This window comes from Mammaliicoccus sp. P-M59 (genome assembly GCF_022386135.1).
Lineage (GTDB): Bacteria > Bacillota > Bacilli > Staphylococcales > Staphylococcaceae > Mammaliicoccus > Mammaliicoccus sciuri_A.
In genome coordinates, this window is sequence record NZ_JAJNJJ010000002.1 from 173,015 (window position 1) to 230,685 (window position 57,671).

At 31.3% G+C, this 57,671-nt stretch carries 55 protein-coding genes (2 of these 55 running past the window's edge); 22 read left to right on the forward strand and 33 right to left on the reverse strand.

Going from position 1 to position 57,671, the window contains the following annotated elements; translation table 11 throughout:
- The 12 genes from LQ617_RS05855 to LQ617_RS05910 form a co-directional block, all read right to left on the reverse strand.
- On the reverse strand, positions 1-5,548 hold the 5' portion of the coding sequence (locus tag LQ617_RS05855) for a non-ribosomal peptide synthetase (protein ID WP_239739911.1). 1,958 nt of this gene lie to the left of the window's left edge; the window shows 5,548 of its 7,506 coding nt (coding positions 1-5,548); its start codon is at positions 5,546-5,548; the stop codon falls past the left edge of the window.
- Positions 5,549-5,550: 2 nt separating this feature from the next.
- Positions 5,551-7,158: an AMP-binding protein gene (locus LQ617_RS05860; protein WP_239739912.1), complete on the reverse strand. Its 1,608-nt coding sequence runs from the start codon at positions 7,156-7,158 to the stop codon at positions 5,551-5,553.
- Positions 7,159-7,188: 30 nt separating this feature from the next.
- Positions 7,189-7,791 (reverse strand): VOC family protein, encoded by a 603-nt coding sequence (locus LQ617_RS05865; RefSeq protein ID WP_239739913.1) that lies wholly within the window; start codon positions 7,789-7,791, stop codon positions 7,189-7,191.
- On the reverse strand, positions 7,791-12,020 hold the full coding sequence (locus tag LQ617_RS05870) for a condensation domain-containing protein (protein ID WP_239739914.1): 4,230 nt from the start codon (positions 12,018-12,020) through the stop codon (positions 7,791-7,793). Before LQ617_RS05870 ends, LQ617_RS05865 begins: the two co-directional genes overlap by 1 nt.
- A 1-nt stretch (position 12,021) precedes the next feature.
- Positions 12,022-13,095, reverse strand: coding sequence for a Gfo/Idh/MocA family oxidoreductase (locus tag LQ617_RS05875; RefSeq protein ID WP_239739915.1), 1,074 nt, complete (start codon positions 13,093-13,095; stop codon positions 12,022-12,024).
- The gene (locus LQ617_RS05880; protein ID WP_239739917.1) at positions 13,092-14,150 is read right to left on the reverse strand and encodes a hypothetical protein; all 1,059 of its coding nucleotides are present in this window, start codon (positions 14,148-14,150) and stop codon (positions 13,092-13,094) included. The genes LQ617_RS05875 and LQ617_RS05880 overlap by 4 nt, the downstream gene beginning before the upstream one ends.
- 24 nt (positions 14,151-14,174) lie before the next feature.
- Positions 14,175-15,917 carry an ABC transporter ATP-binding protein gene (locus tag LQ617_RS05885; RefSeq protein ID WP_239739919.1) on the reverse strand — a complete coding sequence of 581 codons (1,743 nt, stop codon included), beginning with the start codon at positions 15,915-15,917 and terminating at the stop codon, positions 14,175-14,177.
- On the reverse strand, positions 15,914-17,695 hold the full coding sequence (locus LQ617_RS05890; protein ID WP_239739921.1) for an ABC transporter ATP-binding protein: 1,782 nt from the start codon (positions 17,693-17,695) through the stop codon (positions 15,914-15,916). The genes LQ617_RS05885 and LQ617_RS05890 overlap by 4 nt, the downstream gene beginning before the upstream one ends.
- A 28-nt stretch (positions 17,696-17,723) precedes the next feature.
- Positions 17,724-18,413 carry a 4'-phosphopantetheinyl transferase family protein gene (locus tag LQ617_RS05895; protein ID WP_239739923.1) on the reverse strand — a complete coding sequence of 230 codons (690 nt, stop codon included), beginning with the start codon at positions 18,411-18,413 and terminating at the stop codon, positions 17,724-17,726.
- A 930-nt stretch (positions 18,414-19,343) separates the two neighbouring features.
- On the reverse strand, positions 19,344-20,102 hold the full coding sequence (locus tag LQ617_RS05900; RefSeq protein ID WP_126477139.1) for an SDR family NAD(P)-dependent oxidoreductase: 759 nt from the start codon (positions 20,100-20,102) through the stop codon (positions 19,344-19,346).
- A gap of 165 nt (positions 20,103-20,267) precedes the next feature.
- Complete coding sequence (locus LQ617_RS05905) at positions 20,268-21,275, reverse strand: YheC/YheD family protein (protein ID WP_239739925.1); 1,008 nt, start codon at positions 21,273-21,275, stop codon at positions 20,268-20,270.
- Between the two features lie 15 nt (positions 21,276-21,290).
- Complete coding sequence (locus LQ617_RS05910) at positions 21,291-23,066, reverse strand: CapA family protein (RefSeq protein ID WP_239739927.1); 1,776 nt, start codon at positions 23,064-23,066, stop codon at positions 21,291-21,293.
- Positions 23,067-23,524: 458 nt separating this feature from the next.
- On the opposite strand from LQ617_RS05910, the gene LQ617_RS05915 reads away from it, so the two are divergent.
- The 8 genes from LQ617_RS05915 (at position 23,525) to LQ617_RS05950 (ending at position 29,163) form a co-directional block, all read left to right on the forward strand.
- Positions 23,525-24,394 (forward strand): hypothetical protein, encoded by an 870-nt coding sequence (locus LQ617_RS05915; RefSeq protein WP_196307731.1) that lies wholly within the window; start codon positions 23,525-23,527, stop codon positions 24,392-24,394.
- 3 nt (positions 24,395-24,397) lie between these two features.
- A complete protein-coding gene (locus LQ617_RS05920; RefSeq protein ID WP_126477135.1) occupies positions 24,398-24,739 on the forward strand; it encodes a hypothetical protein in 342 nt (113 codons plus the stop codon).
- A 15-nt stretch (positions 24,740-24,754) separates the two neighbouring features.
- Positions 24,755-25,297 (forward strand): hypothetical protein, encoded by a 543-nt coding sequence (locus LQ617_RS05925; RefSeq protein WP_224658848.1) that lies wholly within the window; start codon positions 24,755-24,757, stop codon positions 25,295-25,297.
- A 2-nt stretch (positions 25,298-25,299) separates the two neighbouring features.
- Positions 25,300-25,695: a hypothetical protein gene (locus tag LQ617_RS05930; protein WP_196307729.1), complete on the forward strand. Its 396-nt coding sequence runs from the start codon at positions 25,300-25,302 to the stop codon at positions 25,693-25,695.
- A 40-nt stretch (positions 25,696-25,735) separates the two neighbouring features.
- Positions 25,736-26,407: a hypothetical protein gene (locus LQ617_RS05935; protein ID WP_239739929.1), complete on the forward strand. Its 672-nt coding sequence runs from the start codon at positions 25,736-25,738 to the stop codon at positions 26,405-26,407.
- 238 nt (positions 26,408-26,645) lie between these two features.
- The gene (locus tag LQ617_RS05940) at positions 26,646-27,614 is read left to right on the forward strand and encodes a hypothetical protein (RefSeq protein WP_239739931.1); all 969 of its coding nucleotides are present in this window, start codon (positions 26,646-26,648) and stop codon (positions 27,612-27,614) included.
- Between the two features lie 88 nt (positions 27,615-27,702).
- Positions 27,703-28,587 carry a GNAT family N-acetyltransferase gene (locus LQ617_RS16080; protein WP_239739933.1) on the forward strand — a complete coding sequence of 295 codons (885 nt, stop codon included), beginning with the start codon at positions 27,703-27,705 and terminating at the stop codon, positions 28,585-28,587.
- Between the two features lie 384 nt (positions 28,588-28,971).
- Positions 28,972-29,163 carry a hypothetical protein gene (locus LQ617_RS05950; protein ID WP_196307744.1) on the forward strand — a complete coding sequence of 64 codons (192 nt, stop codon included), beginning with the start codon at positions 28,972-28,974 and terminating at the stop codon, positions 29,161-29,163.
- Positions 29,164-29,501: 338 nt separating this feature from the next.
- Here the strand turns inward: LQ617_RS05950 and LQ617_RS05955 are convergent, their stop codons facing one another.
- A complete protein-coding gene (locus LQ617_RS05955; RefSeq protein WP_204253146.1) occupies positions 29,502-29,831 on the reverse strand; it encodes a hypothetical protein in 330 nt (109 codons plus the stop codon).
- Positions 29,832-30,053: 222 nt separating this feature from the next.
- Positions 30,054-30,884 (reverse strand): CPBP family intramembrane glutamic endopeptidase, encoded by an 831-nt coding sequence (locus LQ617_RS05960; protein ID WP_239739935.1) that lies wholly within the window; start codon positions 30,882-30,884, stop codon positions 30,054-30,056.
- 361 nt (positions 30,885-31,245) lie between these two features.
- Here LQ617_RS05960 and LQ617_RS05965 point away from each other — a divergent pair, with 361 nt between their 5' ends.
- The 9 genes from LQ617_RS05965 to LQ617_RS06005 all read left to right on the forward strand — a co-directional run bounded on the left by LQ617_RS05965 (position 31,246) and on the right by LQ617_RS06005 (position 37,033).
- Positions 31,246-31,536: an LptF/LptG permease family protein gene (locus tag LQ617_RS05965; protein WP_204188515.1), complete on the forward strand. Its 291-nt coding sequence runs from the start codon at positions 31,246-31,248 to the stop codon at positions 31,534-31,536.
- A gap of 154 nt (positions 31,537-31,690) precedes the next feature.
- Positions 31,691-32,140 carry a hypothetical protein gene (locus LQ617_RS05970; RefSeq protein ID WP_239739936.1) on the forward strand — a complete coding sequence of 150 codons (450 nt, stop codon included), beginning with the start codon at positions 31,691-31,693 and terminating at the stop codon, positions 32,138-32,140.
- Between the two features lie 16 nt (positions 32,141-32,156).
- A complete protein-coding gene (locus LQ617_RS05975) occupies positions 32,157-33,047 on the forward strand; it encodes a hypothetical protein (RefSeq protein ID WP_239739937.1) in 891 nt (296 codons plus the stop codon).
- Positions 33,048-33,224: 177 nt separating this feature from the next.
- Positions 33,225-33,407, forward strand: coding sequence for a hypothetical protein (locus LQ617_RS05980; RefSeq protein WP_037589639.1), 183 nt, complete (start codon positions 33,225-33,227; stop codon positions 33,405-33,407).
- Between the two features lie 49 nt (positions 33,408-33,456).
- Positions 33,457-33,816: a hypothetical protein gene (locus LQ617_RS05985; RefSeq protein ID WP_239739938.1), complete on the forward strand. Its 360-nt coding sequence runs from the start codon at positions 33,457-33,459 to the stop codon at positions 33,814-33,816.
- A 324-nt stretch (positions 33,817-34,140) separates the two neighbouring features.
- Complete coding sequence (locus LQ617_RS05990) at positions 34,141-34,500, forward strand: hypothetical protein (RefSeq protein ID WP_239739939.1); 360 nt, start codon at positions 34,141-34,143, stop codon at positions 34,498-34,500.
- Positions 34,501-34,649: 149 nt separating this feature from the next.
- Entirely contained in the window at positions 34,650-35,123 is a 474-nt protein-coding gene (locus LQ617_RS05995) for a GNAT family N-acetyltransferase (RefSeq protein ID WP_232180937.1), read from the forward strand.
- Between the two features lie 168 nt (positions 35,124-35,291).
- Positions 35,292-36,146: an ABC transporter permease subunit gene (locus LQ617_RS06000; RefSeq protein ID WP_239739940.1), complete on the forward strand. Its 855-nt coding sequence runs from the start codon at positions 35,292-35,294 to the stop codon at positions 36,144-36,146.
- Positions 36,143-37,033: an ABC transporter permease subunit gene (locus tag LQ617_RS06005; RefSeq protein ID WP_239739941.1), complete on the forward strand. Its 891-nt coding sequence runs from the start codon at positions 36,143-36,145 to the stop codon at positions 37,031-37,033. Before LQ617_RS06000 ends, LQ617_RS06005 begins: the two co-directional genes overlap by 4 nt.
- Positions 37,034-37,065: 32 nt before the next feature.
- Here the strand turns inward: LQ617_RS06005 and LQ617_RS06010 are convergent, their stop codons facing one another.
- From LQ617_RS06010 to LQ617_RS06030, 5 genes are all read right to left on the reverse strand, one after another.
- Positions 37,066-37,404, reverse strand: coding sequence for a hypothetical protein (locus LQ617_RS06010; protein WP_204253141.1), 339 nt, complete (start codon positions 37,402-37,404; stop codon positions 37,066-37,068).
- Positions 37,405-37,673: 269 nt separating this feature from the next.
- Complete coding sequence (gene relB / locus LQ617_RS06015; RefSeq protein ID WP_239705684.1) at positions 37,674-37,904, reverse strand: type II toxin-antitoxin system RelB family antitoxin; 231 nt, start codon at positions 37,902-37,904, stop codon at positions 37,674-37,676.
- A gap of 90 nt (positions 37,905-37,994) precedes the next feature.
- Positions 37,995-38,261 carry a Txe/YoeB family addiction module toxin gene (locus LQ617_RS06020; protein WP_239739942.1) on the reverse strand — a complete coding sequence of 89 codons (267 nt, stop codon included), beginning with the start codon at positions 38,259-38,261 and terminating at the stop codon, positions 37,995-37,997.
- On the reverse strand, positions 38,254-38,508 hold the full coding sequence (locus LQ617_RS06025; protein ID WP_204253138.1) for a type II toxin-antitoxin system Phd/YefM family antitoxin: 255 nt from the start codon (positions 38,506-38,508) through the stop codon (positions 38,254-38,256). Before LQ617_RS06025 ends, LQ617_RS06020 begins: the two co-directional genes overlap by 8 nt.
- 158 nt (positions 38,509-38,666) lie before the next feature.
- Positions 38,667-40,298: a ribulokinase gene (locus LQ617_RS06030; protein ID WP_204253137.1), complete on the reverse strand. Its 1,632-nt coding sequence runs from the start codon at positions 40,296-40,298 to the stop codon at positions 38,667-38,669.
- Between the two features lie 161 nt (positions 40,299-40,459).
- Between LQ617_RS06030 and LQ617_RS06035 the strand changes: the two genes are divergently transcribed.
- From LQ617_RS06035 to LQ617_RS06045, 3 genes are all read left to right on the forward strand, one after another.
- Positions 40,460-41,530 carry an alcohol dehydrogenase catalytic domain-containing protein gene (locus tag LQ617_RS06035; protein WP_239739943.1) on the forward strand — a complete coding sequence of 357 codons (1,071 nt, stop codon included), beginning with the start codon at positions 40,460-40,462 and terminating at the stop codon, positions 41,528-41,530.
- A 26-nt stretch (positions 41,531-41,556) separates the two neighbouring features.
- Complete coding sequence (locus tag LQ617_RS06040) at positions 41,557-42,792, forward strand: MFS transporter (RefSeq protein WP_481816973.1); 1,236 nt, start codon at positions 41,557-41,559, stop codon at positions 42,790-42,792.
- A 64-nt stretch (positions 42,793-42,856) separates the two neighbouring features.
- Positions 42,857-43,618 (forward strand): DeoR/GlpR family DNA-binding transcription regulator, encoded by a 762-nt coding sequence (locus tag LQ617_RS06045; RefSeq protein WP_204253134.1) that lies wholly within the window; start codon positions 42,857-42,859, stop codon positions 43,616-43,618.
- A 327-nt stretch (positions 43,619-43,945) separates the two neighbouring features.
- On the opposite strand, the gene LQ617_RS06050 is transcribed toward LQ617_RS06045, so the two are convergent.
- The 7 genes from LQ617_RS06050 to LQ617_RS06080 form a co-directional block, all read right to left on the reverse strand.
- Positions 43,946-44,575: an ABC transporter ATP-binding protein gene (locus LQ617_RS06050; protein WP_239739945.1), complete on the reverse strand. Its 630-nt coding sequence runs from the start codon at positions 44,573-44,575 to the stop codon at positions 43,946-43,948.
- Entirely contained in the window at positions 44,568-45,335 is a 768-nt protein-coding gene (locus LQ617_RS06055; RefSeq protein ID WP_239739986.1) for an ATP-binding cassette domain-containing protein, read from the reverse strand. The genes LQ617_RS06050 and LQ617_RS06055 overlap by 8 nt, the downstream gene beginning before the upstream one ends.
- Positions 45,302-46,069, reverse strand: a complete 768-nt coding sequence (locus LQ617_RS06060) for an ABC transporter permease (protein WP_481816970.1) — start codon at positions 46,067-46,069, stop codon at positions 45,302-45,304. Before LQ617_RS06060 ends, LQ617_RS06055 begins: the two co-directional genes overlap by 34 nt.
- The gene (locus LQ617_RS06065; protein ID WP_239739988.1) at positions 46,066-47,016 is read right to left on the reverse strand and encodes an ABC transporter permease; all 951 of its coding nucleotides are present in this window, start codon (positions 47,014-47,016) and stop codon (positions 46,066-46,068) included. The genes LQ617_RS06060 and LQ617_RS06065 overlap by 4 nt, the downstream gene beginning before the upstream one ends.
- Positions 47,016-48,572 (reverse strand): ABC transporter substrate-binding protein, encoded by a 1,557-nt coding sequence (locus tag LQ617_RS06070; protein WP_239739946.1) that lies wholly within the window; start codon positions 48,570-48,572, stop codon positions 47,016-47,018. Before LQ617_RS06070 ends, LQ617_RS06065 begins: the two co-directional genes overlap by 1 nt.
- Positions 48,572-49,261 (reverse strand): class I SAM-dependent methyltransferase, encoded by a 690-nt coding sequence (locus tag LQ617_RS06075; protein WP_239739947.1) that lies wholly within the window; start codon positions 49,259-49,261, stop codon positions 48,572-48,574. Before LQ617_RS06075 ends, LQ617_RS06070 begins: the two co-directional genes overlap by 1 nt.
- Positions 49,262-49,840: 579 nt before the next feature.
- On the reverse strand, positions 49,841-50,194 hold the full coding sequence (locus LQ617_RS06080; RefSeq protein WP_239739948.1) for a winged helix-turn-helix transcriptional regulator: 354 nt from the start codon (positions 50,192-50,194) through the stop codon (positions 49,841-49,843).
- A gap of 49 nt (positions 50,195-50,243) precedes the next feature.
- Between LQ617_RS06080 and LQ617_RS06085 the strand changes: the two genes are divergently transcribed.
- Positions 50,244-51,209, forward strand: a complete 966-nt coding sequence (locus LQ617_RS06085) for an alcohol dehydrogenase catalytic domain-containing protein (RefSeq protein ID WP_239739949.1) — start codon at positions 50,244-50,246, stop codon at positions 51,207-51,209.
- Positions 51,210-51,326: 117 nt separating this feature from the next.
- On the opposite strand, the gene LQ617_RS06090 is transcribed toward LQ617_RS06085, so the two are convergent.
- The 6 genes from LQ617_RS06090 to LQ617_RS06115 all read right to left on the reverse strand — a co-directional run bounded on the left by LQ617_RS06090 (position 51,327) and on the right by LQ617_RS06115 (position 55,378).
- Entirely contained in the window at positions 51,327-51,668 is a 342-nt protein-coding gene (locus LQ617_RS06090) for a DoxX family protein (RefSeq protein WP_239739950.1), read from the reverse strand.
- A gap of 45 nt (positions 51,669-51,713) precedes the next feature.
- Positions 51,714-52,460 (reverse strand): SDR family NAD(P)-dependent oxidoreductase, encoded by a 747-nt coding sequence (locus LQ617_RS06095; RefSeq protein ID WP_239739951.1) that lies wholly within the window; start codon positions 52,458-52,460, stop codon positions 51,714-51,716.
- A 90-nt stretch (positions 52,461-52,550) separates the two neighbouring features.
- Positions 52,551-52,970 carry a MarR family winged helix-turn-helix transcriptional regulator gene (locus LQ617_RS06100; RefSeq protein ID WP_239739952.1) on the reverse strand — a complete coding sequence of 140 codons (420 nt, stop codon included), beginning with the start codon at positions 52,968-52,970 and terminating at the stop codon, positions 52,551-52,553.
- A 391-nt stretch (positions 52,971-53,361) separates the two neighbouring features.
- Positions 53,362-54,057: a type 1 glutamine amidotransferase domain-containing protein gene (locus tag LQ617_RS06105; protein WP_239739954.1), complete on the reverse strand. Its 696-nt coding sequence runs from the start codon at positions 54,055-54,057 to the stop codon at positions 53,362-53,364.
- A gap of 1 nt (position 54,058) precedes the next feature.
- Positions 54,059-54,982 carry an NAD-dependent epimerase/dehydratase family protein gene (locus LQ617_RS06110; RefSeq protein ID WP_239739956.1) on the reverse strand — a complete coding sequence of 308 codons (924 nt, stop codon included), beginning with the start codon at positions 54,980-54,982 and terminating at the stop codon, positions 54,059-54,061.
- Positions 54,983-55,060: 78 nt separating this feature from the next.
- Positions 55,061-55,378, reverse strand: coding sequence for an ArsR/SmtB family transcription factor (locus LQ617_RS06115; RefSeq protein ID WP_037589651.1), 318 nt, complete (start codon positions 55,376-55,378; stop codon positions 55,061-55,063).
- A gap of 137 nt (positions 55,379-55,515) precedes the next feature.
- Here LQ617_RS06115 and bla point away from each other — a divergent pair, with 137 nt between their 5' ends.
- Entirely contained in the window at positions 55,516-56,370 is an 855-nt protein-coding gene (gene bla / locus LQ617_RS06120; protein WP_239739958.1) for a BlaZ-like penicillin-hydrolyzing class A beta-lactamase, read from the forward strand.
- Between the two features lie 114 nt (positions 56,371-56,484).
- Here the strand turns inward: bla and LQ617_RS06125 are convergent, their stop codons facing one another.
- Positions 56,485-57,671, reverse strand: the 3' portion of a protein-coding gene (locus tag LQ617_RS06125) for an Eco57I restriction-modification methylase domain-containing protein (protein WP_239739960.1). 3,094 nt of this gene lie beyond the right edge of the window; 1,187 of the gene's 4,281 nt are visible here — the last part of the coding sequence; the start codon falls outside the window, past its right edge — the gene reads right to left on this strand; its stop codon occupies positions 56,485-56,487.

The following is a 57,671-nucleotide window of genomic DNA, read 5'->3' on the forward strand; positions in this document are numbered from 1 at the left end:
CAAAAACTTGTAAATCCATCCAAACTTGAGGCGTTTGAGATAAACCATATTGTACCCTACCTATTGCATCAGTACTTTTACCATTAATCCCTAATCCACTTGTAAAGACAATAGGCATAGTCATATTATTTTTATTGTTTTTGTTCATTAATCGTTGTACTGTGATACCACTTACACTTGAATGAGACATACACTCCCATAATTCTTCTTGTAATCGCTTAGCTCGATCAATAAATGAATCACCTTTAGTCATATCAACACTTAATAAAGTTAAAGTAGTGAAATCTCCTATGATATTTTGTACCGCTTCATTAAATGGAAGACGATCAAAACGCGTAAGATTAATTGTAAATTGCTGTGATTTACTCCATCGCGCAAGTATTTCTGCATATACTGTCAATAATACTCCTGCAGGGGTCAAACCATAATATTTAGATTTCTCTTTAATTTTAGCCCATTCATCAGCACTTAGTTTATTACTATTCCGTTTAAAGCGATGAGAAGTAGGTGAGTGATTAATATTTAAATCTGGTTTATTAAATATAGATGGAATTTTATTTTCCCAGTACTCCAAATCTTTTGAGTAATTTACTGTCTTCTTATACTGTTCAAATGATTCTACATAAGATTTAAATGTTGTTTGATTTGACGTCAGACTCGTATGTGGATGCTCATACAAATATCTCCATTCTTTGAATAATTGAAACATGCTAAATCCGTCAAAAAACAAATTATCAAAACTTACACATATTCGACCTTTCTGTGATGATAAATCTAAATATTTTATTTCGAAAGATGGCCATTTATAGGGATTAAAGTTTTGATGTTCCAATTGATCCCTCACTTTGAGTGCCTGTCGTTCCCCATTATTAATTTGTCTCAAATCAATATATTCAATATTGTAGAAATTAACTTCTTTTAATACCTTTTGTGAAAGTTGGTCTTCACATATAACCGTTCTAAGACTTAAATGTTTCTGTATCAATTTATTCCAAGCAGATTCTAATAAATTAACATCTAAATGTTCTGTTTCTAGTTCAAAATAACAATGACTTGAGACGTCACCAAATTCAAATGCACCACTTCTACCTAAAATATAGGCTTGTTGTACTTCAGTTAGCGAGAACTTATCATAAGGTGAATTATCTTTCACATCAGGTAATTGATGCCTTATAGCTCTCTGTCCTGATTTTTCAATGATATTAGCCATATCTTTTAATTTAGAAAATTTAAAAATACCTTCTAACTCAATAGTCACACCAAATGTTTGCTTAATATCATTTCTTAATTGAGTAGCGAGCAATGAATCCCCACCCAGTCTAAAATAGTCATCATCTGGTTCCGGTAATTGGTGTAATTGATTCTCCCATAGCTGACTTAGTTTACATTCATAAGAGGTCATTACTTGTGATGTTGCAATATCTGAATTATTATCTTGACTTTGTTTATTATCATAAGCTAACAGTTTTTTTCGATCCACTTTACCATTAGCTGTAATCGGTATATCTGCTAAAGTTTGAATTTGAGAAGGAATCATATAATAAGGTAATGTGTCAGATAAGAATGTTTTAATACTCTCCTCATTAAATTGATATGCTGTACTTTTTTGTAAAACATATAAATATGCTGAACCTAATTCATTTTGATCTGTATACATATTACGTAAATGGAACTCACTTTGATTAAAAATTGAAACCCAGGTATCGTGACTTAATAATGGATTTAAATCTTTTTCTGTTTCTACTTTATCCAACAGAGCAGTTGTAATATATTGCATTGATAAAGGTTCAGTGAGTTCAGTAACAAGTAAAAAGCCACCTGGATTTAATTTTTTCTCTAACTGTTTTAATGTAGCTTTTGGATTACTTACACGATGCAACTCATTATTTAAAATTATTACATCAAAAGTTATATCTTCAGGTATATTTTTAAGTTCTAAATTATCCACATAACAGGAAACCTCTTTAGGTATTTCTTGTTCGTTATTAATGTAATATAAGCTCGAATCAATATAAGTCCATTTATGTTCTTTATTCTTTATATTCTCTTTTACACCATTCAAACTTTGGGTACCATATACAAGAATAGATTTATTAGACATTTCATTCTGCATTATATGTTTATAAACTGAATTTAATATTTGATTTGCCCATCGGCCTGCTTCTACCGCTTCTATCAGTCTAGATATTCCAGGGAAATCTTTATCTATTAATAATTCATTCGGTCGTTTATAACCATAAACAATATCAAGCATGTATCTTTCAAATAACTTAATTATATTGGACAATTCTTCCTTTAAATCTATATCTTGTGACACTCTTTCTCCATCATTAATCGAGATTTTTCCATTCAGCTCTTCCCATTTTTTTACTAATAGTTGGTATCCTGGTATCACTTTAGATTTTTCGAGATGTAAAAGTACTCGTTCTATACAAGCTTTAGTCAATTGATTTATGGTATTGATTATAGATTCATGAAGGTAATAGTTAAATGGTATATTATTCATGAATCGATATGCATCAAATGATTTAAAACTTTTAATCTTTTTGATATAAGGATTTTGTTGTAATTGGTCTGAATCAAATGTCACAAAACTTATAATTTGTTTTTGACCTCCAAAATCTTTAATAATTGAAGCAGATTGATCGATGCCTCTGACGCGTTTAATAGCAGAATCTATCTCACCTAATTCGATACGATGTCCTCTTAATGAGACTTGATTATCTAATCTTCCTAAAAATTCTATTGTATCGTCTCTCCAAAAACGACCTTTATCTCCTGTTTTATACCATCTCACCCCACCTTCATTCACAAATTGCTCTCTTGTTAATGTTGGTTGATCAAAATATCCCTCAGCCACTCCTGCTCCACCAATCCAAAGTTCTCCATCTTCATAATCATTTGCATCTTTTCCTTGAGCATTAACAATTCTGTAAATTTGGTTAGGAAGAGGTTTTCCATATGGAATTGTATGCCAATGTGTAGGTGCAGGTCTCTCAAGTTCGATAAAATTAGACCATATAGATGCTTCTGTAGCACCTCCCATAGCTAATACTTTACTATTTGGAAATACTTCTAGAATATGTGTAGGCAATTCACCATCAATCCAATCACCTGAGAGTAACGCATATCTAAGCGAATGTTGATTTATTGATTTATGCTTCATTTCAGTGAGTAACATTTGCATTAAGGTTGGCACTGAATTCCATATAGTTATAGGATGCTTTTTCAATACTTCCAACCACTTTTGACTATCTCGCCAATACTGATCCTCAACATAGCACATACTAGCTCCTATCATTAGGGGACCAAAAACATCAAATACTGAAAGATCAAAATCAAATTGGGAAACATTCATCACTATATCTTTACTATCCATCTGACATTTATATTGAACTGCCTCAATTGTATTCAATACCTGATGGTGGGTGATTTTCACACCTTTTGGTTTCCCAGTTGACCCAGATGTAAATATTATATAAGCTAAGTCAGAAACATTCTGATCTGGTGGCAGCACTTCATTTTCAAATCTTATTGCCTCTTCAATACTAATGATAAATTGCTGTTTATTTTCAAAATTGCTGGATATTTCGTTTTGTATAATCAAATGTGTAATATCAGAATGATTTAAAATTTGTTCTATTCTCTTGTAAGGTTGGTGAGGACCAATTGGAATATAACTACATCCCATTAACATAACCGCTATCATGGAAGCAACGTATTCTGGTCCTTTCGGTAATTTAATCGCTACACTATTTCCTGGTTGGACGCCTTTGTGTTGTAAGTATCCTGCAATGTGATTTACTAACTCAAGAAGTTCTTGATAACTCACAACTTCATTCGTCAAACCATTGATAAGGGCACATTTTTGAGGATATAGTTGAGCTATTTCAATAAATTTTTGAGGTATGGTTTGCGTATAATTATTACTAACCTTAAAAGCTTGCCTCTCTTGTTCTCGCCGTAATTCATTTTGAGTTTTATGTGTGTATATCTCATCCATTGAACTCTGACAAAGTATTAATTCTTCTTTAAAATATTCAAACATATCATCAACTAATCCATCTGGAAAAAGTTCGTCTATACTGTCCCAAACAATATATAAACCACCATCTTTATTAAACACTTGGAAATCTAGGTACGCTTGCGGTGTTTGAGAAATCATATAAGATATATCACCAAATGTTTGGATGAAATTCTCATCTACAAGAGCATCACCAAGATTACTAGAAAAGACAACAGGAGACATAAATGATTTACCTCTTTGCTTTTGTAAATCTCTCATTACTCGGATACCTGAATACGAAATGTGCTTCATTCTTTCGTGAAAATTATTTTGCAGCTCCTTCATATTTTCAGCTAAACTCTTAGTTTGAGACATATCGATGTCAAGCAATAAAAGATTTGTAAAATCTGCAACTACATGTTGAATATCTATACTTGAATCTCTATCAAAAATAGGCAAATTTAATAAAAACCTTTTGTTATTACTCCATTTTGCAATAGTTCTTGCATAAAGTGTTAAAAGCATCATAGGTAATGTGACACCATGTTGTTTTCCAATTTTCTTCATTAATTCAAGCTGATCTGGTGTAACTATTGTTGAACGTCTATTAAACTTAGGCTGTACAACTTGATTAAGAGGTTTTATAACTGGCAAATGCGGTGCATCAGGCATCTTTTGTAATTGACTTAACCAATAAGCTTCATCCTTTTCTTTTTGCGCTTGATCACTTTGTTGTTTATAGGCTAAGTACTCTGCAAAGTTCCATGATTCTTCATGTCCATGTTGGCTATTTATATCATTATAATAAGTAGCTAAATCACTTAATATCATTTTAAAGCTATGCACATCACAGACTAATAAATCAATATCAAAACATAATCTAGCTGTTTCATCATTAATAATTATATACTGTAAGCATACGACTTCTCCTAAATCTACACGCATCAATCGGTGAGAAGTTTCATTTCTAAAAGTTTCTAGACTTTTTCCTTTATCTTCATATTGAGAGAAATTATGTACAATTACTTCTTTATGAAATGGTTCATCTAATACTTGCTGCTGTCCACTTTCAGTAAATTTTGCTTTTAACATAGGATGAATTTCGAATATCTTTAACCATGCTTTATTTAATTTTTCTAAATCCAGGATTTGTGTATCAATTTCAACATATCCATGACAGCCGACACCACCTAATGTTTCTGTTTCTTTTCTACCTATCCAATATGCATATTGAACATCTGTTAAATCAAACGGCTCTTTTAAATCAACATTAGGCTTTTTGATTTCCTTAGAGATAGTAGGGCGATTTTCAAATAATAATATACTCCATTTCTCTAAAGTAGGATTCTCAATAAAACTTGAAAAGGAGACTTTGTAACCAGCTTTCATCCATTTAGCTAATATTTTCATTATATCTAGTGATTCTAAACCAAATTTAATAAGCGATGTCTGATCATCTATGAATATGTTACCTTTTAACATATGTGATATATCTTGTTTTAATTCTTCTTTGATATCTTCTTGAGTTAAATTTTTAGACAACATTATGAGCACCCACTAACTATCTTAATTATTTTTTTCTTATCGATTTTACCAATATTTGCGTAGGGTAATTCTTCTAAAAAATAAATTTCATCAGGCACTTTATATCTAGCTATTCCTTGTGTTTCAAAATGATTTAGTATTTCTTGATGAGTAATTTGTATACCACTTGCTTCAATACATGCACATACTTTTTCACCCAGACTTTGGTCAGTCATACCAAATACGGCACAATTATCTATTAATGGATGTCTCCTCAAAATCGATTCAATTTCTGCAGGGACAATATTTTCACCTTTTCTATTAATCTGCTCGTCAACTCTACCCGACATAATCAAGTTTCCATTTCCATCTAAATAACCAAGATCTCCAGTTAAAAAATAATTATCTTCAGAGAATACTTTTTTATTCAATTCTTCATTGTCATAGTAACCCAAGAATGTATAAGGACCTTTTTCCGCTATTTCTCCAACCTTATAATTAGGTTGAATACTTCCATCTTCATTTAAAATTTTAATTTCATCACCTTCTGAAATAGGTTGCCCTTGAGTTCCTAATCTAATTTCCACAGAATCATTCAGTTTAGTAAAACAAGTAATCCCTTCCCCAAGTCCATAGCCTTGTTGAATTGTTACATTTAATTCATTCTCTAGTTTTAGTAAAGTATCATAATCTATTTTTGCTGCCCCCATAATTATGTGGTTTAACGAATATAAGTCTGCAGGAAACCAATTATGATTTTCTAGCCATACCGATGCAATAGCAGGTACAATAGAAGTTGTATTCACTTTTTCTTGTTCTATTAATTTAAAAGCCTCATCAAAACCATTTGTATGGGATAAAACAACAGTTCCCCCATTAAAAAGTACACCTAATACACCTGGATTAGCTAAAGCGTAATCATGTGCAACAGAAAGTACTGCTAAGTATATAGTGGCTTCGTTAAACTGACATCGCTCGGCAGCTTTTTTAATGTTATAGACATAAGCCTCATTAATTTTTGGGATTATTTTAGGGTTTGAGGTTGTACCTCCTGATAGCAAGAAGACACCTACATTACGACCATTATGTGACTTATGGCTTTCAACTTTTATATCTCCCATATTTCTTTCTCTATTAATATTAATATATTTAACATTGTCATATCGCTCTTCCGTGTCTCCAATAATTGTTGTTATAGAAGGGATATACTCCAAATTATCTGCAACCATTTTACAATAATTAAATCCTAAATAATTTGAAGAACCGACATATGCTTTTGGTTGTAATTGATTGGCTATCGCAATAATTTCTGATTCTCTAAGCGTAGGCATCATCAGTATAGGCTCTAAATTCAACATATTTGAAGCAAAGAGTACAATCATAAATTCTATGCTATTTGGGAGCTGTATTATTATTCGATGACCGCTTTCTAGACCTAAATCAGCCAATAATGCTGCACAATCTTTGACTTTATCAAGCAACTCTTGATAACTTAATCTATGATTTTTATCAATCACCGCAAGATTATTAGGTTTTTTTTGGACTTGTTCATATAGCGTTTCAAATAATGTTTCATTCTTTAGATATCCCTGTGACTCATAATATTTCAGAATGTGTTCTCTATTCATTTTAATAGCCCCTCCTGTGTTATTACTTTCTTAAAATTCAACGTTAATTTCAAAGTCTCCTTTAGAAACATCCAATAAAGAATCCGAATTCATTGAATTGACAAGATCATATTGCTCAGGATCTACTTTGTAAGTAATATGCTTAATACATTTAATATTATTTTTATGATTTGGAGAAAAAATTCTTGTCGTTTTAAACGGTGATTTAACAAATGGTAGTTTAGAGTCATATGGGAATATACATTTACATTTCAATAAGTATTGATGATAGTCTTTTCTTTTTACTGGTACAACAATAGAACGATATTCCCACTGTTTATATTTTTTCCTTAAACTTTTAAATTCATTTAATTCCGCTTCAAACGCCAATCTTATATATCCTTCATCTTCCTTTTTTTGTGACATAATACTTTCTACAAATTGGCTTTGACCAAAAAACCTTAATAACCTTTGAATCAATATCGGCATGTTCATATCGTAAATCAATTCAATATAAGGCCCTTCCTCAAAGTAAATCAAAGCATTGTATGGGTTCTTTTTTTTGCCGTATTCTACAGTAAAACCTTGGTTTCTAAAATCTTGAACTGCTTTTTGTAAATCATCTACCTTATATAAAATATGACTGACCTTCATTATTTAACCCCTTTCCCCAAATTTTGAATTGCCTCCACTAAACTATTGGTATGATTATAATCTAAACAAGTTGCATGATTCCCTTCTACTTCCATCATTACAATGTCTCCTAACACAAAACTTGTCCAACTCACATCTTCTTTAGTTTTTGGATAGAAATCTGTAACATATTCCTTAGGTTCAAACACATTAACGTCACCCAGATATGTTTCAGGTATATAGTGAATCATTCCTAGATATGTGTGGTTAAACACTTCATAAAGTTCCACTAATTTTTCAAAAGTATTGTTTGTTCCATTAAAGTTATGTTCTGGTATACTGTTATAGATTCTTTTTAATCTTTCATGTTGTGATAGTTCGTTTAATTTACGATATGCTGTACCAACATTTTGAAAACATTCATCTTCCTCTAGGCTAAATAATTCTTCATCACTTATATCTCTTGCCTCTCCTTGAACTAATGAGCTTAACGATTGAGTCAATTCTTCAAAAGAAAAACTATATCCAGATTTCGCTAAATCCGCTCCTATAATACTTGCAAAAGCAGTTTCCATTAATAATGAATTACTTACATGATGTAAACACAAATGAGAGCTAATTAAGTTGATAGGTTTAACATTTTTTCCATTTTCTAAAAGAATTTTTGCTGTTTCTATTGCTAAAAAACCACCTACACAGTATCCATACAATTCATATTCATCTGCATCTAATTCCATCAATGCTTTGGCATATTTATAAGCTAAAAGTTCAACTAAATTTTTATAAGGATGACTTACATATTCAGAAACATCACCATATGTAAATCCATAAATATGTTCGTTATTTTGACTCTCATCAATTAAATAAGGAAGTATATAATTATAATCTAACAAACGGCCAGTCCCTGCATGAAATAGCGCTTTAATTACTTTTGGCTCGTCATCTGTAGTGTGAAGAGCTTTTAAGTATAAGTGATTATGGCTATAATTATTTTCTTGTGCTGCGATTATTTCTTTAGATGTTTCATACTGGTTTAATGTATTTGCAAAGCCATGAACAGTAGGTTTTTTAGCAAAAGCCTTCATTAATTCTTCAAAGCTAAACACTGAAAGCGAATCAATGCTGGACTGCACTTCTGTAATCCATTTCGCAACAAGTAATGAATCACCCCCGACTTGATAAAAATTATCATTTACTCCGATGTCGTCTCTTTCTAACAATACTTTTAAAATATTTAACAATGAGCTTTCAAGCTGAGATTTGGGTTGAGAAATTTCTTGAGAAATCAAATTTTTCGAACCCGCTTCTTGAAGTTTTTTAACCCATAAACTTCTCGTTGATTCATCTTTCGGAATTTGATTTGTAACCTCAATAACATCTGCATGCATATATTTTGGCCAGTACATGATTTCTTTTGTGACTTCCTCTTCTAAAACTGCTAAAGAAGGACTCATACTCTGACTGACTAGTACACTTTGGCCGCTTTCGTACATCACTTCACTTTTTTCAGGTAGTATTGCAATAGGTTTAAAGTGAGATTCTTCTAGTAAACTATGCCACTGTTCACGACTAAAAAATGTTTCATTCGTATCTTTTCGTATATCTTTAAAATGATCCAGTCCTCCTTTTAATTCTAAAGAAGTCATTAAAGAATATGATTCTGTGGTTGCTTCAATCATAATTAAATAACCATTTGGTTTAAGTAAGTCATTTAACTGATTAAGCACAAGTAATGCATGTTCTGAATTATGTAGCACGTTCGGACACAAAATCATATCATAGTGTTGTTTTTCAAAACCTTGTTGCGTGTATGACTTATTAATATCAAACAATTTATAATTGATATTGTTATATTCGCTCAATATTTTTTTGCCATGATTCAAAAAATATTGTGAAACATCAGTGAAATCATACTTAAATTTTATACTTTCCAATACTGGTAGGACATCTATAGTAGTAGCTGCTACCCCTCCACCTACTTCAAGTATATGAACTGGGTCAGTTTGACCATTACACAATTGTTTTACTGCTTCTTTCACAATGCTATTTAAGCCTTTATTGACCAAATTTTTATTATATGCAGCCATTGCTATGTCTGTGGTTCCTTGTGGAAAGAAAAGATTTAACCCGTTAACTTTATCTTGTATCTGTGCAAGTAATTGGTTACTCGATTCTTTTTGATAATCGAATAATGTTCTACTATAATTTAATTCTTCTTCCACTTGTTCAAACGCTTGCCAATACTCATTTCGCTTTAAAATATGTGATTCACCTAAATAAGTTAAAGCATATTTTTGCTCATTTTTAACAATATAGAATTCTTTGCAGAGGGCTGTTAGCCATCTTTTTACTGTGTCAACAAATTTTTCAGATACATTTAATTGTTGTATTAACTCTGCTTCATATATATAATTTCCGACTTCATTAAAAATATTAGATGAGCGAAAAACTTCTAACATATCGACTAAAGAAGTAATTTCCGACAAATTTTTCCACGTTTTAAAAACATCTGAATCTATATTTTTAAAAGTATTTTTGCTCACATTTTGTAAATGCTCACGTAATTTTGAGCATGTTTTATCATTAAATTTATACGCTTTTTCACTAGGTTTAAGATAGGTTTTAAGGTGTGATTCTGTATCATTTTCTATTTCTACCGTGTATGATTTATCTACATTTATTAACTCCGTCATTCTATTATCAATATCTGTTAAATGTATTTTATGTTGGTGATGTTCTACTAGAGACTGGTCTAACAACGGCTTTTCCAATAAATCATGACTATGCCAAAGCGACTCGTCTTCTGCTAACTTGCTAAGTAGAAATTTGAACTGATCAACAAAATCTTCTATAAATACATCCTCAAACGCCTTATCTCTAACATCCAAGTTACATTCAAATACACCATCTGCCTCAAATACTTGACAATCAATTAGTACTTGTGGAGTCTCACTCACTCCATACTCAATGTTAAACTGCTTACTATTTTTCTCCATACCTAATGTGCTAGTGTAAACCACAGGTATAATAACGTTCATACCATGATGTCTTGAAAGTTCTCTTAATACTTCAATACCATTAAATCGTTTATGATCTAAATTAGCGAATAACTCTTTTTGTATTTGTATTACTCTCTCTTTAAAAGTTTCCTTTTCAGAAGAAGTATCTAAAACATTTACTGAAGTAAAATCTCCAATAACTTGATCTATATTTTCACTGTATTCGTGTCGATTCATTAAAGTAATATTGATAGCAAATGAATCATTCAAAGAATTTTGTTGTATTAAGTCTCTATAAATTGTTAACACTGCATTAGAAGGTGTTACATTAAACTTTTTGCATTTATCTTTAAAATCTGACCATTGCGAAGAAACAATAGAAAACGGATGACGAGTAAATGAAACTGATTTATTATTAAATGTTTCTACTTGTACAGGAAGTTCTGGTTGTATAGGCATTTCACTTATTTTATTCATCCAGTAATCTCTATCTCTTAAATATAACTGTTGTTCTCTAGGATCATCTTGTTTTGCTTGTTCAAAGATTAAAACATCACGAAAAGTAAATAATTCTTCAGAAGATTGTTCATCATAATATAGTTTCATTAGTTCATTCATAATTTGATGTACACTTGTAAAGTCCGCTATAATCATATCTATAACAAAATGAACGATAGTGAAATCTTCAAATAAAGATAACTCAAAATGATGAAGCGGCCATGCATCTATATTAAAATTCATTCTTTGTAACTCATTTCGTTTATCCAAAAATATTCGATGTGCAACCTCTATATCTTGTTGTCTTAAATCATTAACCTTGAGTGATGGCATTTCTTTAATATCTACGTAATTATGAACATATTCTGCAGTTACAATAGTACTTAAAATATCATGTTGATTTATTAATTTATGCCAACATGTTTCAAATTTTTCTGGTGATAAATTTGGCATTTTAATCTCTACGTAACTCTTGCAGCCCACACCCCCTAACTCTTGATCTAAATTCCTACCGATAGCATATGCTTTTTGCATAGATGTAAGGGGAAAAGGTTCATAGCGTTCACCTTCATGATGAATTAATTTTGAAACCGATTTAAGATAATCGATAATTTCAGATTTATGTGCTTTTAATTGTTGTAGATGTTGTTGCTGTAAACTATCTTTTGGTGCTCTGTATTTTAATTTTTCTCCATCTATCCAAAGCAAAATACCTTGTTCTTCAAATGACTTGATTAATTGCTGAACTTCCATGCTATCTCTCCTTCTTAATTAATCCACCTATACTTAGTGGGTTGATTTTTGAACCTTCAATATACTCTATGGGTCCAATACGTTGGCCAATTTCTTTCCATAATTGACAAAGAGAAAGAAGTTGTTGTAGATATTGCAATGTCTTTTTGGAATCGAGCATACCTTTTTCAAATTCTATCAAAGCACTTTTGATAGCTTCAGGCCAAAGTTTCTCATAAACCTTTTGATATGAAATATTCTGATTTTTGTTATAGTCATTTTCACTTACTGGCAATTTCAAAAATGCATTATCAGTATATAAATTCAAATTACCTTGCTCATCATTAGGAATAAATACTCTTGGGTACCAAGTGCAATATCGATGGGTATCACTTAAACTCAAGCGACCACCTTCATAATAAATATCTATTTTATGTAGTAAATGAAAGAAATTATCCGGATTATTCGCATCCAATTGGTTTTGAATCTTAATATCGTAGGATATCTCCTTGATATCTCCACTAACTGTTGTAAACAAACCGTTTTTGTATGTTTGTTTGTTGACACGAAAAGGACTCAATCCGCCTATACTTTGATTCAAAATGTCTAACAATGGATATAAAACTTGCACACTACATACTGCATCTATATGGATTAATTTACTTTGATCTTTAATTTTTTGAGCACAATTGATAAAATGATTAACCGTTTCAATATGAGGATAAAATGTATTAACCATGTATACACATTTATGAGTTTTAGCCGTTTTTAAACAATCAAGCATATCTTCTGCATGCACAGGCTGCTCTTGTAATACAGGTATACCTTTTTCTAGAAATTGTTTAGCTATTGTCGTACCTTTACCCCCTACGATAGAGGAACGTACCACGACACATACAATGTCAACATTTTTAACATCTATTTGTGTTATATCTGTATAAAGCGGTACCTCATAACGTTGGCTGCAATGAAGTGACTGTTTGCTTCCTGTTGATAAGATACCAACGAGTTCATAATCAGAGTGCGATTGAATGCCTTCGAGATATACTTGGCCAAATGTCGTGCCACAAACTAATATTTTTGTTTTTTTCTTCATATTTCACCTTCCTCCATCCTTCCAGCTATTTCTTCAACATACTCTTCAATATCAATATTTTCTAATTTGAGTCGCTCTATAACTTTATTTGGATTTAAAATATCACAAGCCCAGTAACATCCTGTTCTCAACTTCTCATTAACAATTTTTTCTACACAAAGTGCAGCGATTAAAGCTGTAAGCTTGTGACTATTTTTATCTTTTATCGTAAGAACATACTTATACTTGTTATCATTAGCTTCCATTCGAAGTACAAACCATTGTTGTCCAATGGTTTGATACTTAGTCATAAGATTTCGAATACGGGTCAACTTCTGTTGCTTAGATAAATTGTGTTGATTGATTATTCCATAACCATTCATTAACAGTTGTTTGCTCATTTTATCCTTAAACAGCATATATGATTTTATCGTAGTAAAAGGTATATTCTTTAAAATGCGTTCGAGCTCTTTAGTAAAATAGAGCTGAGCTAAAGCATGTTGATTATCTTTAAAATAATGTTCTTCGTTAATTTCATCGACTATGGCCTTGCCATTTTTAATATAATAATTGGATTTACCATAACCTTCTTTTGTACTTAACAAAATATCCAACAAGGCATTTGTTCCTCCTGATTCGTTACCACCTTGATATATTTTTATTTCAGAGTTTTTTGCCTCAAATTTTTGAGCCATCCATAATACCATCAGACCAGATAAACCAGGTTGTGAACCTGCATTTATAATATGTGGTACGTCAATCGGTAATTGGTTTATTGCCTTCTCTAAAATATCGCCACCAAACAAATCAATATAAGGCATACTATGTTTATTCATCCACTCACTAAGTCGAGCGCTAACTATATAAGAAGGACCTGCACAATTCACCACTACATCACACTTTTTTACAAAAGAACTCATAGTACTTGGGCAATTTATATCTACATATACATCAGTTTCCTTTCGTTTTTCTGAATAATATGTTGCTATTATGTGATATTGATTCTTTAATAATTCAACTAACTGTTCACCTACTGTCCCATATCTACCAATAATCCCAATGGTTTTCTTGCTCATGATCATTCTCCTATGATTTTATGTTTATACTTCATTTACTTGCCAATCACCACTTTTACGTTGAAGGGATACAAGATGATGGTATAAATGCTCATTTGCCATCAATTGTTCATGTTTTCCTTTTTCTTCTATTCTTCCTTCTTTAAGTACTACAATTTGATCACAGTGTTCAATCGTTTTAAGACGATGTGCAATTACCATGACGGTTTTATCTTTAATTAATTCACTTATAGCATTTTGAATCAATATTTCATTTTCAGGATCGAGTGATGCAGTCGCTTCATCTAACAATACGATTGGTGCTTGTTTCAAGAAAGCTCTCGCAATCGATAAACGTTGACGCTCACCTCCAGATAGAGTTTGTCCATTCTCTCCAATTACGGTTTCAAATCCATCTGGTAAACGTGTAATAAAGTCCGTACAATTTGCCATTGCGGCAGCTTGATAAACTTCCTCATCCGTTGCATTACTATTACCAACCTTTATGTTATTAAATACTGTATCGTTAAAAAGGATGACATCTTGGAATACAATGGAATAATAAGATAATAATTTTTCTGGATGAATTTCATTAATATTATGACCATCAATTAAAATTTCTCCACTATGGGTATCCCAAAAGCGTGCTGACAATTTAGCCAATGTACTCTTACCACAACCAGATGGACCGACTAAAGCCGTGATTTCACCTTGCTTTGCAGTAAAAGAAACGCCATGGATAACTTCTTTATCGTTATAACCAAAAGCAACATTTCGGAACTCGATATCAAATTTTGTTAATTCAACATTTGAAGAACCACCTTGTTCTTCAATCTCAAAGATATTTTTAATGCGCCTTGCACTAACAAGTGAATAAATAAATTCACCAATTTTGTATAACGAATTCGTTAAGGGGTCATAAATACGTACTGCTACAAAGATAAATAGTATAAATCCAAGTACCGTCAACTGTTGTTGTACTAATAGATAAGTTCCAAGTAGAACAACGATACCTAAACCAACTCTTAAAATGTTATAAGAGATAGAGATAAAGATCCCTACTAGAACTTCATATAGGACTGCCCATGGAATTACAGATTTAATTGTATGTGTTAATTTTTGAATATATTGTTCTTTTTGACTGGAAGATTTAATCACTTTGATATTCTCAAAGAACTCTTGCAAACTTTCAGAAATATTTAGTTTGAGTTGTCTATTTTTCTTATTAGTTGGTGTTGTAACAAATTTCGAAAGTATAATAAAAAGTAAAGAAACAGGCATACATAGGAAGAGTGCTAAAGCCATCTGCCAATTATAAAATGCCAATATCACTGTAATAAAACCACTAGATAGAATACCAGACACTAAGTTTGCAAAATCACTTGTTAACTGTTTCTCTATAACAGAAACATCATCCATCAATGTACTTGTAAAATCACTTAAATCTTTTTCTCCTAAATATGATAGTGGCAATTTACGAAACTTCTCGGCCATTCTCAATCGCATTTTCGCTGATTCTGTCCCAGAATTAATATACATTTGTTGGTACGTTACTAAATAAATAACAAAGATTATGGCTAATAGGATAATACAAGCAATTAAATAGCCCCAAAGTAGAATGGGTTCTTCTTGTGACTCTTGAATGTGTTTAATCATATCCTCAGCCAACATGACTAATAAAATAATGGGCAACACAACTGAGATTTGATGTAATGTTGTTAAGAACGTCGTTTTATATAAGTCTTTCTTACCTTGTTGAGTTAATGAAAATAATTGCTGAATATTCATCCTGTCACTCCTATCTTCCAGCTCACACTTTCTTGATAATTTCGATACATCTTGGCATAGACACCATCTAGTGCAATCAGCTCATCATGTTTTCCTCTTTCGACAAGAGATCCAGCATCCATTACTAATATTTGATCCGCATGAGTTATTGTGGATAGTCGATGCGCAATCATTAATACCGTCTTACCTTTCATTACTGAATTTAATGCTTTTTGTATTTTGTATTCATTTTCTGCATCACTAAAAGCGGTAGCTTCATCTAATAGTACAATTGGAGCATCTTTTAATATTGCACGAGCAATTGCAATACGTTGAATTTCTCCTCCTGAAAGGTATACACCTTTCGTTCCAAATACTGTCTCTAAACCTTGAGGCATTTTGTTTATAATTTCACGACACTGTGCTTGGTCTACTGCACGTTCTACCTCTTCAATACTTGCATCAGGTCGATAAAATCTAATGTTTTCAAGCAAACTCATCTTAAATAATTTTGTTTCTTGAAATACATAACTAATATTTGACATTAAATCATCATATTCTAAATCACGTACATCAATACCTCCAATGGTTACGTTGCCTTCGTCAATATCATAAAATCGTGTAATCAAATTAAATATCGTCGATTTCCCACTTCCAGAGGGTCCAACTATAGCTGTGACAGAGTTTGAAAGGCTTTTAAATGTTAATTCATGAATGGCTTGATTAGTCATACCTTCATAAGTAAATGTTACATTTTCAAATTTTACGTCGTAGTTTTCGTCTATTCTTAAGCTATTACGTGTAGGTAGAGGTTGTGCGCTATAAATAGTTGATTCTAAATTATCCATTGCATTAAAAATAATCATTGCTTTATACGAACTTTCCATAATTCGCATTAACATAAATGCAACTAAAGGTGTGAAAATCGCAAAGAATATATAACTTAATAACATATCAACTTGATTATATTTATAATTAAATAAGATAATTGCAGCTGGAATTAAGAATGCAAATATTCCATAAACACAAACGATATAACCACTCATCGCATTTCTCATTGAAAGTGCGTATTTTATAGTAAAATCTCGATAATTCTCTATAGCCTTGTTAAAGACTTTAAATGAAAATACTGTTTGTCCAAATACTTTTACAACAGAAATACCTCGAACATATTCCACAACATCATTACCCATACTAGTAGATGCTGCTTGATATTGTTCCAGGAATTTTTCACTTTCTCCACCCATCATAAAGCGTAGCAACATAAATCCAATGATGACCGGTATGAGACAAACAAGTGATAATCTCCAATCAAAAATAAAAATAAGTACTAAAAACGCTATAGGTGTCGTAAGTGCTTGTGCCATATCAGGCACTTGATGGGCTATGTAATGTTCAACTTCTTCTGTATTTTTTTCTACAAGTTTTCTCAATTTACCAGTTTGATGCTTTTGAAAATATCCTAACGGTAATGATTTCATGTGATAAATGAGTTGAATTCTATATTTCGCTACTGTGTTAAAAGCAACTATATGTGACAATAAAAGTGCAAGACCATATAAACCAAAAGCTATCGACACATATAATACTGCATTCCAACCATACTGCGTCATATTGTCAACAACTGGCTCAGTTAATCCATTTTTAGCAGTCAACATTTCCTTCACTACATAATAAACATTCAAATAAGCGCCAAGACTCACTACACTTGAAATGATAGATATTGCGATAGAAGCATAAAACAGATAAACATAATTCCCCATGATCTTTGTAAGTTTAGTTAGATTTTTATTCTTCATAGTCTCAGTATGTAACTTAGTTAATAAATTACACATCCTCCTTCCGTGTTTTTTGGTAAGCAAATGAAACTGTTGCTTCTTTACGAATATGTACTGTTTCACAATTCCAGCCCAATGGTTGATGATGATTAAGATCAATAACTATATTCTGAATTGAATCTACAAACACGTTTTTTGTCGGATATAATAATCCTTTTCCTATTGCCTTACCATATGATTCTTTTTGGGTCCAAATCTTATAGAACTCCTCCAATTTATTAGATGCAATTTCTATTAGCTTATAATCTCTTTCAGAAAATAATGTTTCTGTAATAGAAAGTAGATCATTCTCACTTAAGTACACATGCTTCTGTACATCTATACCAACATCCAAATTTCTACTAAAAATGAAAGCTAAATAACCGTGACTATGTGATAAATTAAAGTTTAGTTTATCGCTAAATGGTTTATCACGTTCTGGAAAATTAAATGTTAATATATCGTATGACATATGAAATTCATTTTTTATAATCTCTCTTAATAGGAAATGCGAATAAGCGTATTCATATTTTGCACGCTCGTCTTTATATAAGTTGAGTTTTTCTTTTTCAAATGTTGTAAAATGCAACGACAACTTATCATATGATATTTTAGGTAAATAGCTTAAATGGGTATAAACGACTAAAACGTGCGGTCGAAATAACTTTCTATATGGATATTCACATTGACCTAAATTCACTTAATCCCTCCTCGTTACAATATATGCTTTCTTAATTAAGGGTCTCTAAACTAGAAATCTGTATCTATATTGTTTGTTTTAATATGAGTATTTACTTTATGAATAAAATTTATATGATGTCATGATATTTCTATTTGAGGAAAAATCTAAAATCGCCTTCATTGATAAACGTAGTCATTACGTTTTAATAATTAAATTTTTTTATATTCATAGGTTTTACCATGAATATGTTTTTTAAATGAAATTTCATTTCTATGTATATTTCATTAACAAATAATTCATATGAAAATACCAAAACTTTAAATTTTATTCATATAAAAATTATTGGATCCACCGCCTGCAAATGGAAATAAAATAATAGATTTATCAAATTCATTATGGTTGTCGATCAAATATTTATTCAATAAAACATCCACTCCTCGTGTCATTTGTTATTATTTTTAGAATCTTACAGGATTATGATACATCAACTGATAATCATTATCAATGGACATCTATGTAAAAATTTCCAAATCAACAAAAATTAATAATTAAATCTTTAATTATCATATAATATACATATACTAATAGATTATATTGATATAGCGTTAATCATTATATAAATTTTATATCTATAGCATCAAAAATTATTTACTTTAATTAATGAATGATTATGTATTCTCCAGTTTCATAGCGTGCAATACTCAGCCTTTCTCAGTTCAAAATACTCTCTTCGTGAAATGTAATCAGCAAATACTACAATAGAAAAATAATTTGTAATATTTATCCAAATAAGTTCATGTACTTTAAATGATTTAAAACTTTTTAATACAAATTACACTTTTGCAATTCTTTTAATTATTTTCTTAGTAATTTCTCTATATAAAGATCCACAAAAAAAGAAGCCTCTTAACGAGACTTCTGTCATTTAATCAATATATTCAACTTCATTTAGTGTGCTGTTTGTCCGCCGTCTGCGAGATAAACTTGGGCTGTCATAAATTTGGCTGCGTCTGAAGATAGGAATAATACCATTTCTGCGATATCTTCTGGTTGTGCTGCTTTAGCCATTGGGACGCCTGATATCATTTGTTGCCATTTCTCTGGATCGTCTTTCCAAGATTTTGTCATTTCTGTTTCTGTTAGACCTGGTGCAATTGCATTAATTCTAACGCCACTTTCACCGTAATCGAATCCTGCTGATTTTGTCATACCGACTACAGCATGTTTAGCTGCAACATATGGTCCCATTTCTGGGTCTGCAATCAATCCAGCTACAGAAGCTGTGTTTACAATTGTTCCACCGTTTTCAAGCATTTGTGGAATTTCATATTTCATAGATAAGAAGACACCTTTAACGTCTACATCTAATACTTTATCAAAAGTTTCTACATCGATATCAGCAAATTTATTTGGTTTATTTAGAATACCCGCGTTATTAAATGCATGATCTAAACTGCCAAATGTTTCAACTGCTTTATCGACTAAATTTTTCACTTGGTCAGGTTGTGAAACATCTGTTTTTACGAAAATGGCATTACTATTTTTGTCTTTGATTTCTTGAACCGTTTGTTCAGAACGTTCATCGACATCACCAATCACAATATTGGCACCATTTTCAGCAAATTTTAAAGCAGTAGCCTTACCAATACCCGAAGACGCACCTGTAATCAGAACCGTTTTGCCTTCAAATTCACTATACTTAATCATCCGAATCACTCCTATAATATTTACTACTTATATCTTATCAAGTAATTTTACATAATTGTTGCAAAGTAACTCGGGTGAAATATGAATTTTTCTAAATTATTTATTTTAAATCTTTATCTCTTAATTAACGGAAAAATATTGCCTGGGAAATGAATTGAAGTTGTATTATTTTTTATTTTTTAAATCTAATAAATATCTATAATATGCTACTCTCACTTCAGAATCTCTAGCATAGAAGAAATGCTGTCCTGGGAACGTATTAACCTCAAACAGCCATATTTTCCCGTCAGGTTCTATACCAATATCTATACCTAATGCATCAATATCGAAATTATAAAGCTTCTCAAAATTGAGCGGAATCGTTTTACATAAATTATTGAGTTCAATCCTTATATCTTTCCAATTCTTCTCGAAATTATGTTCTAAAAATGGTGTTAACATTGCTACACCACCGCCTTGACTTACATTTGATGTGATATTTTTACCTACACCTATGCGTGGATAGATCTCAACTTTTTCCCATTGACCCTTTTGGTTTTTTCTCACATGAAGTCGAATATCAAATGGGTTATTTTCAATTGTTTGTGATTTTATGAAAGGTTGCGCAACGTACTTCTCTTCGCTTATATTCTCATTATAAAAAGTTTGTAGCTCATCAATTTCAATTGTCCAACTTTTATCATCGTTTAGAACATCGATTTTTTCATCGCTTTGATTCAGAACAAATATATTTCTACCTTTACTGCCAAGAGTCGGCTTTAATACAATTTTTTTATACTTTTGTAGATGATTTTTTAAATCATCATAAGAAGCCACTTCATCAGTTGGAATAATTAAATCTTCAAATCTTTTACTTTCTTGCATCTTATTAAAAATAAATGATTTAGACCCTAAACCTGGTGTTGTAAATATAGCTTTCTTCTTTAAAGCTTTAAATATTTCAGGATATTTTCGTTTATCCATCGGTACATTATCCACTATATCAGGAAATTCTGTACGCTTTTTTACCCATTGTCCCTCTTCAAAAAATAAACCATCAATTGTCTCATTTTCAAGATCAACATCGTCATAAGTAAATACAAAAAAGTCTATATTATAAAAATTACTGATATATGTAAGTGTTCTGCCAAGCACGCCTTTTTTATGCTTTTCTCGTAATAATCCTACTTTCATAAACAAAATCCTCTCTTATTTAATTTTTATTTCAAATGCTCGATTTTCCCAGTCTGTTTCAATATATTCTTTACCTTCAGCAATAAATTCTACTATTTCTTTAAATTGTTCATCATTCACATAATCCGGACACCAAAAAGTATCCAAATTATTTGCATAGAATGGCACTAATCTAAGTTTAATTTCATCATTTTCAAGAAACTTCAATTTAGTTAAGAAACCATATGGTAATGCATCATGTTTATCAAATTCACCGTTACTATTAAAAATCCCATTTCCCATACTATAAACAATCACTGTGTTGTTATATCTTCTTAATTTTTGAATCGTATGAGGACCGTGTCCAAGTATTAAATCGCAACCACTATGAATTAATTGTTCTGCATTCTCAACTTGATACGGTAAAATTTGTTTAAAATCAACACCCCAATGAGGTTGTACGATTATAAAACAATTAGGATCTTCTTGTTTCTTTCTTCGAATTTCTTCATTTATTAAATATAATGGTGCTACACCTGCATCATGACCAATAGCGTAAAAATCAAATTTACGATATGCAATTTTGCGATACCAATAGCCATTATAAATATATACATTTCTATTATTTATATTTAAATGTATCGGTGCTAAAGCTTCTTTAGAGTTCAGACCAGCACCAAATACTTTTAAATCGTTATTTTTAAAGCCTTCAATAGTCTGTTTTAAACGATTAAGTCCGAAATCCATCGCATGATTGTTTCCTAAAGAAACAGCATTTAAATTTAATGATCTTAATGCATTTAATGTTTTTTCTTCATTTGCCCATAATAAAAATGGTTTCGCACCTTCTAAATTTGATACTTCACCTTCTTCAGTAAATACTGCTTCAAAATTGATAATATTATATCCATTTGGATCAAAGAATGTCTTTAAATGCTTCAATGAATGATCGTAACCATAACGCATTAATACATCTTCTTGATTGCGCTTTTTTCGACGTTCTGTATAAAATTCTCCAAAGTATGTATCACCTAAAAAATTAATTTCTTTTTCTCCTGTGAATGTTTCAACTTCTAATTTAGGCGCTTTAATATCGAATTGAATTTCGTCCATTGCTTCTTTCAGTAAGAAATCTCTATGAAACGCGTTATCTGCACCCATTATAGCTAGTAACACACGCTCATTATTAATGTTAGTTAAGACAATCCCACTATTATCATGTGACCCAAATAAGTAGTTACATACGACACGATCATCAGTATCTATGAAACTTGGATTTTCATAAACAGTGCCACGATAATCCACTAATGAACTATTATATAATTTAAAATCTTTTTCATATTGGCCAAACATTTTTTCTCCAATCTTCAAAAGATCTTCTATCGTATAAGATTGAGGCTTATTTTTCATCTTTCTACCACTAATATTTATAGCAACCTGCTTTTCTAAATCATACTCATCCCGCTTCACTTTCACTTTGATAGCAGGATTATTTCTAGTAGGATCTAGATGTTCTGCGATAGCCAATACAGCTGCATTACAATTAAGATTAATGACTAATTGTAATAACTTATATATCGTAATTTCTTTCCCTTCTTCTAAAAACACTTTATCTTTTCTAGAAGTTTTAGAAATAAATTCACTAATTTTCACACTTGCTTGTAGTTTAATCTTTTTATATTTAAGCAAATCTAAAACATAATTTAAAAATAGAGCATTACCCAATCCATAATCATTTTTGTCTTTATTGCCCTTATCATATAGTACTTTTTTGTCATTTAGACGCATCGCCACGACTTTATAATTATTCATACACTTAACTCCTTCATAAATAAAATTAATAGAAAGAATCTATAATCACTTTTTGAACTTACTAAATTGAATAGTGTAAAAGATAAAGAATTTAAATTAAATATACCAAATAAAAATAACATTACACTGCTTTCATGTTAATCCTCTTTTAAGCATTTTTACATTTACATTTTATTACAATTATTAGCCCTTTACTATATTAATTACATGTTATTTTACGAACTAAAATGTCCGGATATTGTTTTGTTTTAATAATATTTTACATTTTATATATATTAAAAATTTTCTCTATCCTCATAATATTCACTTTTTCACCTTGTCCATTTAATATAATAATTATATAAACTTTATATACCAATATAAATAAATAAAAATAGAAGTGAATTTTGAATAAAGTTGAAAAATGGACTTATAATGTCCATTTAAATATATATATTATACATCAGGAGTTGATTAAGTTGGACAAAGCCACTCGTGTATTATCATTACTCACGCGTCTATTAAACGGGGATGTTGTGAACAAGTCAGAGTTTAGCAATATTGCTAATGTTGGAGAAAAATCGATACAAAGGGATATTAATGATTTAAATATGTTTTTCTATGAGAGTGATTATTGGAATAACAAGAATACTAAAATCGTTTATAGTCGTTCACTAGATGGATACGTACTTTCAAATGGTTCCTATTCAGCCGATAGCTTAGCACTGTTAAGTCTATTAATTAAAATCAAAAGCTTAACACCTATGTTGCACAAAAGTGTTTATAACCTTTTCTTAGATAATATTTCGCTTAACCGTATTGAAGATAAATACATTCTAAAAAGTGTTTTGAATCACTTTAATTTACGTTCCGAACCATTACCAGGTATTCATTTAATGAATTTGCAAGAATGTATTACGAAAGGGTTAAAAGTTCGTATTGAATTAGATAAAAAGTTGGTTGTAAAGCCATTGTCTCTTATGTATATGCACTATGATTACTGGTTAACTTATGAGTATGAAGCTAAAATTCATACCGTTAAAGTTCAAGATATTAAATCAGTATATATTTTAGAAGCTTCTACATATGAAAATGTACCCAACTTACAACCTGTTAAATTTGAAATAGACGTATCTATTTGGGATCAGTTTAAACAGCAATTTTCAATCAAAGAAATCTTAGAATACAAAGATAATAAAATTATCGTCTTAGTATCGTGTACAGAACTAGACTCCTATTACATAGCATATCAACTAGCACCACTCGCACGCATGTTAGGTCCACAAGCTTATATCGATGCCTTTATAAACCGTTTAGACAAAATAAAACACACATACAAAGGAGAATGATTTATGAAGAATTTATTAGGCGTTTGTTTAGTATTAGTTCTATTATTAGCAGCATGCGGAAAGAATGTAGATGGTACATATTCGAATAAAGACATTAGTATTACAGCAAATAGCGAGACTGGAGAAGCAACATTACATATGGATGCACTAGAATCAGGCGGACTATTTGGCATAGGTGCAAATGACGGGAACATTGACGGAAAAGTCAACTCAGATGATAAAGTCATGACATTTAAAACAGAAGACGGTCAAGATTTACAACTTAACTATAAAGTCAAAGGAGACAAACTCATCATTGATAGCCCAGGGAATGGCGATGAAGAAGTAGAGTTGACTAAAGAATAGGAGTAGAGAATATAAATGGACATATTCAAAAAATATTTTAATACACCGAAAGTACCTATTACTTTTTACTACACACCTTATATCTATGTATTCTTGACGAAGTTTATTTATATGACGTTTGATGGCTCGTATAGCTTAATGAGTTGGATTTACAATATAATACTGTTTCTTCTAGGTAGCTATACTTTCGCATGGATGAGTGATTACGTCTTACAATTTAAAAGTAATGTTTTTCTAAGGTACTTCTTTATGAGAAGCGTCATTTTTAGAAGAGACTTCGGTACGCTTGCTCGAATGTCGTATGATTATAATCGTCAAACAATGCCTACTAGTAAATTACATGTTCAAGGCAATAAATGGACTTGGCGTGAAGCTCATGAAACTTATATCAAACGTGTTTTCTTTGGATTTATTATAAATATAATTGCTAAGTATATTTTAGCTTGGATGTTTTTATTCGTATTTACGATTTCAATATTCCTACATCCTATCGTTATGAAGAAATACTACAAAAGAATTAAAGAATTAGAAGATATTGAACCTTGGGAAGAGGTATAAAGGTGTTTGACGATAGAGGTAAAATCTTTGGTTATGTACACAGACCCGTGGAAGAAGAAACGCCATGTGGTTGTATTTTAGGAATGTTAGGTACATTTACATTTTTAATGTTTTTAGGCGCACTTAGTGCACTAGGCGGTGATACTGAAGCTGCAAATTGGTTTAAAGACATTGGTGCTGGATTATATAAAATCTATCGAGTCATATTTACGCCAATATTCCTTATCATGTCATTCTTTATAGTGAAGTACATTTTCATTTCATCACTATATTTGGGAGAAAAATTCTACAAAGAAACGCCAACAAAATCCCGAAAAATGATAATCACTATCATAATGACATGTATTATAACTATATTTTTATTATATAAACTCGCAATGTTCATACGTTTAATTTAACTAAGACAACCGAACTAATAACTTAAATGGGAGATTTAACATGAAAAAATTATTAAGCATATGTTTAGGTTTAATTATTTTATTGGCTGCTTGTGGATCTGATAGTAAAAATGATGAAAAGTCGAAAGAAAATAACACTTCTAATTCACAACAAGAAAAGAAAAATAATTCGGAATCAAATAGTAAAGTCAGCAGTATAGATAAAGAACTGGAAAAGGAACTGCAAGAAAATGAAAACAAAGTAGATGCATCTTCAGAAGACGATGAAGATGAAGAATTCAACAAATTTGAATATGATCTAAATTATGTAGTATCTAAGAAAGAAAAAGATCAATTGGAAAAATTGTTATATAAAGACACGAATGCTTATGGAAAGATTACTGACATTGACCACATATGGCAATATGGTCAAGAAGACAGACATGATCAAACATTCACTATTGATGGACAGAGTATTATTTATGACGGAAAAAATAAAGATTTATATAAAGACAAAGAGAGTGAAATGTATCAGGTTAAAAAAATCGATGATCATTCTGTTGAAGGTGTTATAGCAAAAACACCAGAATCAAAACTTCATGAAGTAAGTAACCCTGTACTTAAAAATAGTAAACTGATAATAACGTATATTGACGATAATACAATCAAAATTAAAAAAGATGACTACCCAGAAGAAACGTTACATGCATCTATTAATAATGACGGAGAATAAATGATACATTATTGCCTGGGAAATCACATAAATGACTAAGATAGAATCTTTTATATGATGATAAACAACCTGAACTTATTTACTGAAGTTCAGGTTGTTTTATTTTAACCTACTATAATTTGGAAAATTTAGGGTTTATTACAACATACTCTTTTTGCTAAAATGGTTATATATAATATAGATAACTTTATTCTTTTTATTTTAGGCATCTCACTCAAACAAAGGAGGATTATTCAACATGAAGAAATTAATGGTCGTAACAAGTATTTTAGTACTATTATGTACTGCGTGTAGTAGTGATAAAGAAAAATCAAATGCACATCAAAAGGATGAAAGTACTAAAACTGAAAGTAAGCAGAATGATAGTTCTAAAAATGAGCGTACGCAAAAAGATAAAGATAACTCTAAGGCTGATTCACAAGAAACTGAAAATAACCAATCAAAGAATGAAAATAAAACTCATGAAGATAAACCTAAACAAGTTGAAAATGTAAAATCAGATGTTAATGAAGTTGCAGATAAGACAAAGTTAGCTTTAGCCTTTTTTGCTGATAAAGATGGAGAATATATCGTAACGAAAGATGAAGTATTAACTGGTGTTTTTGAACAATTTTCTCAAGGTGAAAAACAAAAAAAGAAACTACATAAACTATTGTTAATAGAAGAAAAAAATATCCAAGACGCACCAAATGGTATGAAATTCTATACTGTATATCCAGCCAAAGGTAGCTTTGCAACTGTAGTTGGTTTGAGTAAAGATAAATTATATGTCGGTGGAACTCAAGCTGTATTAATATACAAAGATTTATTAAAAACAGGTAATGAATATAACCTTCAAGACTTATACGATAAAAATAAAAATTATACATCACTTGAAGAAGTCGCAAATAAAATTGAAATAAAGAAAGAACATCCAGACCATAAAACAATAGAAGCGTTTGAAGATCAAGAAAACCCAGGAACAGAAGCACACTTTAGATCACAAGTGTATGGCATGATTTCTGATTTTGAAGGAGAACCAATAGGAAAAAGTAAATATTTAATAGATATCGTGAGAAAGGACGATAACGGTAAATGGTACGTTAACTATCGTAATGAACACGGTGAAATACTTGGTACATACACAACGAAAGGCGAAGATATCGTAAAAAAAGATGCTGAAGGCAATATTATTGAGAAGAAGCATATAGAGAATAGATATCAATAAACGGAAGAAAATACAATTTTGTACGACATTAAAATAACTACGCTACTTAAAAATAGTCTCTTAAGTCATTATTGAAGGAGTAGATAATGTGATTAGAAAATTTGAAGATAGTGATTTTAAAAATGTTGTGAATTTTATATATTCAAATAATAAACATTCAAAAAGTAAAATAGGTTATGCTGGAATTGTTAAAGATGAGATAGAAAAAGCACTTAAGCAAGATTTTTCTGATTTAGCGTTACATGAATCGATTTTTTTACAAACTGAAAATGAAGAAATAAAAGTCTTATTTGCTTTAGATGTGGACAAAGAAAGTCAAAATGTAGAAGTATGGGGTCCTTATTATAATGATAAAACTTCAATAGAAGATATAGATAAAGTTTGGCAGTATATATTACATTCTAATTTTAAAGGTTATAAATTTTTATTTTTTATTAATAAAGAAAACGAAATGGGAATAAACTTTGTTGATCAATATTTAAAATCTGATAGACAAGGTGAACATGTAGATTTAGTTTATAAATTAGACGATAAGATAGATATGTATGAGAATACTAAAAATGTTAAAGTTGTAGAGAAAGAATACAGTGAAAATATAATATCTATCCATAATACATTATTTAAAGATAGTTATTATGACGGTGAAAAGTTGTTTTCAAATTTTAAAAAAGAGGAAGTAAAAATATATATTTTAGAACATGATGATTTTGGAGATATAGGATACTTATATTGCGAAAAATCTGATGAAGACCAAGAAATTTATATTGATTATATTGGTATAGATTTAAAGTATCAAGGTAAACATTATAGCAAAGAATTGTTATATCATTTATTAAAATCAGTTGATAGAAATAAATATAAATACATTAGAACATGTGTGAATAGTGATAATAATAAAGCCTTAAATATGTTTAAAAAACTTAATTTTAATATAGAGGATTCAAATATATCATATACAATTAGGCCATATTAATATACAAATAATGTTAGTAACGACAAGTAATAGTTGCAAGTGCTATTGCATTAGGCTTAACAACATTATCAAATAACCTAAAAGTATAGTGTGCATCACTTAATCGATTCAATTAATATTATGGAGGTACTTCATTGTGCTAAATTATGATAAAAAAAAGAATGGTTTTATGAAGTGGTTTTTGTTCACTATACAAATGATTTTAGCAATATTTTTAGCATTTTTTGCTTATAAACAAATGAATCAAGATCATTTAGATACTTCGTTTACTATCTTTATAGTACTTTTTTTAATCTTTGTATTTTGGAATACTAAACATTATCACACTGATTAAATAAAACAATAAATTTTAGTAGTCTAATTAAAAAACAAGGAGGAACGATTATGAAAAAAGAGAACAGTTTAAATAATGATTTTACTATGGCAACGGTGTTAAATATTATTCTTCTATTCGCTATAATTTTTACAATGCCAATAGAGAGTTTAACTTTGTCTATCGTATTGGCTATAATAGCAGGAGTGAATGCGATATATTTACTTGTTAAAGTTTTAAAAATGAAAAATAAATATCAATAAACAATACCTTAAAAAACACCCTAGTTCATCAGGGTGTTTTTTAAACTTATTTTTTTCTCTTAGGTGGACTATTTAATAAAAATAAAGAAACGATACTTACTGAAATCCCTAAACAGAAAGAATAAATAATAATCCCAAGAGTACTTTCTGGGTAAGGGAAAATATATCTAAACGTACAAATAATTAAAAATGAAATTAATCCTATTTTAAATATGTATATGATTTTATCCATATTCATCACCTATTCCTTCTTATTTTTAGCCATCATTATAGTTGGTAATACTATACAAAAAATAAGAACAATTACAAAAACACCAACATTCATAAGAGTTCCTCCTCTATTCATGATTTAATACATACTTAATTACATCAACGTGTAAATTACTATTTTTATAACCTTCGAGAATATCATTAACTTGTCCTATTGGAATTTCTGGAAGATTTCTTATCTCACATAATTTTTTCTTAAATTCATTCTTAGTTACTTTTTCATTTTCAGTTGTTAATTTAAATAAATAATTATTCAATTCTTTAATTTCATCAACATTATAACCATAACGTAATAAAACTAAATCTTTAGTCTTTAAATCAGGTGCTAAATGCTCTTGCAAAGCATCGATAGACTGTTTGATCAATAATAACCTAGACTCTAATTCCTCATTATTCATTAATTCTTAGACCTCCTGACCTTTTATATTTTTCGAATTAGCTCCCTTTTTTCAAAATTTTCTTTTCTTCTCAGCTTAGTGTGCCTTTTTCTTTGATTCTTCGTCTTCACCAAATAGAAATCCTAATCCTATAACAAAAGTGATTGTGTTTAAAAGAACTAATATAAATGCTAAGAATTTTTTCATGATATTAAATTCCTCCTATTTGTTTTATAAAGCAGTTTAATTCCGTGACATCGTATCTATACTTGTATTATTTCTTCGCCATAATAATACACCTAGTATCACAATACTTCCTAAATATAATGTCATTATTCCAACAAGTGCAACAAGCCCTGGTAATTGTTCTCGAAAGATAATGAGTGAATCACTATTACCCGGGAAAATATTTCTCATTGCTTCTAAATATACAATGTGGAAAAACATATTTGCCCATAGTGATTGTGCATACTCTCTATACAATTGCAGTGCTATGCCAAACGTGAAAATGATGATAATATAACTAAAAGATAGCTGCCCTTTTTCTCCAAAAAAGATTGGCGTAAGCAATTGTGCTAGACAAGCTATGATTAGAAAACATATAGGCTGTATGATTAAAGTATTTTTAAATGACATCTTATTTTTCAACTCATTCAAAATCAATCCCCTTATAAAGACTTCTTCAGGAAATGCTTCATATAAAATTGCAAAGACGATATTAAAAAGAAAACTTAACCATACTCTACTATTTAAATTTATATGTATTTGATCATACATACCAGCTAACCCAGTCACAATAAATACCAATAACATTAAGATAAGTGGCAGACATATTGCGATAACAAATGACTTGTTTATTATAGGTACTTCTAAATTCAAATCAGATATTATATTTGGACGCTTTCTTTTAATTAAGATAAGTGTTATAACTGTTCCTATCGTAAATATTAGTCCACTTAAAAGCTGCTGAATTTTGTTTGGTATGTGGATGGCATGTTGTAAATATGTACTAAATACCGCTGAAAAAATTAATATTCCAGTACACAATGATATGTATAATATGATTCTTAACATACTAAAACTTCTATGTCCCAAAACATTCACCTCTCCATTGATATTTATATTAAAAAGTACTCTTAATTTTCATCCTGATTATCTAGAAAAATTAAATTTAAAAACCCTCTCCCATATAATCCGCCTTTTTCTATATTTTACAAATGTTTCTTTATTCATTTTTCATTTTATCAAACTACAGATTCATATTCTAATTTATGTCTAATGAGAAAAATATTTATAATACAAAAAGTATTATTAAAAATTATTCTAATATAAAAATAATCATAAAATAAAGTGTTGAGTGTAAAAAGACATCTATGGTAGCATTACATTGTAAAAAATCTTTTAATATTTATATGTTATATAGGAGATGAAAAAAATGAAAAAATTATTAATACCTATACTATTGTTCGCCTTAATTTTATCAGCTTGTGGAAGTACAAAAGATAAAATTCAAGGTAATTGGGAGGATACTAAAAATGAAGGTTATCAAGTAGAAATAAAGGACAATGTTTTTGAAATTACACAAAGTGGTCTAACTTTAAAAGGTAAAATTGAAGAAGATAAAGATGGCAATTTAAAAGCGGATATTGATGGAGAAAAAGCTAAAGTAGATTATCAAGACGATAAGCTCATTATTGATAATATGAAGTTCAAAAAAATCGATTAGTGAAATGGAGATTATTGAATTGTTAATTGTGGATTTCTTTACAAATGATTTATATGGGTTTTATAACATCATTATTGTTCTTCTAATTATTATAGTAATACTTACTATAATAGCTTTTAAATTTTTGAAGTTTTTATACCAAATTAATAAAGAAATGGATTTCAATGAGAATGACGAACTTAATGAAACATTTAATGAACAATTTGAAGATGTGGAACCTCCTAGTGAATCAGCTGTTGATAAAAAAGTAGTGGAAGTATTAAGAGGGTACTCAGAAATTGATAGTCTTAAAGGGCTAAAAACTTTTAACGGATATGATGCTTATGATTTAGTAAAATCAATTAATGATTTTATATATAACAGTGATAAATTAGGAAATCAATTAAAAAATATCATTAATGACCCTATACCAATCGATTTAAACGTAAGTACACATTATTGTAACTGTGAAATAACCGATTTAAAATCCGGTGATTGTAAAGTAAGTATAAATTATACTAACTATTTCCAAATGAATGTAAACGATTTTTATTCTATCAATAGTTTTAATGACTTAGAAAAATATATTAAAGGCAATCTTATTTTGCATAGTGAAGCATATTAACATGGGGGACTTTAGGATGAAGAAAATATTAACAGTAATTGGATTATTAGTAGTTACATTAGCTGGTTGCGGAAAGGCTACTGAGGAAAAAGAAGTCAAATTCAGCGATGTTATGAATGACAAAAAAGAGACTATATCTTACATTGTAAAAAACAACTCAGAGGATAGTCCGGGTATAGGTAAAGATTCTGAAATTCTAAGATATATTATCAGTAAGAATGGGAAAGTAGCAGTATTCAATGATGATAATAGCGAGAATCCTTCCAATACAAGATTAGGTAAACTACTCAAAATGAGTGATGATGAAAAGATAAAATTCATTAAAAAGCGCGATAAAGACTCCTTTAATAAAAGTAAATCAGAATTAGCTGCTGAAAAAATGGAAAGAGTAAAGCAGGCTGAAAAAGATTTGGAACAAGAAGGAGATAGCGATGAACGTATAGAAGAAATGAATGGGAAAACACCAAAGGAATTTTATACAAAACAAATTAAAACATTTACAAAAGATGCTAAAAAAATTAAAAATACCAAATATAAAGAACCTACTTTTGAAAAGTTAGTCATAGAAATTTCTACTGATGAAACGGGCAATAATACAAATAAAGAATTTTTGAATATTGCCTCTCATGATTTTGATGAAGAAAGTAAAAATGGAGTGTACAGAAATAGTAAAGAATCTGCAAAAAATTATGGATTCTATTTTACTGATGTAGTTTCTCCAATAGAAATATATGATACAAAAGTAGCAGGAATAAATAATATCAAATATATAGAAGATAATAGTAGTTATGACAATTATGATACAGTAGATTATGATAATTATAAGTACTTAGTAACAGAAGTTGGAGATAAAACACAAAAATTCAAATTAGATCAACCAGATGATAAAGGTGTTAAAGAAAAATAAATACTTCTAATAATCCTGAACACAGATAGTCGTGTTCAGGATATTTTTATAGAGATATGTATTATGAGTAAATCCGAAAATTTTAAAAGATATTCTTTTTAAAATAGGTTTACACTTTTTAAGACTTATGGTTAATATAGGTAATATAGGTAATATAGGGAAAAAAGGAGAAAGAATATGAAATATTTTGACTTTACATTTAGTTTTAGCATATCAATGATTTTATATTTTGTAGCAGTAATGGTTGGTTTTCAGGAAGGTTATATAAGTTTATTACTATTTGCAATTCCAACTCTTTTATTAACGGTCTCATTGTTTATACTAGGAGGATATTATCGATTAGATGATAAAAATAAGTAGACTAACAAACTATTAAAAATTCAAAAATTTTATTTAGGTGTGGTACGAGATGATCGAGTTATTGGTTGTAATGGGTATTATTTTAATCAATATCATTTATGATGTAATTGTCTATGTGACACATAACGATATTTCATATATGATATTCCTTGTTTTAATTAGTGCCGGTTTATATTCAATCTATCATACTCACGAGAGTAAAAAACATAAAACACAAAGACAAAGGATCAAAGAGTTATTTATAAATATTACGATATACATGAGTATGACTTTAGGTTATATTCTGTTAAATGCAGCTGGTTGGGCAAATATTTATACAACGATAATTTATTATTTTGTAATAGTTGGCGTTATCATTCTGTATATAAATAGAAGAAATACTCAAATACACGATAGGCGTGACAAATAACATTATAAATTTTAATAGAAAATGTAAGTTAGTAGATATTAAAAATGAACAAAAAAAGAAGACAAGATAGGATAGACAGAGAAATAAAAGTTTTCAACTTAATGTCAGCAATACTTAGTCTAATAAGTACTATCCTAAATCTTATCTAATCATAACATAACACGAGGTGATCAATATGAAAAGTACCATGTTTCAATACTACACATCTATAGTAATTTTAATAGCAAGTGCTATTGTACTAGGCTTAACAATATACAACATTATCAAATAATTAACTTAATAACACTATTAACAAATTCTATACTTATATTTAGGTGATACAAGATGGTCGAGTTATTGGTTGTACTGGGGATTATTTTGATTAATGTCATATATGATGTAATTGTCTCTATGACGCATAATGATATTTCATATATGATATGTTTATTTGCTTTCAGTGTTGGTATATATTTAAGATATCAATTTCATGAGAGTCAAATTCATATAACACGAAGACAAAAGATTAAAGATTTATTTATAAATCTCTCAATATACATGAGTATGACTTTAGGTTTTATACTGCTAAACGCAGCTGATTGGGCAAATACTTATACAATGCTTATCTATTGTTTTGTTGTAATTGGCGTTATTATTCTTTATATAAATAGAAGAAATACTCAAGTACGCAAAAGCCGTGACAAATAACGTCACGGCTTTTTTGTGTTCTTGATATTTAGATATTTCCACTAATAATTGGGCAAAATGATTGGGTTCATATATAATAAGTCCTAATATTATTTCAAATAAATTAACCTAACATAATCTAGATTAAGCCCAAACAAAGGAGTTCTTTTATGATTATTCGAGAGATGAAACAAGAAGATAACGCAAAAGTAAAAGAAATTATACAAGATTCATTAGAATCACTCGGTCTTGCGATTCCTGGTTCAGCTTATTATGATCCTCAACTTAATGATCTTCACCAATATTATGCTAATTTAAACCATGCGAACTATTGGGTAGCTGAAATTGACGGAGAAATTGTTGGTGGCGTTGGGATAGCACCGTTTAACGAACATGATAAAATTTGCGAATTACAAAAGTTATATTTAATTCCAAAAGCACAAGGACTAGGACTTTCTAAGAAACTTATGGAAACCGCTCTATCCTTTGCCTTTGAACATTATGAACAATGTTATTTAGAAACAATGCATGAATTAAAAGCAGCATGTATCCTATATGAGAAATTTGGATTTACACTGTTAAACGAACCACTCCCAGGTTCTGACCACTCAGCTATGGATGCGTGGTATATAAAGTCAAAATAGGATTAGTAAAAGCCATGACAAATTACGTCGTGGCTTTTATTTTACTTCCCAGCAACAATACTTTCTATACACCCTTGTAAATACCTTCAAAAATATGTAAATTAAATATAAGTATCATTTTACACTAGAAGTAATACATATTATCTTTAGAAAGTAGGTAAATACCTTATGAGAAAATTATTCAATTTCATCATGACGATTTTTGCATTCTTATTATTAGCGTGTTTGCCTGCTTTATTTGATGATCAACGTTTTAGTTTCTTGAACTATCTTAATGCCTTGAAGTCGACGTTTTTATACATATTTCATCCTCAAGATATTATATTTACAAATAAAATATCACATGTTGAACGTAGTTTATTTCCGTTCTTTATTGAACCTTGGATAAATACTATTGTGATTTTGTTTGCTGCGCTATTGTTAGCTTTTATCGTATCTTTATTATTTACATACTTTTTATATGTTAATGACCATATAAAAAAATGGTATTTAAAAATTAATACAGTTCTATCTATTATTCCGGATATTTTTTATATACCTTTTTCTATTTCATTGGTGATATTATTTTATCGATATACAGATATTCTATTGTTTAATGTAGCGAATAGTTCCGAAGATAAAGCTTTAATATTCCCTATTTTGGTGCTATCGATTATACCTTTAGTGAGTAGCGTGACATTTTTAAGTAGTATTCTAGATGATGTATCTCGTGCAGATTATATTGAGTTTTCTAGAGCGAAGGGTTTATCAAATGTAGAGTTATATTTTAAACACATATTAAGGAATTTGTTTGCATCATATTTAATCAATTTTAAACATATTATCTGGATCACTCTTTCAAGTTTATTACTTTTGGAAAGAATCTTTAACATGCACGGTTTGTCATCATTTATATTTGATTATGGCTCTCCAGAAGTATTATTTGTCACGTTTGTATTGATTTATGTACCTGTATCTCTCGCCATATTTATGAGTCATAAAGTATTATTTGCCTTCACTGGCGTACGGGGAGGGTTATCATGAAGAAATTTTATATACTATTAACGTTACTTATCTTACCCGCGCTAGTTGGTGTAATTTATTTTGATTTACTAAACATCACGCCTAAACCTATGAATTTTCTATACAATTCTAATGGGGATATTATGAAAAGCTCGCCATTTGCACCTAGCTTTAAAGCATTGTTTGGTGTGGATGCCGCTTCTAAAAACATGTTATTTGAAGTATTATCTGGGTATCGTATCACTTTACTGATTATCATCGTCATATCAAGTTTATCGGTTCTTTGTTCAGTTGTTATTGGAACTTATTTAGCATTTAATCGCAAGACAACAAGTATTTACAGTGTCTTTTCTAATGCTTTATTTTATATTCCTCAATCTATATTGGCGTATATCTTATTGCAACCTTTACTATATGAAACAATAGATGGCTTTACGACTACTATGCAATTTAGAATGATTTACAATATCATTATTCTGACAATCTTAATGACACCGACAACAACTATGCTGATAAAAGAATCAACCCAATATATATTAAATCAAGATTATATCGAAGCTGCATATACCATTAGTCCTAACGATAAGCATATATTTATCAAACATGTATTACCTAACATACAAACTCAATATTTGATCATATTTTTGAGAATATGTTTTCAAACCTTGCTAGTTATGACACACCTAGCCTTCTTCAAAATATTCTTCGGAGGTACGAAGGTTTGCTATGGACCCGCATGTGAAATTATAGAACGACCAAGCATCAATGACTTAAGCAGTTTATTAGGCTTTCACTCAAATGAGCTAACAACAAACTGGTGGACATTCTACGCACCATTAGTTGGCATATTATATATATTTATCATTATTAATTTGATGTCGAATGAATTGAAAATAGAACAAAAATAAAGTGACAACCAAGAAATATATTAAAGTAAATATTACTCATAAGAATTTAGTATTTCTTGACTTTTTTCTAAGAACATTTCAGAAACAATAAATGATTTTAGAATAGAAATTATGTTTCTTCTTTTAAAAATAGGATTAATTTTTAAAGCTTTTTGTTCGAAAGCAAGATTATTACCGTTATAGTTTTTTACTAATGCAGAGAATTCTCTTAAATCTTTTTTAGATAAATCAAACATAACCACAGTCTCATGGATTGTAGGTTCTTTCATATCCTCTGCATGTAGTAATCCAATAAGTGTTAATAAGCTAGTGTTGTGAAATTTTAACTTTTCAATTTCATCTAGTAATATTTTGTATTCATTACTTTCCAATAAAATCGCTCCTTTAAAGTAAATAAGATCCATAACTCAAACTATAATTTTATCATGAGTTTATGTTACTAATATTATATTTCAGCTTCAACTTTATGGAAGGAATGATTCATTTCGATATTTGTTATTATAGCAATCCCATACTCATAAGAAATTTCAATAATACCATCTAGTTTGATGTCGCAGGAATTGAAGATGGTGAAAAATAAACCTAAGTAATTTAATATGGAATGATAAGAAAGAGAATTTACATGAGATGATGCTACTATTTATAATCCTAATATTTTATCTACTTCTTCAACTGAATAAGTAGTGTCATCTTTTTCATAAGCTTTCATCGCTTTGTTATATAGTTCGATATCCATTTCATGTTGAATCTTTTCTATAGCAGACTGTCTTAATAATTCTGAAGTTGTGACACCATGTATTTTTGAAAAATACTCTATTAATTCTTTCTCTTCAGTACTCACTTGTACTGTAATTGTCTGAGTCATTGCCATATGAATCATCTCCTTTATTTTAAATTTTAGCATGCGATTTATAATTCTAAAATATTGAAAAAAAGACTCTAAAATAAACTAGAGTCTTTTTTAATAATAATATCTACATCCTATAATGATAACGTGATTTTCTTTAACCATATAAACAAGTCTGTGTTCATGATTAATACGTCTACTACAGTAGCCTTGTAAATTGCCTTTTAGTGGTTCAGGTTTACCTTCTCCTTCTAATAGGCCATCGCGCTGAATACTTTTTATTAGCCTGTTAATCTTCTTTAATAACTTTTTATCTTGTTCTAGCCAATACTCATAATCTTCAAAAGCGGTAGGCGTAAATGTAATATTTCGTTTACTCATAGGATTCTATATCTATCTCAACTGTATTATTTCTTTCCGCTTCTTCAATAGATTTTGCCAAGTGTTTAGCATTAGCAGGTGATTGTTGTAAATACAGCGTCTCCATAATTGAATTATAATCATCTTCACCCATTAAAACAGCATTACTTTCATTAGTAGTAATCGTTACAGTATCACTATCATTATTTACTTTATCGATCAATTTCCTAAAATTTTTACGAGCGTTTGAATAACTTATTACAGTCATACTAAAACCTCCTTTAACACATTAATTGTACCATATGTTGTACAATTACCCAAGCTAGAAAACTGATTTGGAGTCTTCGTGCGATACGACCTGATTTGACCCCTTAGCGCACGATATCTTTCAGTCTTCGTGCACCCATGACCAACCTCAACTCTACTTTATTCAGCCAAAGCTAAGACTGACTTCATGATTCTTGCTTTTTTATAGCCGTGTATGTCATGTAGTTCTTTATATGCATTAAAGAGTGTTTCATAGTTCTCCACTTTATTTGTTGTTGGTTCTATTTCGTATAGTACTGGTTCTTTCATTGCTTGTGCCGCTTCTTTTACAGTTTGATAAGCGCCTCCTGCTACTGCGCCTAATATTGCTGCGCCTATTGCTGGGGCGTACTCACTATCTATAACGGTTACTTTCTTATTGAGTACATTTGCGTATATTTCCATAAGCAATTTATTACGTTTCGGTATACCGCCACATGCAAATACGTCTTCAACGTGCATACCCCAATCTTCATATTGTTTCATAATCATCTTTGTACCATATGCTGTTGCTTCAAGATATGCACGGTAAATATCTTCATATTTCGTGTGTAATGTCAGTCCAAATATACTACCTCTTAAACTACTATCACTTAGTACACTTCTATTGCCGTTATGCCAATCTAAAGCAATTAATCCACTTTCACCTGGCATTTTATGACTTGATTTTTCTTCTAACAATTGATGAATGGAAATCCCCTTCTCATCCGCTTCTTCACAGTACGCTTTTGGTGCTTGATTAACTGTAAATTCGAATAAATCTCCAACTGCTGATTGCCCTGCTTCATATGCATATAGTTCAGGAATAATGGCACCTTTTACTGATCCAGATATACCTGGTACTTTTTTCTGCTCATTACTTAACATTAAATGACATGTACTTGTACCCATCACCATCGTCATTTGCCCTTCTCTTTCTGAACCAATGCCTAATAAACTAGAATGTGCATCAATGATAAATGGGCTCACTTGTGTTTGTTTTGACAAGCCTAATTTAGACGCCATCTCTGGTGATATGTAACCTGCAGATTCACCAATATTAATGACAGGTGCTTCTAACTTTTCTGATACGACATTGGATAATGAAGCATCAACTTTATCGAATAAATCATAATGAAAACCATTTTCTTCTTCCCAAAATGATTTAAAACCTAGTCCACAGTTAGATCTAATGTTCTGATTGGTTAATTTATTTACAATCCAGTCACCTGCATCCATAATGGCATACGTTTCTTTGATGACTTCGGGTGCCTTATTCATAACTTCCATTATTTTTGGAATCATCCATTCACTACTTACGTTATATCCATAGTTTCCTAACCAACGTTGTTTTTGATTAATAGCTGTATCATATAGTAATTTAGCTTCTTCTTCTGCACCGTGATGTTTCCATAGCTTTACATATGCATGCGGATTATTTTCAAATCCTGATTTAGTATGGATTGGATCCATATTTTCATCAACAAATACAACAGTAGATGACGTAAAATCAATGCCTAGTCCAACGATATCATCGGGGTTAATCTTAGCATCATCAATGACATAAGGAATACCTTCTTCTAATACTTCTAAATAGTCATTACCATTTTGTAATGAAAAACCATGAGGTAACTTTTGATCATATAAATATTCATCAATCGTGCCATGTGTATATGTTTTTATAAATTGAGAAATAATTTTTCCGTTTTCTGTTTGAACGAGAAAGACCCTACCTGAACCCGTTCCATAATCTATCCCTATACTGTAAGTCATTTATATAACCTCCTAATTGAAAGCACTTACTCATTATAATAAGCATAAATGAACACAAAATCAATAAAAATGAACAAATATTGTTGACATCCTTGTATAAACGAGTATATTATACCCATATAAACACAAATGAACTTTATATATCGGAGGAATGAGCACAAATGAACAAAGAGATAATTTCACGCGCTTATAGACTAACAGAGCCTGGCGTCTTTCAAGAAGCAAATATTAAACATGATTATGGAGAGAATGATGTCATTATCAAACCTATTAAAGCAAGTGTATGTCATGCAGATTTAAGATATTACACAGGAAATCGTCGTCCAGAAGCTTTAAAGAAAAAATTACCTATGGCTTTATTCCACGAAGGTATTGGAATCGTTGAAGATTCTAATCATGAACATATTAAAGCAGGCGATAAAGTTGTCATCGTACCTAATATACCATCTAGATTACAAAAAGGTGATTTTGAAGAAACAGAATTACAAGATAACTACGATGAGAACGCCGTATTTATGGGGAGTGGCTATGATGGTATTTGCCAAAGTCAATTAGTGATTCATGGTGATAACGTCGTAAAAGTACCTGAAGATTTAGACGAAGATGTCGCACTCTTGGCAGAACTTTGTTCCGTTTCACTATTTCCTATTAACCAGTTGAAACAAATCACTACTGAAGGATCACCAAAAGTAGCTGTATTTGGAGATGGTCCTGTAGGTTATTTAGCCGCAACTGCATTACATTTTATTCACGGAATAGAGAAAGAGAACTTAATTGTATTTGGAGCTGTCGAAGAAAAATTAAATGAATTCAGCACTTTCGCGACAACTCACCTCGTCTTCGATTATGATTTCAAAAATGCTTCAGGTATACACACTGTCTTTGAATGTACAGGTGGTAAATTCTCTGAATCAGCTATTAACCAAGCAATTGATTTAATAGATAGACAAGGAAATCTTATCTTAATGGGTGTGACTGAAGAATTAGTACCTATTAACACAAGAGACATTTTAGAAAAAGGCTTAACGTTATCAGGAAGTTCACGTAGTACAAAAAGAGAATTTGAACAATTAATTTCTTATTTCGAGAACAAAGATTATCAAGAAGCATTACGTAAATTAATTCCTGAAAATTACTACGATATTAAAGAAATAAAAGATTTAAATCAAGCAATGAATGATGCAGCAGCGCATAAGGGATGGAAAAAGACTTACTTAAAATATAATTGGTAAACAATCAAATAAGGGGATGATGAATGATGAATACAAATCAAACTGTATTAGGTATGCCTAGAAAAATCGTATGGGGTTATATTGGGATACTTATCTTCATGATGGGTGACGGGTTAGAAATTGGATGGCTAAGTCCATGGTTACATGAACAAGGCTTTTCTATTAGAGAAACGAGTATTCTCTTTGCAAGTTATGGTGTAACAATCGCCATTTCAAGTTGGTTTAGTGGTGTTCTTGCTGAATCACTTGGTGGTAAGAAGACGATGGCACTCGGTTTATTCTTATATATATTAGGAACGATATTCTTTGTTGGCTTTGCGATACCTTCTGAGAACTTAGCATTGATGATGCCAGCATATGCTTTAAGAGGATTCGGTTATCCTTTATTTGCATATTCATTCTTAGTTTGGATTTCTTACAGAGCTGAACAAAAACAATTAGGATCAGCAGTAGGATGGTTCTGGTTTGTCTTCACAGGTGGATTAAATGTGTTAGGTGCAGTTTATTCTATATTTGCTATCGAAGTATTAGGTCATATTAACACATTATGGAGTTCATTATTCTGGGTACTTTTAGGTGGTGTGTTTGCATTATTCGTAAACCGAGATACATTACCAACGAATAAAGGTAACTCTAAAGAAAAGCTCGCTGAAATATTTAAAGGTATTACCATTATGAAAGATGAACCTAAAGTACTATTAGGGGGTATTGTGCGCATTATCAACACAACTGCACAATTTGCATTCCCAGTATTTTTACCAATATACTTAGCATCATTTGGTATTCCAACATCAAAATGGTTAGGTGTTTGGTCTGCGATCTTTATTTCAAACATTGCCTTTAACCTCATCTTCGGTATCGTCGGAGATAAAATCGGTTGGCGCAACACGATTATGCTATTTGGTGGTGTTGGTTGTGGTATTACAACATTACTTATCGGATACATTCCATTATGGACGGATGGTAATTTAGTCCTCCTTACAATAGTCGGTATTATTTGGGGTGCTTTATTAGCTGCTTATGTACCACTTTCAGCATTAGTACCTTCACTCGTAACAAAAGACAAAGGTGCAGCACTTGCCGTATTAAATTTAGGTGCAGGGTTACCTGTATTTATTGGACCAATGATTGTAAACTTATTTATCGATATTGTTGATGCAAGAGGTGTCATTTGGATCCTTGCCATACTATATTTCATGAGCTCAATTCTTACTTACTTTATTAAGTTGCCAAATAACACGTTACAAGAGCCTGAAGTATAAAAAAGAGACATCAATACTTTAAATTTTGATATAATAGAATAAATATCATGATGGAGATGTTTCTATGTTACCTGCAGAACGTGAACAAAATATTATTAATTATTTAAAACAGCATAAAAAAGCAACCGTACATGAATTATCTGTTGCATTTGACGTTCATGATGCAACAATTCGTAGAGATTTGAAAAATTTAGAACAGTTTAACCATATAAAGAGAACGCATGGTGGCGTCGTACTAATAAGCAATGAAGTCGTAGATGAATTAGACTTTGACGATAGAGAATCTAGTCATAAAGCTCAAAAAGAAGCAATTGGTAAAAAAGCAGTTGAATTTGTAGAAGATCGAGATACGATTATTATCGATTCCGGATCCACAACATTGCAATTCGCTAAACATTTAGTCGATAAATCAGATTTAACCATTATCACAAATGATATCCATATCGCTTCAATCTTAAATTCATCTCAGAACAAGATTATCGTGACTGGTGGCATCTTGTATAAAAACAACTATATATTAAACGGCCAAATTACTAATCAAACATTAGCTGGCCTTAATCCAGCCAAGTTATTTTTAGGAACACCAGCCGTACACGCAGAACGAGGCGTAACACATTATAGTTCTGAACTATCACCAGCTAAAGAACTGATGGTTTCACAAGCTAAAGAAGTTTACTTATTAGCCGATAGTTCTAAATTCGACAAAGTATCCTTACACAATATCTGCCCTATTTCAGATATTGATGTCATCATTACAGATGATACAAACAACAACTACGATCTAGAAAAATATAAAGAAAAAGTAGGAAAAATGGTTATTACTTAAGTATATTAAAAGCCGAGACGACGGACGTCTCGGCTTTTGTCTGTATTGAGGGTTGAGGGGCGCACGATATCTCGCAGTCTTCGTGCGATACGGCCCTTTTTGACCCCTTAGCGCACGATATCTCGCAGTCTTCGTGCGATACAGCCCTATTTGACCCCTAACTGCACGATATCTCTCAGTCTTCGTGCGATACTGCCCTATTTTACCCCATAACGCACGATATCTCTCAGTCTTCGTGCGATACAGCCTGATTTGACCCCTAACTGCACGATATCTCTCAGTCTTCGTGCGCCCATACCTATCTTATAACATCTACTTAAGAATCATCTATTCTCCATCTATCTTCAGTTCCATACCTTCAAAGGAATTCAGTACATATGGATCGTGAGATATGATGATAAGTTGTACTTGTTCTAATGTCTTTAACATTTGGATAATGGTTTCTTCACTCATAACGTCTAAGTTCGTTGTTGCTTCGTCTAATATGAGTATTTTCGGTTCTACGATTAAAGCTTTTGCTATCCATACTCGCTGGAATTGCCCGCCACTTAATGTACTCATGCGCTGCTTCAAAATACTTTTAGGTAGTAAACATTGCTCTAGTACGGTTTCAATTTTATGCCCATAACCCTCTTTATCAACACGATAATTTCTCAGTGGCTCTCTTAAAATATATTCAACTGTCTTACGTGGATTTAATGTATCTCGTTGATATTGTGGTACATATTGAATCGTCTTCATCCACTGTTTAAGAGGTATGCTTTCTTGCGGTTGATGATTAAACTTGATTGAACCTGTATAGTTTGAATCTAATCCTGCTATCATTTTAGCGAGCGTTGATTTCCCGCTTCCGCTCTTCCCACTAATCAATAAATTCTGATTTTCAATAGTAAGCGACAAACCATTTATTATATGCCGATGATTAATCGTTTTAGTTAAGTTCTCTATTTCAAGCATACGCTTCTCTCCTACGTGCGATAGACATTAACTTTCTCGCATACTCATGCTTCGGATGATTTAACACCGTTTCTTTATCGCCACTCTCAATGATATGACCATCCTTCATAATACTAATATGTGTCGCATATGCTTTTACTAAATTAATATCATGAGTCACAAAGATGACTGTCATTTCGTTTTGGCGATACATATCGCCTAAATATTGCATTAAGTTGTGACAGTTTTCTTTGTCTAGTGCCGTTGTAGGTTCATCAAGTATTAAACACTTCGGACGTCTTATAAGTGCCATAATAAACGCTACTCGTTGTGCCATACCACCACTCAGTTCGAACGGATAACAATTCCATAACGCCTCACCATTTTCTAAACCAAATACTTTCATCATCTTTAGAATTTCTTCGTACTGTTCTTCAGCTGATAATTTAGACTGACTAGCCTCAAATAAATATTTAAACTGTTTCGCCAAAGTTATATTTTGAAACATGTTACTGTGCACATCTTGGAATACTGCATCCGTCTTATTTAAATCAATATCAATATTTCCCAGGTAATGAAGTTTACGATGTTTCATATTTAATATCGTCCTTGTCAGCACTGATTTGCCACTACCACTCTCACCAATTATGCAATGAAAATCACCTTGATTAACCGATAGTGAAATAGATTGAATTAACGGATGATCTCCGTCAAAAATACTCACATCTTGAACATTTAAAATGTGTTTTATTGAGTTATTTTTTTGTTCAACATTTGAAATAATAATGCATAACCTCCTATCAACATACCTGGGAAGAAGAATAGCCACGGTGCACTGTTAAAATAACCTTTGCCATCAAATAATATCGTTCCAAGTTCTGGTATAGGTGGCTTAATGCCTAAACCAAGAAACGCTAAACCTGAAATACTTAAAATAATTTTACCGATATCTGCTGTTATCAAAGCTAATATATTACCCATTAAATGTTGCATTGTATGAGTAATGGTCGTTTGTACGGTTGAATTACCACTTAACACAGCATAAGAAATAAACGGACGCTTTTGAATGTCACGTGTTAAATTTCTAAAGTAACGTAAATAGCGCCCTACCCATGCGATGGTTAACGCCAATATAAGACCCACTGTTGAATTGCTAATTAAACTTAAAACAACTAGCGCGATAATAAAACTAGGAATCGCTAAAATCATATCTGCGATAAACATGAGTGCTTTATCCATCCACTTTCTCTCGATACCAGCAATCATACCAAGTGTTAATCCAATACTTACACTTATAATCATCACAACTGCTGATAAAGATAACGTAACACCAGACCCTAGTATTAACCTATTTAAGAGATCTCTACCTAGTTGATCAGTACCTAAGAAATGTTTAAGGCTAGGTGATTGTAGTGGTGCATCCGTTTCACTGCCATGCATTTGAACATAAATACCGCATAACAACAGAACACCTACTGCTAGACTAACCGCTATTATTAATCGTTTATTCATCATAATGAACGCCTCTTTTCACGAGACATTACGCGCTGCATATGTAATCTCGGTTCACTTTTCAAAATAATTAAATCTCCCCAATAGTTAATCAACATAATAAAGACCATAATGATCACAACAATACCTTGAATTAATGGATAATCACGTTGATTAATGGCGGTAATCAGCAACTTGCCGATGCCTGACATACTAAATATCACTTCTAATATAACGGCTTTACCGATTAAGTGAATCATACTATTCACTGATATCGTCATTAATGGCGCAAATATTTCTTTTATTTGTATATAAATACGAGCACGTAACTTCACTTTTCTTAATACTGTAAGTTGGTATGCATCACTTTCTAACGTTTGTTCAATGAGATGTGCTGTCATTAATAACACATGACACCCTTCAATTATGACGATTGTTATAATCGGTAATAAGAAATGTTGCCAAGAATCACTGCCTACAAATGGTACTAATCGCCAACGTACACCTGCATAATAAATGAGTAAGATCGCTATCCAATACTCGGGCATGGACGTCATAACTTGAGCAAATCCACGAATTACTCGAGCATATTTTGTTTCTGCATGTGATCCGATAATATAGCCAATAGAATAGCCAAACAATAATAATATACATGCTGATACAGATATTAATACCAATGTTGGACTTAATGACGCTAAGATGACATCTGTAACAGGTTCATTCGAACTAAATGTATATCCGAGATGGCCTGTTAGTGCATGACCAAGCCAGTCTATATATCTCAAGAATATGTTTTGTCCTAGTCCTAATTTATGCTCCGCTAATTCAATGTTCTCTTGTGTAATTGTCGTGTAACCATGTCGTTGTAAATAAAGTATGGCCGGATTACCCGCTGTCTTCTCAACTAACACATAGATGATAAACGAACTGATTACTAAATAAGATAGTAATTTAAGAGTTCGCTTTATGATCATTGTTCATTCACTTTCAGCGATTTATAGTCAACTGGTGCATCTGTTAAACCTGTGAATTTAAACGATTTAACTTTATCACTTACGACAAATGTTTCATTTGGATAAGCAATCGGCACACCAAAGTATTGTTGATTAAAATGTTTAAAGATATCATCAAATGCACGTTGTTGTTCATCTCTTGAAATCTTCGTTGTATAATCATCTAATTGTTTTGTTAAAGTATCATCGTTTGCTAACACACCAGACTTACCGTCAACATTTTCGAATACTGAACTCATAAAGTTATACGGCATTAATGCATCTGAATAAGTTCTATAGAAGATTAAGTCATAATCTTTTTTCGTCCATAATGTATCGTAATAAGTTTGTGCATCTAACGTTTTAATATTTACTTTAATGCCGGCTTTCTTCAAATCTTGTTGTACTTGTTCAGACTTATCTTTCCAGTTCGGGAACTCTGCCGTTTGGATAACTAAATTCAATGATAAGACTTTGCCGTCTTTTTCAAACATGCCGTCACTATTTTTAATATATCCTTCATCTTTTAATAACTTTTCAGCAGATTTAACATCGTATTCATGTGTTTGTTGATTATCATCATTTACAAATTGAACATTTTTCTGGAATATACCTTTCATTTCTTTATCAGATAAAGCTTTCGTATTAATGCTTTTGCTGATTGCTTCACGTATCGCACGTTCTTTCAATACTTTATGATTCGGGTTAAATGCCATAAAGTGACTGACAGTACTCGGTTTATCTTCAATCGTTAATGATTTATTCTTTTTATCTTCTTTAATTTGTTGGTCTGTCAGCATACCTAAAGCACCGCCTGATATATCTACAGTGCCACTTTGAACTGCTGAATTTCTAGAATCGCCATCTTCAATTGTTTGAAAGGCTAAATTGTATTTAACAGGATGTTCATTGTTGAAATGTTTATTAGGTTTCAATGTTGTCTTTTCTTTACCATTCTTATCAACGACAAATGCACCTGTACCAATTGCTTCTTTAAACTTACCGTCGACTTTTTCACCTTCAACGGCATGTGGACTCATCATGCGTAATGGACGTACTTGCGTTAATTCGTTCAATACTTGGTTAGATGGTGACTTTAATTTAATTTGAACGGTATGGTCATCTTTCACCACGACTTGATCTAATTTCTTTAATGTTTCAACTGTCGAATCTTTATTGATTGCTTTTGCACGTTCGATTGAGAACTTCACTGCTTCAGCATTAAAAGGAGAACCATCTGAAAATTTAATATCCTTCTTCAAATGAAATTCATAAATTTTACCTTCATTATCTACTTCCCATTTTTCAGCTAATCCTGCTGTTACGCCTTTATCTTTGTCATACTTTACTAAAGGTTCATAAACTGCACTGTAAACAGGCATTGCTGCTTCATATCCTTGTGCATCTAACTTATCTGCCTTCGCTTCTGTTGGTAGTGATAACGTCACTAGCTTACTATCTTTCTGTTCATTAGAACATCCCGCTAATGTCAGTAAAGCACTTGCTGACAATACCATTAATAACCGCTTCTTCATTACTTCGTGCCTTCTTTCAATGTTGCTTTTACTAAAAATGATTCATGGAATAATGTTTGTAAATAATCATTTGGTGATAAATAAAAGTCATCATAATGTGTTAAATCAATCACATTAGGAACAGGTTCCTTAATAACAGCCACTTCAAATCCTTCAGCTACAAAGCTATCTACTATATGTTTTAAAGAATGATTTTGAGACGGTGTCGCACCATATTTATTTATCACGTCTTCCATAAATTGCTGACTTGGATTGTTTGTTAAATCTGAGAATGTCGCATAATAGACGCCATTCGGTTTAAGTACAGCTTTCAAATCACGTGCATGTTGAGGTATGTCCTCAATTAAATAAAGTACAGATGTACTAATTGCAGTGTCATATGTTCTGTTTGTGTCTTGAGGTTTATCTGTTAACACATATTCTAATGGGCGATCGCCTTTTAATTCTTTCGCTTTCTCAAGTGATAACTTTGCTAAATCCATTCCTACACCAAATTCAAATGGAACGGTGTCATATAATCTACGTAGAAAGCCACCTTGATTACATCCGAAATCTAATATCGTCTTACCTCTAACATCAGATTCATCCATCAATTGAATCGTTCTATCCCATCCATCAACATGATCATTTGCCATGTCATCATCTGTTTCTTGTCCCTTCTGCCACCATACATCGTATTCTTTCACCATTTATATTCCCTCAACTTCCTAAATCGTAATATTTACGTTTTATATGTTATATCATGTATTTAAGAAAAGCAATAAGAATTTTGTGGAGGTATGGAGTGGAAGTAGTACGTTAAAATACACAAATAAATCCAGATACAAAAAAGCCGAGACATGTTGAATGTCTCAGCTTTTTTAGTAGTATAAGCGCACGATATCTTTGGAGTCTTCGTGCGATATGGCCTGATTTGACCCCTTAACGCACGATATCTCTCAGTCTTCGTGCGATACGGCCTGATTTTACCCCTTAGCGCACGATATCTCGCAGTCTTCGTGCGATACGGCCTGATTTGACCCCTTAGCGCACGATATCTCTCAGTCTTCGTGCGATACGGCCTGATTTGACCCCTTAGCGCACGATATTTTCATTTCTTCGTGCGACACAGCCTGATTTTACCCCTTAGCGCACGATATCTCGTAGTCTTCGTGCACAAAGGTCTCCCGTTTCTATCTCACTTTTTAAATCTTACTAAAATGTATCCACGCACAAAAAGGTAAGTACTTGTTTATTTATAGTTATCATATAAAATTTAAATTATCGTGTTACTGATTTTTATAACTTTCTCCCCAATTAGCCATTTCATTAATAATTGGTTTTAAACTTTCGCCAATAGAACTTAATGAATATTCTACCTTTGGTGGATTTTCGTTATAATCTTTTCTAATAATGATTTTGTCTTGTTCCATCTGTTTCAAATTATCAGTTAGTACTTTATACGAAATACCATCTAATAGCCGATATAATTCATTATATCGTTTCGGTTCATTTAGTATTTCTCTTATAATTAGAAGTTTCCATTTGTTCCCGATCAAATCAATCGTTGTTTTAACTGGGCAATCTGGTAAATCTCTATTTGCGAGCATATTATCACCTAAATTTTCTTTAATGTTATACATTATATCAAATACAAAATTGTAATTCTATTTATCACTGAGGAGGTATCTTATGAAAGCCATTATTGTGAATAAACCAGGAAATTCAGACGTCTTAGAATATTGTGACGTACCTAAACCTAACCTTAAAAAAGGTTGGTCCCTTATAAAAATTAAAGGTTTCGGAATCAACCACTCTGAAATTTTTACGAGACAAGGCCATTCACCATCTGTTAAATTCCCTAGAATACTAGGAATAGAGTGTGTAGGCATCATAGAAGAAACAACTGAACCAGATAGATTACCTATCGGACAAAAAGTCGTATCTATTATGGGAGAAATGGGAAGAGATTTCGATGGCAGCTATGCAGAATATGTTTTATTACCAAACCAGCAAATATACCCAATCCAAACAAATTTAAAATGGGAAATTCTCGCATCACTACCAGAAACATATTATACAGCCTATGGTTCTTTTTTATCACTTGATGTTAATAAAGATGACTCTATTCTAGTAAGAGGTGCAACAAGTGGTGTAGGTATAGCTTTTACGAACATTGTTAAAAGTTTATATCCAAATATTAAAATAGTCGGGACAACAAGAAATTTAAATAAACGAGCGCAATTAATCAACAAAGGATATACAGATGTCATTATTGATAACGATGGTACATTAGAAACCACACAAACATTTTCAAAAATAATAGATCTCATTGGACCAAAATCAATTAAAAATTCAATTATTCATTTGAAAAAGCAAGGTATTGTTTGTAGCGTTGGACAGTTAGGAAACGCTTGGTATCTTGATGAATTCGACCCCATCATGGAATTACGAGATTTTAAAAAACTCACTTCATTTTATTCTGGAGATGTTGATGAAGCATTGTTGAATGAAATCATAACAATGGTAGAAGACAATCGTATTCAAGACGTTAAACCTGATAAGATTTTTAAGTTAGATGAAATACAACAAGCACATGCGTATTTAGAAAACAAAGACCATAGCTTAGGAAAAGTAGTGGTCATGAATGAACTATAAAACAAATAACGCAAGATATAATAATAGCTGAGACACGTTGAATGTCTCAGCTTATTTTGTGTTTAAGCACACCATATCTTTCAGTCTTCGTACTCGAATATATCTTAATTTCACTTATTAAAGATTTAAGAATATCACTAGCACACTTATTACACATAATACGATTGCTGGTACGGATTTTTTGAATGGATCTTTTGCGATAAATATTAATGTCAGTGCTGCGATTAACATTGTTCCACCTAATAATATTCCTGCTAAAACAGCAATGATTGGTACCCATATGCCGACGATCATACCTATTGCTCCTATAATTTCAAAGCTTCCTGTTAAGATATTAAAAAACGATGGGAAACCAAATCGTTTAAACTCATCTGCCATTTTGCCTGATGCGATTTTAGTACCTGTCATTATGAAAAATCCACCTAATAATATTTGAAGTATTACAGTTATGATACTCATTTTCTTATTCACTCTTTTCTATATTTATTTTTTGAAGTTTAATGTTTAATTCATTTCCATGCCACCTGAAACGGGTATGTAACTGCCTGTTACAAATTCACTTTGATCACTTGCTAGGAACAAAGCGACTTGTGCGACATCATCTGGCTGTGCGATTCTTCCTAGTGGTGTGAACATTGCTGTTTGCTCTTTGTCTTCTTGTGGTGTATCTTTCGTTAAATCTGTATCGACCATTCCTGGTCCTATCGCATTAGCTTTAATATTTTGACCACCATATTCTTGGGCAATATATCTTACAAATGCATTAAGTGCAGATTTTGCAGTTCCGTGCGCAATAAAGCCAGGCAACGGTTGATTGCTTAATGAACTTGAAATATAAATTAACTTTCCGTTACCGTGTTCTTGCATAATCGGTAATACGGCTTTAGTTGAAACAAAAGCTGCTTTCATTTCTTCTTCAATCTTAGGGATAAATTCATCCCATTCCATATTCTCGAAAGGTTTAAAAGTAAAATGAATGGCTGCATTATTCACTAATATATCCACTTTGCCATATTGTTTCACTGTTTGATTCACTAAATCTTCCATTTGCTCTTTATTCCTCACATCTGCTTGAACAGCAATAGCCTGGCCACCGTTATCTTGAATCGTACGTACAACTTCTTCAGCCGCTTCTTTATTCTGAGCAAAGTTTACAACTACCTTCGCACCTTGTTTAGCAAATAATTTGGCAGTAGAAGCACCCATACCTCTACTTGAACCTGTAATAATCGCTACTTTATCGTTTAACATCGTCTAAATATCCTCCTTAAATAAATACATGCTATAGCATGTATTATGCCTTTAAAATATCTATTCCTTATAAATCATAAGAAATAGATATTAATATGTCGTATCATAAAGCTTATCTAATAATCTTTTAAGCTCTAAAGTTTCTTCTGAGGTTAAGTTACTTGTAACAAAATTATGGGCATCTGTAACAATTGGAAGTAACGTCTGTTTCAACTCTTCACCCTTTTGCGACAACATGATGTCATGAGCACGTCTATCATCTTTATTGAAAGTCTTCTTAACAATACCCTTTCTTTCCATTGACTGAATCATTCTCACAACTGTCGTTTGGTTTTTATGAATCGCTTTTGCTAAGTCTTTTTGAGTCGTCGACTTATTAGGAGAAAGAATGCTCATAATACTCCATTGTTCAGGCGTCACACCATACGTCTTTAACCTCTTCGTAAAGTAATTTGTCATTTTGACATCATTACGGTGAATCAAATAACCTATTAAATCATGTAAATTCATGTACCACCTCTAAAAATATATGCCATAGCATGTATTTTAAATAGATATATAACATTTGTCAAAATTTCAGTTTTAGATTTAATGTATGCTCTGTAAAATAATAAAAGCTGAGACACGTTGAATGTCTCAGCTAATTTAGTAGTATAAGCGCACGATATCTTTGGAGTCTTCGTGCGATACGGCCTGATTTCACCCCTAACTGCACGATATCTCTCAGTCTTCGTGCGATACGGCCTGATTTTACCCCTTAACGCACGATATCTCGCAGTCTTCGTGCGATACGGCCTGATTTTACCCCTTAGCGCACAATATCTCGTAGTCTTCGTGCGCTTTTGCCACTGCACCATGGTCAACAACTACACGCTCTTACACTAACCTCAGTCTTCCTTTTCTACTTTCCTTCTTCACTCAATATGCTAGCAACGGCTTGTGCGACTTGCTTTGGTGATTGTGGATTTTGTCCTGTAACGAGTCTATTGTCTACTTGTACATATGGTCTGAATGGTACTTTTGCTTTACTGTATTTGGCATCTCGGATTTTAAGTTCACTTTCTAACATAAACGGAACTAGACGCTTACGATTGGCTAATATTTCTTCTGCATTTGAAAATCCTGTAATCTGTTTACGATCGATAAAGTACCTGCCGTTTTCATCTTTCACATTCAATAATGCTGCGATGCCATGACACACTGCTGCGACAACGCCACCGTGACGATATACTTCATTAACAGCATCTTGAATATACGTATTATCTGGAAAATCAAACATCACACCATGCCCACCGGTAAAGTAAATGACATCATATGTTTCAGGATTTGCTTCACTTATAGATGGACTGTTTTTAAGCTTCTTCATAAAAGAATGATCGTTATAATAAGACTTTGTTAGATTATCTAACATTAGTGGATTAAGACTTACCGGATCAATAGGTGTTTCACCACCGTTTATATTAAATAAATCGATTTGATAATCCTCTGTATTAAAATAATCATAAAAATGAACGAGTTCACCTAGCCACAGTCCTGTTGGTTTACGTGTTCCTTCATAATATTCTGCACTTGTATTAACTATCATGATTTTCTTCATATTACGATTCTCCTTTTAAGATGTTTTTAATGCCTTCTTCATAAGTTGTCACTTTAAAATCAGGAAACCTTTCTTTAAATTTATCGGACTTAAAGACGTTATCATATTTATATCTTGGTAATAATTCAGTAAGTTCTTTAACTTGTTGGTTAAATAGACTACCTAATTTAAATACCCACATTGGTACTGTCATATACTTAATCTTCTTATTTAAGACTTTCTCTGCTTTTTTCAAAATATCTTTATAAGACACACTACCATCTGTTGGTAAATGCCAAGTTTCTCCATAAGCATCAGGTGTATTACCGAGCAATGCTAAGGCACGACTTGCATCAGGTGTCCATATAAGTGTACGTAACACAGATGTATTAACCGGTACTAATGCACGTTTACCTGCTTTCACACGATTAAATACTAATGAATTGGTAAAGCTTTGCGTTAATCCTGGTCCATAGAATTCAGGAGCGCGGCCAATTACAGCATGAATAGATTGATCTTTCATAGCTGATAACAACATTTCAGCTATATCAGCACGTACTTGTGATTTACGTCCTTTTGGTACAAATGGACTGTCTTCAACCTGTACGTTATCGTTTTTCTCATACATATACGTATTATCAAAGAATGCGAGTTTCGTATTTGTTTCTTGGCATGCTTTAATAACATTCTTCATAATCACCGGAAAGCGTTCTTCCCACATTTCTGAATTTGCAGGTAATCCAACAGCAAAATACACTACTTCACTACCTTCCACTGCTTTAAGTGTATCTTCGTATTTCATTAAATCAGCAGCTACTAACTCGTCTGTATCATGAATTTTCTTAGGCTTTCTACCTACTAAACGTATATCTTTCGTATAATTTCTATAAATTTCTTTAGCAATTTCTTGCCCAATTTGTCCGTTACTTCCTAAAATTGTTTGCATTTCGAATGCTCCTTTTTATTATTTATTAATTCCTTGTTTCAATAGGTTTAAACATATGAACATAGTGACTAAAATTTTTTAAGCTTTTTCTTTATTTTTAATATTTTCTTCTAAAGAAGCTGTCAGTTCTTTCAACCACAGTAATGCATCATCTAGATCAGAACGATAATATCTTTCCAACCCAACTTGCTCGACACTTAACAAGCCCACTTCATACATTAATTTCAAATGATGAGATACAGCAGGACGTGAAATCGTAAGTCGTTCAGTAATTTGATTAACCGTTAGTTGTTCTTCTCTACATAATAGAACAAGAATTTGTTGACGCTTCTCGTCTTGAAGAATATTTAATAACTTCGAACCTCTCTTAAATACCTCCATCGTCTTGTCTTCCATGTCGTCTCTCCTTAACAAATCGTTTCAATGATTATTATATACCACGTATAGCATGTGTAAGTCAAAAGAGAAGATTAATCAAACAATCATATTATTAATATGATAGTATATATACCAAGTCTAAGGAGGTATACGTAATGAAGAAATTGATATTAATCATCGCATCTATATTGTTGCTCAGTGCCTGCAGTACTGCTGATGCGACAACGCAAGATTTGAAGAAGGTTGAAGATAAATATGATGCTAATGTGGGTGTTTATGCTTTAAATACTGCAACTAATGAAGAAATTACCTTTAATGAAGATAAGAGATTTGCCTATGCTTCAACTTTCAAAGCTATAAGTAGTGCGATGTTACTTGAAAAGACACCTCACAATGAATTAAATAAGAAAGTTCATGTTAGTAAAGAAGACATTGTGCCATACTCACCTGTATTAGAAAAATTTATCAATAAAGATATCACGATCAAAAAATTAATCGAAGCAACGATGTTATATAGTGATAATACTGCTAATAATATGATTATTGAAGAATTAGGTGGCTATAAAGAAGTTACTAAAAGGCTAAATTCATTAGATGATAAGACTACTAAACCTTCTAGAATGGAACCTGAATTAAACAATTATGATCCAAAGAGTAATAAAGATACATCAACACCACAAGCTTTTGGAAAAACACTCAATAAACTGATCAACAATGGTCATTTATCAAAAGAAAATAAAGCATTCTTAATCGATTTAATGATCAATAACAAAAGTGGAGATACTTTAATCAAAAATAGTGCACCAAAGAATTTTAAAGTAGCAGATAAGAGCGGACAAGCGATTACTTATGCATCAAGAAATGATGTTGCTCTTGTATACCCTAAAGGTGAATCAAAACCAATTGTTCTCGTTATATTCACAAACAAAGAAGGCAAGACAGACAAACCAAACGACAAAGTAGTCAGTGAAACAGCTAAAGTCGTATTAGAAAAGTTTAATGATAAGTAGGAATAGAATATAGTGGAATAAGTCATAAAAAACACGCCCTACAAATATGATGTAGGGCGTATTGTGCGAAGAATATATTTATAATGTCTCTTAAAAATTAGGAACTAATTTTTGCTATTCCATTGATTTCACCTTATTTTCGATAAAATTAATTTCATCTTGTGATAATTTATACATATCATAAAGCATTTTATCTATTTCAACAATCGACTTAGTCCAATCTATAGTAGAATTTTCTGTAAAATCTTGCAATGGAATTTTAGACCACGTTTCTTTAGTTTTGTTGTTTTGAGTAACTTTCTTTACTCCTAACATAGTTCGGACAAATTTTGTTTTTATATATTTTAAACAAGCTTCAGCATCGAACCTATTCTTAAAATTTCCAATTGAAATAAAAGTTTGATTATGTCCAATTCCCGGTTCACAAACAATAGGATTAGAAAGTGATTCTCCTAATTCTCCAGTGCCATTAGCACCTGGAACAATTACTTTAAAACTAAATAAATTATCTGGGGCTTTTATAAATTTTGATTCAATATACTTCGTAATTCTCTGATTATTCTCTCTACCGTAAATACCAATGTAGTCATTATTAACTTTTGAATCATAAAATAGTTCTGGAAAGCGGGTAAAAACATTAGATCCTACTGAATTTTTTTCAGCTTTACTCACTCGCTCTATTAAATCAGGAAAAGTTTCATACACTTCGTTAGTTAGTTTATAACTAGAATTCGTATAAACAAGAGAAGAGAAGCTTTCAAACTTATCACTACTTACTTTAGCCAATATTGAGTTTAATTCTTTATAGTTTGAAAAAGTTTCTATCGGACCAACTATTTTTGTAGAGTTTCTATATAATACAGTTATTCCACCTTTTATATCAGTATTATGAAATACCTGTTGCGAATTTTGATTGTAATATACTACCTTGATATGTTTGTCTGTAAGCATTTTTTCATTCCATTTTTTAGAAGTTGAACCAATATTAAATAAAAATCTAGCTGGTGAAATTAGAATATATTTATTTGCGATTTTTTCAGCCAAATCATAGAAATATGGATAGACAGCTTCATCTCGGTTGCTTTGTCTATTTGTTTTTTGATAAGGTGGATTTCCAACTACTACATCAAATTTCACATTATTACCTCCAAATAATTCACTACATTTTATTATAAAGTCATTTTCACCATATGCATATGGTATTGTATCTAAGCAAACAATATGTGAATCATTTATTTTATTAGCTTTTTCATCAAAACCAAAAATATAATTCTTGGCTATATTATATATTATTTCTGTTG

Excerpts from the sequence above, each read along its gene's own strand:
- LQ617_RS05975 (WP_239739937.1), top strand. The coding sequence starts at position 32,157 with ATGAAGAAAATATTAACAGTAATTGGATTATTAGTAGTTACATTAGCT.
- LQ617_RS05985 (WP_239739938.1), top strand. The coding sequence starts at position 33,457 with ATGATCGAGTTATTGGTTGTAATGGGTATTATTTTAATCAATATCATT.
- LQ617_RS05865 (WP_239739913.1), bottom strand. The coding sequence starts at position 7,791 with ATGAAGGTCAGTCATATTTTATATAAGGTAGATGATTTACAAAAAGCA.
- LQ617_RS05995 (WP_232180937.1), top strand. The coding sequence starts at position 34,650 with ATGATTATTCGAGAGATGAAACAAGAAGATAACGCAAAAGTAAAAGAA.
- LQ617_RS06035 (WP_239739943.1), top strand. The coding sequence starts at position 40,460 with ATGAACAAAGAGATAATTTCACGCGCTTATAGACTAACAGAGCCTGGC.
- LQ617_RS05860 (WP_239739912.1), bottom strand. The coding sequence starts at position 7,158 with ATGAATAGAGAACACATTCTGAAATATTATGAGTCACAGGGATATCTA.
- LQ617_RS06095 (WP_239739951.1), bottom strand. The coding sequence starts at position 52,460 with ATGTTAAACGATAAAGTAGCGATTATTACAGGTTCAAGTAGAGGTATG.
- LQ617_RS05870 (WP_239739914.1), bottom strand. The coding sequence starts at position 12,020 with ATGGAAGTTCAGCAATTAATCAAGTCATTTGAAGAACAAGGTATTTTG.
- LQ617_RS06085 (WP_239739949.1), top strand. The coding sequence starts at position 50,244 with ATGAAAGCCATTATTGTGAATAAACCAGGAAATTCAGACGTCTTAGAA.
- LQ617_RS05880 (WP_239739917.1), bottom strand. The coding sequence starts at position 14,150 with ATGAGCAAGAAAACCATTGGGATTATTGGTAGATATGGGACAGTAGGT.
- LQ617_RS05950 (WP_196307744.1), top strand. The coding sequence starts at position 28,972 with ATGAAAAAAGAGAACAGTTTAAATAATGATTTTACTATGGCAACGGTG.
- LQ617_RS05965 (WP_204188515.1), top strand. The coding sequence starts at position 31,246 with ATGAAAAAATTATTAATACCTATACTATTGTTCGCCTTAATTTTATCA.
- LQ617_RS06045 (WP_204253134.1), top strand. The coding sequence starts at position 42,857 with ATGTTACCTGCAGAACGTGAACAAAATATTATTAATTATTTAAAACAG.
- LQ617_RS05890 (WP_239739921.1), bottom strand. The coding sequence starts at position 17,695 with ATGAAGAATAAAAATCTAACTAAACTTACAAAGATCATGGGGAATTAT.
- LQ617_RS05940 (WP_239739931.1), top strand. The coding sequence starts at position 26,646 with ATGAAGAAATTAATGGTCGTAACAAGTATTTTAGTACTATTATGTACT.
- LQ617_RS05990 (WP_239739939.1), top strand. The coding sequence starts at position 34,141 with ATGGTCGAGTTATTGGTTGTACTGGGGATTATTTTGATTAATGTCATA.
- LQ617_RS05920 (WP_126477135.1), top strand. The coding sequence starts at position 24,398 with ATGAAGAATTTATTAGGCGTTTGTTTAGTATTAGTTCTATTATTAGCA.
- LQ617_RS05900 (WP_126477139.1), bottom strand. The coding sequence starts at position 20,102 with ATGATTAAGTATAGTGAATTTGAAGGCAAAACGGTTCTGATTACAGGT.
- LQ617_RS06020 (WP_239739942.1), bottom strand. The coding sequence starts at position 38,261 with ATGAGTAAACGAAATATTACATTTACGCCTACCGCTTTTGAAGATTAT.
- LQ617_RS05910 (WP_239739927.1), bottom strand. The coding sequence starts at position 23,066 with ATGAATAATTATAAAGTCGTGGCGATGCGTCTAAATGACAAAAAAGTA.
- LQ617_RS05905 (WP_239739925.1), bottom strand. The coding sequence starts at position 21,275 with ATGAAAGTAGGATTATTACGAGAAAAGCATAAAAAAGGCGTGCTTGGC.
- LQ617_RS06110 (WP_239739956.1), bottom strand. The coding sequence starts at position 54,982 with ATGCAAACAATTTTAGGAAGTAACGGACAAATTGGGCAAGAAATTGCT.
- LQ617_RS05875 (WP_239739915.1), bottom strand. The coding sequence starts at position 13,095 with ATGAAGAAAAAAACAAAAATATTAGTTTGTGGCACGACATTTGGCCAA.
- LQ617_RS06040 (WP_481816973.1), top strand. The coding sequence starts at position 41,557 with ATGAATACAAATCAAACTGTATTAGGTATGCCTAGAAAAATCGTATGG.
- LQ617_RS06075 (WP_239739947.1), bottom strand. The coding sequence starts at position 49,261 with ATGGTGAAAGAATACGATGTATGGTGGCAGAAGGGACAAGAAACAGAT.
- LQ617_RS05885 (WP_239739919.1), bottom strand. The coding sequence starts at position 15,917 with ATGAATATTCAGCAATTATTTTCATTAACTCAACAAGGTAAGAAAGAC.
- LQ617_RS05925 (WP_224658848.1), top strand. The coding sequence starts at position 24,755 with ATGGACATATTCAAAAAATATTTTAATACACCGAAAGTACCTATTACT.
- LQ617_RS06105 (WP_239739954.1), bottom strand. The coding sequence starts at position 54,057 with ATGAAGAAAATCATGATAGTTAATACAAGTGCAGAATATTATGAAGGA.
- LQ617_RS06005 (WP_239739941.1), top strand. The coding sequence starts at position 36,143 with ATGAAGAAATTTTATATACTATTAACGTTACTTATCTTACCCGCGCTA.
- LQ617_RS06100 (WP_239739952.1), bottom strand. The coding sequence starts at position 52,970 with ATGAATTTACATGATTTAATAGGTTATTTGATTCACCGTAATGATGTC.
- bla (WP_239739958.1), top strand. The coding sequence starts at position 55,516 with ATGAAGAAATTGATATTAATCATCGCATCTATATTGTTGCTCAGTGCC.
- LQ617_RS05935 (WP_239739929.1), top strand. The coding sequence starts at position 25,736 with ATGAAAAAATTATTAAGCATATGTTTAGGTTTAATTATTTTATTGGCT.
- LQ617_RS06070 (WP_239739946.1), bottom strand. The coding sequence starts at position 48,572 with ATGAAGAAGCGGTTATTAATGGTATTGTCAGCAAGTGCTTTACTGACA.
- LQ617_RS06000 (WP_239739940.1), top strand. The coding sequence starts at position 35,292 with ATGAGAAAATTATTCAATTTCATCATGACGATTTTTGCATTCTTATTA.
- LQ617_RS05955 (WP_204253146.1), bottom strand. The coding sequence starts at position 29,831 with ATGAATAATGAGGAATTAGAGTCTAGGTTATTATTGATCAAACAGTCT.
- LQ617_RS05960 (WP_239739935.1), bottom strand. The coding sequence starts at position 30,884 with ATGTTAAGAATCATATTATACATATCATTGTGTACTGGAATATTAATT.
- LQ617_RS06030 (WP_204253137.1), bottom strand. The coding sequence starts at position 40,298 with ATGACTTACAGTATAGGGATAGATTATGGAACGGGTTCAGGTAGGGTC.
- LQ617_RS05970 (WP_239739936.1), top strand. The coding sequence starts at position 31,691 with ATGGATTTCAATGAGAATGACGAACTTAATGAAACATTTAATGAACAA.
- relB (WP_239705684.1), bottom strand. The coding sequence starts at position 37,904 with ATGGCAATGACTCAGACAATTACAGTACAAGTGAGTACTGAAGAGAAA.
- LQ617_RS05980 (WP_037589639.1), top strand. The coding sequence starts at position 33,225 with ATGAAATATTTTGACTTTACATTTAGTTTTAGCATATCAATGATTTTA.
- LQ617_RS06090 (WP_239739950.1), bottom strand. The coding sequence starts at position 51,668 with ATGAGTATCATAACTGTAATACTTCAAATATTATTAGGTGGATTTTTC.
- LQ617_RS06060 (WP_481816970.1), bottom strand. The coding sequence starts at position 46,069 with ATGATGAATAAACGATTAATAATAGCGGTTAGTCTAGCAGTAGGTGTT.
- LQ617_RS06115 (WP_037589651.1), bottom strand. The coding sequence starts at position 55,378 with ATGGAAGACAAGACGATGGAGGTATTTAAGAGAGGTTCGAAGTTATTA.
- LQ617_RS06050 (WP_239739945.1), bottom strand. The coding sequence starts at position 44,575 with ATGCTTGAAATAGAGAACTTAACTAAAACGATTAATCATCGGCATATA.
- LQ617_RS06025 (WP_204253138.1), bottom strand. The coding sequence starts at position 38,508 with ATGACTGTAATAAGTTATTCAAACGCTCGTAAAAATTTTAGGAAATTG.
- LQ617_RS06080 (WP_239739948.1), bottom strand. The coding sequence starts at position 50,194 with ATGTATAACATTAAAGAAAATTTAGGTGATAATATGCTCGCAAATAGA.